This is a genomic window from Pseudoalteromonas sp. SWYJZ19, from assembly GCF_015864375.1.
GTDB lineage: Bacteria > Pseudomonadota > Gammaproteobacteria > Enterobacterales > Alteromonadaceae > Pseudoalteromonas > Pseudoalteromonas arctica.
Genome location: NZ_JADYXI010000012.1, coordinates 1 through 57,671, shown reverse-complemented (window position 1 = coordinate 57,671; position 57,671 = coordinate 1). Strand labels below are relative to the sequence as shown.

At 40.2% G+C, this 57,671-nt stretch carries 50 protein-coding genes, 2 pseudogenes and 1 riboswitch (1 of these 53 running past the window's edge); of the genes and pseudogenes, 21 read left to right on the top strand and 31 right to left on the bottom strand.

Features of this window, described 5'->3' with window-relative positions; translation table 11 throughout:
- The 3 genes from I6F45_RS12950 to I6F45_RS12940 form a co-directional block, all read right to left on the bottom strand.
- On the bottom strand, positions 1–891 hold the 5' portion of the coding sequence (locus I6F45_RS12950) for a TonB-dependent receptor (RefSeq protein WP_165728314.1). The gene continues 1,857 nt to the left of window position 1, outside the view; 891 of the gene's 2,748 nt are visible here — the first part of the coding sequence; its start codon is at positions 889–891; its stop codon lies beyond the left edge, outside the window.
- Positions 892–1,078: 187 nt separating this feature from the next.
- Positions 1,079–2,053, bottom strand: a complete 975-nt coding sequence (locus tag I6F45_RS12945; protein ID WP_197160720.1) for an aldose epimerase family protein — start codon at positions 2,051–2,053, stop codon at positions 1,079–1,081.
- Between the two features lie 199 nt (positions 2,054–2,252).
- Positions 2,253–2,651, bottom strand: a complete 399-nt coding sequence (locus tag I6F45_RS12940; RefSeq protein ID WP_024589549.1) for an acyl-CoA thioesterase — start codon at positions 2,649–2,651, stop codon at positions 2,253–2,255.
- A 33-nt stretch (positions 2,652–2,684) separates the two neighbouring features.
- Between I6F45_RS12940 and I6F45_RS12935 the strand changes: the two genes are divergently transcribed.
- Positions 2,685–3,389, top strand: coding sequence for a 2OG-Fe(II) oxygenase (locus tag I6F45_RS12935; protein WP_197119395.1), 705 nt, complete (start codon positions 2,685–2,687; stop codon positions 3,387–3,389).
- Between the two features lie 19 nt (positions 3,390–3,408).
- On the opposite strand, the gene I6F45_RS12930 is transcribed toward I6F45_RS12935, so the two are convergent.
- The 6 genes from I6F45_RS12930 to I6F45_RS12905 all read right to left on the bottom strand — a co-directional run bounded on the left by I6F45_RS12930 (position 3,409) and on the right by I6F45_RS12905 (position 11,951).
- A complete protein-coding gene (locus tag I6F45_RS12930) occupies positions 3,409–4,644 on the bottom strand; it encodes a cysteine desulfurase-like protein (protein ID WP_197160719.1) in 1,236 nt (411 codons plus the stop codon).
- Between the two features lie 9 nt (positions 4,645–4,653).
- Positions 4,654–5,286, bottom strand: coding sequence for a 2OG-Fe dioxygenase family protein (locus I6F45_RS12925; RefSeq protein WP_008167256.1), 633 nt, complete (start codon positions 5,284–5,286; stop codon positions 4,654–4,656).
- Positions 5,287–5,486: 200 nt separating this feature from the next.
- Positions 5,487–8,084: a bifunctional aconitate hydratase 2/2-methylisocitrate dehydratase gene (gene acnB, locus I6F45_RS12920; RefSeq protein ID WP_007579986.1), complete on the bottom strand. Its 2,598-nt coding sequence runs from the start codon at positions 8,082–8,084 to the stop codon at positions 5,487–5,489.
- Positions 8,085–8,376: 292 nt separating this feature from the next.
- On the bottom strand, positions 8,377–9,438 hold the full coding sequence (locus I6F45_RS12915; RefSeq protein WP_007579984.1) for an OmpA family protein: 1,062 nt from the start codon (positions 9,436–9,438) through the stop codon (positions 8,377–8,379).
- 396 nt (positions 9,439–9,834) lie between these two features.
- Positions 9,835–11,244: a protein adenylyltransferase SelO gene (locus tag I6F45_RS12910; protein WP_197160718.1), complete on the bottom strand. Its 1,410-nt coding sequence runs from the start codon at positions 11,242–11,244 to the stop codon at positions 9,835–9,837.
- A gap of 11 nt (positions 11,245–11,255) precedes the next feature.
- A complete protein-coding gene (locus I6F45_RS12905) occupies positions 11,256–11,951 on the bottom strand; it encodes a DNA-3-methyladenine glycosylase I (protein ID WP_165740846.1) in 696 nt (231 codons plus the stop codon).
- Between the two features lie 192 nt (positions 11,952–12,143).
- Positions 12,144–12,344: riboswitch (Lysine riboswitch) on the top strand.
- A 190-nt stretch (positions 12,345–12,534) separates the two neighbouring features.
- Here I6F45_RS12905 and dapA point away from each other — a divergent pair.
- From dapA to I6F45_RS12880, 5 genes are all read left to right on the top strand, one after another.
- A complete protein-coding gene (gene dapA, locus I6F45_RS12900; RefSeq protein ID WP_165728323.1) occupies positions 12,535–13,419 on the top strand; it encodes a 4-hydroxy-tetrahydrodipicolinate synthase in 885 nt (294 codons plus the stop codon).
- A gap of 15 nt (positions 13,420–13,434) precedes the next feature.
- Entirely contained in the window at positions 13,435–14,175 is a 741-nt protein-coding gene (locus I6F45_RS12895) for a 2,3,4,5-tetrahydropyridine-2,6-dicarboxylate N-succinyltransferase (RefSeq protein WP_165728324.1), read from the top strand.
- Positions 14,175–15,380, top strand: a complete 1,206-nt coding sequence (locus I6F45_RS12890; protein ID WP_165728325.1) for a PLP-dependent decarboxylase — start codon at positions 14,175–14,177, stop codon at positions 15,378–15,380. The genes I6F45_RS12895 and I6F45_RS12890 overlap by 1 nt, the downstream gene beginning before the upstream one ends.
- A gap of 5 nt (positions 15,381–15,385) precedes the next feature.
- Positions 15,386–16,507, top strand: a complete 1,122-nt coding sequence (locus I6F45_RS12885; protein ID WP_165728326.1) for a succinylglutamate desuccinylase/aspartoacylase family protein — start codon at positions 15,386–15,388, stop codon at positions 16,505–16,507.
- 380 nt (positions 16,508–16,887) lie between these two features.
- Positions 16,888–17,922, top strand: a complete 1,035-nt coding sequence (locus I6F45_RS12880; RefSeq protein WP_002958796.1) for a phospholipase A — start codon at positions 16,888–16,890, stop codon at positions 17,920–17,922.
- A 72-nt stretch (positions 17,923–17,994) separates the two neighbouring features.
- Here the strand turns inward: I6F45_RS12880 and I6F45_RS12875 are convergent, their stop codons facing one another.
- Positions 17,995–18,888 carry a bifunctional GNAT family N-acetyltransferase/hotdog fold thioesterase gene (locus I6F45_RS12875; RefSeq protein ID WP_165741932.1) on the bottom strand — a complete coding sequence of 298 codons (894 nt, stop codon included), beginning with the start codon at positions 18,886–18,888 and terminating at the stop codon, positions 17,995–17,997.
- A 247-nt stretch (positions 18,889–19,135) separates the two neighbouring features.
- Here I6F45_RS12875 and I6F45_RS12870 point away from each other — a divergent pair, with 247 nt between their 5' ends.
- On the top strand, positions 19,136–19,849 hold the full coding sequence (locus I6F45_RS12870; protein ID WP_007582154.1) for a spermidine synthase: 714 nt from the start codon (positions 19,136–19,138) through the stop codon (positions 19,847–19,849).
- On the opposite strand, the gene dtd is transcribed toward I6F45_RS12870, so the two are convergent.
- Together dtd and I6F45_RS12860 are read right to left on the bottom strand one after the other, a co-directional pair.
- A complete protein-coding gene (dtd, locus tag I6F45_RS12865) occupies positions 19,838–20,275 on the bottom strand; it encodes a D-aminoacyl-tRNA deacylase (RefSeq protein WP_024589537.1) in 438 nt (145 codons plus the stop codon). The two genes, I6F45_RS12870 and dtd, sit on opposite strands and share 12 nt — an antisense overlap.
- Positions 20,276–21,181: a virulence factor BrkB family protein gene (locus I6F45_RS12860; RefSeq protein WP_007582159.1), complete on the bottom strand. Its 906-nt coding sequence runs from the start codon at positions 21,179–21,181 to the stop codon at positions 20,276–20,278. It abuts the gene before it with no gap.
- A gap of 87 nt (positions 21,182–21,268) precedes the next feature.
- On the opposite strand from I6F45_RS12860, the gene I6F45_RS12855 reads away from it, so the two are divergent.
- The 3 genes and pseudogenes from I6F45_RS12855 (at position 21,269) to I6F45_RS12845 (ending at position 23,873) form a co-directional block, all read left to right on the top strand.
- Entirely contained in the window at positions 21,269–21,925 is a 657-nt protein-coding gene (locus I6F45_RS12855) for a DUF2959 domain-containing protein (protein ID WP_197119402.1), read from the top strand.
- A 73-nt stretch (positions 21,926–21,998) separates the two neighbouring features.
- A pseudogene (locus tag I6F45_RS12850) lies at positions 21,999–23,077 on the top strand (MBL fold metallo-hydrolase).
- Positions 23,078–23,144: 67 nt separating this feature from the next.
- On the top strand, positions 23,145–23,873 hold the full coding sequence (locus tag I6F45_RS12845; protein WP_197160717.1) for a CBM9 family sugar-binding protein: 729 nt from the start codon (positions 23,145–23,147) through the stop codon (positions 23,871–23,873).
- A 228-nt stretch (positions 23,874–24,101) separates the two neighbouring features.
- Here I6F45_RS12845 and I6F45_RS12840 read toward each other — a convergent pair whose 3' ends face one another.
- From I6F45_RS12840 to typA, 3 genes are all read right to left on the bottom strand, one after another.
- The gene (locus I6F45_RS12840; RefSeq protein ID WP_024607648.1) at positions 24,102–24,509 is read right to left on the bottom strand and encodes a hypothetical protein; all 408 of its coding nucleotides are present in this window, start codon (positions 24,507–24,509) and stop codon (positions 24,102–24,104) included.
- A 67-nt stretch (positions 24,510–24,576) separates the two neighbouring features.
- Positions 24,577–25,011 (bottom strand): hypothetical protein, encoded by a 435-nt coding sequence (locus tag I6F45_RS12835; RefSeq protein ID WP_024607647.1) that lies wholly within the window; start codon positions 25,009–25,011, stop codon positions 24,577–24,579.
- Between the two features lie 373 nt (positions 25,012–25,384).
- Positions 25,385–27,208 (bottom strand): translational GTPase TypA, encoded by a 1,824-nt coding sequence (typA, locus tag I6F45_RS12830; protein WP_010554793.1) that lies wholly within the window; start codon positions 27,206–27,208, stop codon positions 25,385–25,387.
- A 507-nt stretch (positions 27,209–27,715) separates the two neighbouring features.
- Between typA and glnA the strand changes: the two genes are divergently transcribed.
- The 5 genes from glnA (at position 27,716) to I6F45_RS12805 (ending at position 32,798) form a co-directional block, all read left to right on the top strand.
- Positions 27,716–29,122 (top strand): glutamate--ammonia ligase, encoded by a 1,407-nt coding sequence (gene glnA, locus I6F45_RS12825; RefSeq protein ID WP_197160716.1) that lies wholly within the window; start codon positions 27,716–27,718, stop codon positions 29,120–29,122.
- A gap of 113 nt (positions 29,123–29,235) precedes the next feature.
- Entirely contained in the window at positions 29,236–29,757 is a 522-nt protein-coding gene (locus tag I6F45_RS12820; RefSeq protein WP_165739236.1) for a DUF4124 domain-containing protein, read from the top strand.
- Positions 29,758–29,839: 82 nt separating this feature from the next.
- Entirely contained in the window at positions 29,840–30,910 is a 1,071-nt protein-coding gene (glnL, locus tag I6F45_RS12815) for a nitrogen regulation protein NR(II) (RefSeq protein WP_010554790.1), read from the top strand.
- 14 nt (positions 30,911–30,924) lie between these two features.
- Positions 30,925–32,310, top strand: a complete 1,386-nt coding sequence (gene ntrC / locus I6F45_RS12810) for a nitrogen regulation protein NR(I) (protein WP_165739232.1) — start codon at positions 30,925–30,927, stop codon at positions 32,308–32,310.
- 29 nt (positions 32,311–32,339) lie between these two features.
- On the top strand, positions 32,340–32,798 hold the full coding sequence (locus I6F45_RS12805) for a cyclic nucleotide-binding domain-containing protein (protein ID WP_166421825.1): 459 nt from the start codon (positions 32,340–32,342) through the stop codon (positions 32,796–32,798).
- A 9-nt stretch (positions 32,799–32,807) separates the two neighbouring features.
- Here I6F45_RS12805 and I6F45_RS12800 read toward each other — a convergent pair whose 3' ends face one another.
- Together I6F45_RS12800 and I6F45_RS12795 are read right to left on the bottom strand one after the other, a co-directional pair.
- Complete coding sequence (locus tag I6F45_RS12800; RefSeq protein WP_197119408.1) at positions 32,808–33,473, bottom strand: hypothetical protein; 666 nt, start codon at positions 33,471–33,473, stop codon at positions 32,808–32,810.
- Positions 33,474–33,528: 55 nt separating this feature from the next.
- A complete protein-coding gene (locus I6F45_RS12795; protein WP_165739228.1) occupies positions 33,529–33,816 on the bottom strand; it encodes a hypothetical protein in 288 nt (95 codons plus the stop codon).
- Between the two features lie 257 nt (positions 33,817–34,073).
- Here I6F45_RS12795 and I6F45_RS12790 point away from each other — a divergent pair, with 257 nt between their 5' ends.
- The 4 genes from I6F45_RS12790 to I6F45_RS12775 all read left to right on the top strand — a co-directional run bounded on the left by I6F45_RS12790 (position 34,074) and on the right by I6F45_RS12775 (position 38,322).
- A complete protein-coding gene (locus I6F45_RS12790) occupies positions 34,074–34,457 on the top strand; it encodes an RNA-binding S4 domain-containing protein (protein ID WP_165728335.1) in 384 nt (127 codons plus the stop codon).
- A gap of 101 nt (positions 34,458–34,558) precedes the next feature.
- Complete coding sequence (locus I6F45_RS12785) at positions 34,559–34,987, top strand: hypothetical protein (protein ID WP_165739227.1); 429 nt, start codon at positions 34,559–34,561, stop codon at positions 34,985–34,987.
- A gap of 202 nt (positions 34,988–35,189) precedes the next feature.
- Positions 35,190–37,934: an aconitate hydratase AcnA gene (gene acnA, locus I6F45_RS12780; protein WP_197160715.1), complete on the top strand. Its 2,745-nt coding sequence runs from the start codon at positions 35,190–35,192 to the stop codon at positions 37,932–37,934.
- Positions 37,935–38,067: 133 nt separating this feature from the next.
- Positions 38,068–38,322, top strand: coding sequence for a hypothetical protein (locus tag I6F45_RS12775; protein ID WP_197160713.1), 255 nt, complete (start codon positions 38,068–38,070; stop codon positions 38,320–38,322).
- Here I6F45_RS12775 and I6F45_RS12770 read toward each other — a convergent pair whose 3' ends face one another.
- From I6F45_RS12770 to I6F45_RS12755, 4 genes are all read right to left on the bottom strand, one after another.
- The gene (locus I6F45_RS12770; RefSeq protein WP_197160712.1) at positions 38,323–38,871 is read right to left on the bottom strand and encodes a DUF4124 domain-containing protein; all 549 of its coding nucleotides are present in this window, start codon (positions 38,869–38,871) and stop codon (positions 38,323–38,325) included.
- A 144-nt stretch (positions 38,872–39,015) separates the two neighbouring features.
- Complete coding sequence (locus I6F45_RS12765; RefSeq protein ID WP_197160709.1) at positions 39,016–39,756, bottom strand: phosphoadenylyl-sulfate reductase; 741 nt, start codon at positions 39,754–39,756, stop codon at positions 39,016–39,018.
- Between the two features lie 42 nt (positions 39,757–39,798).
- Positions 39,799–41,496, bottom strand: coding sequence for an assimilatory sulfite reductase (NADPH) hemoprotein subunit (cysI, locus tag I6F45_RS12760; protein ID WP_197160707.1), 1,698 nt, complete (start codon positions 41,494–41,496; stop codon positions 39,799–39,801).
- A 61-nt stretch (positions 41,497–41,557) separates the two neighbouring features.
- On the bottom strand, positions 41,558–43,372 hold the full coding sequence (locus I6F45_RS12755) for an assimilatory sulfite reductase (NADPH) flavoprotein subunit (protein ID WP_197160700.1): 1,815 nt from the start codon (positions 43,370–43,372) through the stop codon (positions 41,558–41,560).
- Between the two features lie 303 nt (positions 43,373–43,675).
- Here I6F45_RS12755 and I6F45_RS12750 point away from each other — a divergent pair, with 303 nt between their 5' ends.
- Entirely contained in the window at positions 43,676–45,301 is a 1,626-nt protein-coding gene (locus I6F45_RS12750) for an endonuclease (protein WP_197160699.1), read from the top strand.
- A gap of 87 nt (positions 45,302–45,388) precedes the next feature.
- Here I6F45_RS12750 and I6F45_RS12745 read toward each other — a convergent pair whose 3' ends face one another.
- Positions 45,389–46,375, bottom strand: a complete 987-nt coding sequence (locus tag I6F45_RS12745; RefSeq protein ID WP_197160698.1) for a hypothetical protein — start codon at positions 46,373–46,375, stop codon at positions 45,389–45,391.
- Positions 46,376–46,793: 418 nt separating this feature from the next.
- Between I6F45_RS12745 and I6F45_RS12740 the strand changes: the two genes are divergently transcribed.
- Positions 46,794–48,293 carry a DUF3360 family protein gene (locus I6F45_RS12740; protein WP_165728343.1) on the top strand — a complete coding sequence of 500 codons (1,500 nt, stop codon included), beginning with the start codon at positions 46,794–46,796 and terminating at the stop codon, positions 48,291–48,293.
- Positions 48,294–48,386: 93 nt separating this feature from the next.
- Here the strand turns inward: I6F45_RS12740 and leuD are convergent, their stop codons facing one another.
- The 9 genes and pseudogenes from leuD to I6F45_RS12705 all read right to left on the bottom strand — a co-directional run.
- Entirely contained in the window at positions 48,387–48,986 is a 600-nt protein-coding gene (gene leuD, locus I6F45_RS12735; protein WP_197141312.1) for a 3-isopropylmalate dehydratase small subunit, read from the bottom strand.
- A complete protein-coding gene (leuC, locus tag I6F45_RS12730) occupies positions 48,986–50,386 on the bottom strand; it encodes a 3-isopropylmalate dehydratase large subunit (RefSeq protein WP_154903733.1) in 1,401 nt (466 codons plus the stop codon). The genes leuD and leuC overlap by 1 nt, the downstream gene beginning before the upstream one ends.
- Before the next feature lie 60 nt (positions 50,387–50,446).
- Positions 50,447–51,523, bottom strand: a complete 1,077-nt coding sequence (gene leuB / locus I6F45_RS12725) for a 3-isopropylmalate dehydrogenase (RefSeq protein ID WP_007582207.1) — start codon at positions 51,521–51,523, stop codon at positions 50,447–50,449.
- Positions 51,520–53,073: a 2-isopropylmalate synthase gene (gene leuA / locus I6F45_RS12720; RefSeq protein ID WP_008171909.1), complete on the bottom strand. Its 1,554-nt coding sequence runs from the start codon at positions 53,071–53,073 to the stop codon at positions 51,520–51,522. The genes leuB and leuA overlap by 4 nt, the downstream gene beginning before the upstream one ends.
- Positions 53,074–53,672: 599 nt before the next feature.
- Complete coding sequence (locus tag I6F45_RS12715) at positions 53,673–54,746, bottom strand: hypothetical protein (RefSeq protein WP_197160696.1); 1,074 nt, start codon at positions 54,744–54,746, stop codon at positions 53,673–53,675.
- 162 nt (positions 54,747–54,908) lie between these two features.
- Positions 54,909–55,364, bottom strand: coding sequence for a hypothetical protein (locus I6F45_RS21410; protein WP_231609669.1), 456 nt, complete (start codon positions 55,362–55,364; stop codon positions 54,909–54,911).
- A complete protein-coding gene (locus tag I6F45_RS21405; RefSeq protein WP_231609668.1) occupies positions 55,361–56,107 on the bottom strand; it encodes a hypothetical protein in 747 nt (248 codons plus the stop codon). The genes I6F45_RS21410 and I6F45_RS21405 overlap by 4 nt, the downstream gene beginning before the upstream one ends.
- A 3-nt stretch (positions 56,108–56,110) precedes the next feature.
- On the bottom strand, positions 56,111–57,169 hold the full coding sequence (locus I6F45_RS21400) for a hypothetical protein (protein ID WP_231609667.1): 1,059 nt from the start codon (positions 57,167–57,169) through the stop codon (positions 56,111–56,113).
- A 2-nt stretch (positions 57,170–57,171) separates the two neighbouring features.
- Positions 57,172–57,671 (bottom strand): annotated as a pseudogene (locus I6F45_RS12705) (hypothetical protein); the annotation flags it as partial.

Genomic DNA, 57,671 nt, shown 5'->3' with positions numbered 1-57,671 from the left:
AATCATACCATCAACAGTAATCGTAACATCGTCAGATGGTGCGTATTGCAATACTAAACTTGCGTTTGTACGTTCACGGTCTTGCTCATCAACAACTTGATCCCAGTTACGCGGAATGTAGGCATTTTCAAACAATACACCATCTGTTGGATTAGAGATTGTTTGGCCGCCGCGCCAACCTGCCGTTAAAATTTGGTTATTTTGAAGTTTACGTTGTTGATTAGTGATGGCAAAAAGCACACCTAACTTATCATCGTTAAACGTATTACTTATTAAGAATGATGTTGATGGAGATACTTCTTCAGAAAGGCTTTCGTACATACCTTTAACTGAACCTAAAATATGTAAACCACCAAAGTCAAAAGGACGTGCTGTAGTTACGTTAACCGTACCACCAATGCCGCCTTCTTGAAGTGTTGCTGTATTACTTTTATAAATATCAGCACCGGTGATTTGGTCTGCTGCTAATACATCAAAATTAAATTCACGACCTGCACTGTCTGTCGCAATTTGACGACCATTAACAAGTACAGTATTAAATTGTGGACCAAAGCCACGAATAGTTACCGCTTGGCCTTCACCACCACTACGGTCAATTGCTACACCTGTAATACGTTGCAGAGATTCTGCTACGTTTAAATCAGGAAATTTACCAAGATCTTCTGCTTTAATCCCGTCTGTAACAACATTAGATGCTTTTTTATCTAACATTGATGAACGTAAACTGCTGCGGATACCCGTTACTGCGATAACTTCAACATCTTCATTTACTACTGTAGGCGTATTGCCTTCAGCGCCTTGAGCTGCAACGTTTCCGCTTGCCAATATGCCAGTAATAGCAATACTGATCGCGGTTTTCTTGTTGAACGATAACTTATTGTTAATTATCATTTTTTAAAAACTCCTGATTGTGTGTAGTCGTTGTGTCGTTGTGGTAGTGTATATAGTTTCAAATACTATTTATATTATAAATACTTTAAACCGATAAAAAGTGCAACCTTTTCCTTAATTATGAGCATCATTTAATCACTGTATTTTTGCTTTTAATTTTCTTTAAATTAACATTGCAATGCTGTATTCACTCAGAAAAAGAGTAAATAATAACCTGTTCGTAATCCTCTCCCGGTAATAAATTAGCTTTAGGGTAATTTTCTCTATTTGGCGCATCAGGCCAATTTTGCGCTTCAAAACACAAAGCTTGACGTGCTTTAAATGGCGCGCCTACAAAGTTAGCGGTATAAAGCTGCATACCTGGCTGCGTACTTTTAAGTGTTAAATTAACCTTCGTGTGTGGCGAAGTTAACGTAGCCATCGTTTTTAAACTGCTGTCATCATTAAAAATATAGCAGTGATCAAAACCATTGCCAGCTTCTAGCTGAGAATGTGCGGCGCTTAATGCCTCACCAATTTGAGCTGATTTAGTAAAGTCAAAGCAGGTACCTGTAGCTAATGCGGCTTCATTGAGTGGAATACTGGTTTTATCGATAGGAAGATAGTGATTAGTGTTAATTTGTACACAATGTTCATTAATTGATTCGCTGCCATCAAGGTTAAAATAACAATGGTTAGTAAAATTAACGAGTGTTTCTTTGTTAGTTATCGCTTTAAAGCTCAGAGTAAGCTCGCCGTTTTTAGCACTAATCGTTTGCCAAACCTGCAACTCACCGGGGAACCCTTGTTCGCCATCGGGTGAGCAATAATAAAGCTCCACTTCACTTTCACTTTGTTTAGTTACTTGCCAAAGTACTTTATTAAAGCCTTTAACACCGCCGTGCAGGCTATTAGGGCCATTATTTGCTTCTAATTGATACAGCATACCAGATAAGTTAAAACGCCCCCCTGCAATGCGATTAGCGTATCGACCTACTGTTGCACCTAAGTAAAATGGGTTTTCAAGATAGTATTGAGGGTCATCGACGCTAAGCGTCATTTCTTGTTTTTTAAATTTAATGCTTTTTATTATTGCGCCAAATGGCAAAATTTCAGCTGTTAAATTTTGACCATCACTGAGCTGAATAACTTGTAAAGGTTGGTTATTGGCAATAGATGTCACACGTATTCTCCAATCAAATTACCGAATTAACATTTCCTGTTATAACGGCGCAACAATATATAATATAAATAGTATATAACTGAAGCCTGTAACTCAATCTAAATACGTTAAAATTTCTCGACAAAAATCACAGCTGCCATCATATATTTACAATAATCCAGCTCAGTATGGGCTTATGTAAAATATAAGCCTCGTAAGGTTAACTGCTTTGGTAAATATGCTCGTTAAGCGCTGCTTTTTCGTCAATGCTAAGCGCTTGCTTTGATTTAGCAATAAAATCGTACCTCACCATCACAGCTTTGCCTATTGCACAGCATTTATCGTGTTGCCATGCTTCTTGCCTAAGCGTAAAAGAGCTAGTGCCTATATGCTCTACAGAGGTTTTTACGGTCACTTCGTGGCCATAAAATAATTCGCCTACAAACGACACTTCAACTTTGGCGATAATCAATTTCCAATCGTGTGGATTTAAATCTGGCGTAAAAAACTTAAAAATAGGTCCACGTGCGACTTCAAACCATACTGGGAGTACGGTATTGTTAATGTGTCCGAGTGCATCTGTTTCGCTAAAGCGCGGCATCACTTTTTCAATAAACATAAAAATCCAATAATAATTATATAAAGGTAAACCATGACGGACTTTATACGCGTTGTTGATAACGCATTAAGCGATGAATTTTGCGATCAATTTATTACCATATTTGCGCAAAGCCCGCATGTAAAACAAGGGGTAACATCGGGCGGTGTCGACTTAAAGAAAAAAGACAGCCACGACCTACACCTAAACAATCACCCCGAATATGCACAACAATTAAAACACATACAACAAACGACTGCACAGCATGTTTTTAAGTATGTTGAGGAGCATATTTTTATGCTGATTGGGGCATTTGGTTTAAAGGTCTATCACCCAAAAACAGGTGACGTAGTCGATTTAACCCAAGAGAATTTTGAAGAAGTAGGCAAACCGCAATTACCTTTGCTAGTTCAGCAAATTTTTAGACTCGGTAATATTCAAGCGCAAAAATATGAAGTAAACAAAGGTGGCTACCCTTACTGGCACAGTGAGGTTTATCCGCAGCTACAGCACAATGAAGCTTTGCATCGCGTGTTGTTATTTATGTTTTACTTAAACGATGTAGAAGAAGGTGGTGAAACAGAGTTCTATTATCAAAATCGCAAAATAGCCCCAAAAAAAGGCACTATGGTAATAGCCCCAGGCTACTTTACACATACTCATAGAGGTAATAAGCCAGTATCAAACGATAAATATATTTTAACCTCGTGGGTACTGTTTAACCGCGCAGAACAAATATACGGTGCGCCAAAGAGTTAGCGCACCAAAACTTACATGATTAACCGAGTAGTTCATCAAATAAGTCAAATAGCTTATCAAGTTCAGCAATCGTGTTGTAATGCATACAACCAATGCGCACTACACCGCCTTTATCAAGCACACCTAATTGCTTACACAAACCTTGTGCGTAAAAATTACCATCCCACACGCAAATATGCTGCTTACCTAAAAATTCAGACACTTCACGTGGCTCAAGCCCTTCAAACGTTAAAGCAAAAGTAGGTGTGCGCTCGTTTAAGCGATCAAAGTCATCAATACCAAATAATTTAATACGCGGATAATTTACCAAACGCGTTAAAAAGTGCTCACTAAGGGCCATTTCGTGCTGTTTAGTTTTAGCAAAGGCAATACTTAGCTTTTCGCGGCGAGAATGGCTGTCGTCAAGTTCGCTAATTGCTGCAATGTAATCAACTGCCGCAATAAAACCAGCCATAGCTTCAAAGCTTTGTGTGCCGGTTTCCCAGCGTCCTGGCGCTACGTCTTTAGCGGGTTCTACTTTATAAGGTGTAAACCCGTCTAAATGCTCTTTTTTACCGTAAACCATACCTAAGTGCGGACCAAAAAACTTATACGCAGAACACGCTAAAAAGTCGCAATCAAGTGCTTGTACGTCTACTAGTTCGTGTGGTGCGTAATGTACCGCATCAACATAAACAAGTGCGCCTACAGCGTGAGCAAGCTCTACTATACGTTTGATATTGTTAATTGAACCTGTGGTATTTGAAGCGTAAGTTACCGCTACAAGCTTAGTCTTGCTGTTTAATAAGCTCTCAAATTGCGCCATGTCTAAGCTACAATCAGCTTCGTTAATAAGTGCGGTGTTAACTTTAACGCCTTTATCTTCAGCTGCTTGTTGCCACGACGACACGTTTGAGAAGTGATCAGCATTGGTTACAATTATTTCATCGCCAGCCTGCCAGTCACGTGAAATAGCACGGCTAAAACTAAACGTAAGGCTGGTCATGTTTGGACCAAACACAATTTGTTGTGAGCTAGGTGCATTAAGTAAATCAGCGGCGGCTTGACGCGCATTCGCCATCAACTCAACCGTTTTATCACTTGAAAAAAACGCGCCACCTAAGTTCGAATTATAATGACCTAAATAAGCTGTCATCGCATTAAGCACCGATATTGGCACTTGCGAGCCACCTGGTCCGTCTAAAAATACGGGCGATTTACCATCAACGTTTTGCATTAATGCAGGAAACTGCTCACGTAATTGCGTTATGTTCATGCTTATTCCTTAAGACGTTAATACAAAACAATCCAGGTAACCTGGTTTGCTAGCATCAATTTTGTTCATAGGTGTTGCGTTATGCCACACTTGACGGTCATTTATTAATGCAAACATGCCGTCTTTTATTTCCATTTTAAAACAAGGCTCAGCTTGCTTGTTTTCGTATACAAGTAGCTCGCCGCCTTCTAAGTTCTCGTGAGAAACGCCGCATATACATACATGATCAAAACCATCTTGATGTACGCCTTCTGGCGCTGCTGGCGTATCACTGTTAATAGCAAGCATACGGAACTGATGAATTTCAATATCACGCTGCTCATCAATACCGGTAAGTTGGCGAAACTCATTTACAATGCTTTTCATGCCCTCTGACTCAAGTAAACTTTGCTCTAGGTTTTCGTAAGTACGCTCTACATTACCTTGAAAAGTATTAATTGAATCGTCTTGAACAAATGCTTTGGCTTGCTGTAGCTTTATTTCACCATCTTGCATTTTAACTACTGAGTAACGACGTTTACGAAAGGCGCCATCTGCATAAGGATTTGCAGGCAGGTTATCAAAAGAAGGCTTAACCAAATCAATATTTGCTTGGTTAACAAAACGTAGTTGCAGTAAATTCTGGTTGTTTAATGCTGTCATAAAATCTCGCCTAAAATAATGAGAATATTGATGAGGATTTTAATGCATTTTGATAGGAATTTTTGCGCGATTACTTACTTTAAAAGCAACTTAAGACTAGATTTAATACAATAATATAAAAAAAGAAGCATGAACTATCTAATATTTATTTTAGCCAATAAAAAACCCGCCTAAGCGGGTTTTTAAACAAACTCTAAAAATTATACAGCTTGTTGAATAATCACGTTGTCTGCTTTTTTAGTGTAAGCAGGCATACGGTGGAAGTTCAAGTAACGGTATGTATCTGACGCCGTTGCATTGATCTTCGCAGCATACTCTTGGTACTCAGCAACTGTTGGTAATTTACCAATGATTGCAGCAATTGCAGCAAGCTCAGATGATGCTAAGAATACGTTTGCGCCATTACCTAAACGGTTAGGGAAGTTACGTGTAGAGGTAGACACAACTGTTGCTTTATCTGCAACACGTGCTTGGTTACCCATACATAGTGAACAACCTGGAGTTTCGATACGTGCGCCAACACGACCAAAAATACCATAGTAACCTTCTTCTGTAAGTTGGTCTTTGTCCATCTTAGTAGGTGGAGCAACCCAAAGCTGAGTCGGAAGTTGACCTTTAAAGCCATCAAGCAACTTACCAGCAGCACGGAAGTGACCAATGTTAGTCATACAAGAACCGATGAATACTTCATCAATTTTCTCGCCAGCAACATCAGAAAGAAGACGCGCATCATCTGGGTCATTTGGAGCACAAAGAACAGGTTCTTTAATCTCAGCTAAATCAATTTCAACGATATGCTTGTACTCTGCATCAGCGTCAGCTTCCATTAGTTCTGGGTTAGCTAACCAATCTTGCATTGCAGTAATACGACGTTCAATCGTACGTACATCGCCGTAACCTTCAGAAATCATCCACTTAAGCATAACAATGTTTGACTCAAGGTATTCAGAGATAGACTCTTTAGATAACTTAACAGTACAACCTGCTGCCGAACGCTCTGCAGATGCATCTGATAATTCAAACGCTTGCTCAACAGTTAGGTGCTCAACGCCTTCAATTTCTAGTACGCGACCAGAGAATTCGTTAATTTTACCTTTTTTCTCAACTGTTAATAAACCTTGTTTGATACCGTAGTAAGGGATTGCATGAACAAGGTCACGTAGAGTGATACCTGGTTGCATTTCGCCTTTAAAACGAACCAAAATAGATTCAGGCATATCAAGTGGCATAACACCGGTTGCTGCTGCGAATGCTACTGCACCCGAACCTGCTGGGAATGAAATACCTAATGGGAAACGTGTATGTGAATCACCACCAGTACCTACGGTATCTGGTAATAACATACGGTTTAACCACGAGTGAATAATACCATCACCTGGACGAAGTGAAACACCGCCACGGTTCATGATGAAATCAGGAAGCGTATGGTGAGTGCTTACATCGATAGGCTTAGGATAAGCTGATGTATGACAGAATGACTGCATTGTTAAATCTGCAGAGAAACCTAAACATGCTAGATCTTTAAGTTCATCACGTGTCATAGGACCTGTTGTATCTTGCGAACCAACAGTTGTCATTTTAGGCTCACAGTACTGACCTGGGCGAATACCTGCAACGTTACATGCTTTACCAACCATTTTTTGCGCTAGTGTGAAGCCTTTATCAGAAACTTCTGTTGCTGTTGGTACTTTAAATGTATCAGTTGCACCTAAGCCAAGAGATGTACGCGCTTTATCAGTTAAACCACGACCGATAATTAGTGGAATACGACCACCAGCACGAACTTCATCTAAAATCACATCAGATTTAAGCTCAAAAGTAGAAATCACTTTATCAGTACCATGTTGCTTAACAACACCTTCGTACGGATAAATGTCGATTTGCTCGCCCATGTTGAGTTCATCAACATTTAATTCGATTGGTAATGCGCCTGAATCTTCCATTGTGTTGAAGAAGATTGGAGCAATTTTATTACCTAAACATACACCGCCAACACGCTTGTTTGGTACAAACGGGATATCATCGCCCATAAACCAAAGTACAGAGTTAGTTGCAGACTTACGAGAAGAACCCGTACCAACAACATCACCTACGTAAGCAAGTGGTAAACCTTTAGTTTTTAATTCTTCAATCTGAGTAATTGGACCTACTTCGCCCGCTTTATCAGGTGTAATACCATCGCGTTCAATTTTTAGCATTGCTAAAGCATGAAGTGGGATATCTGGACGAGACCATGCATCTGGTGCAGGAGACAAGTCATCAGTATTTGTTTCGCCAGTTACTTTAAATACAGTAACTGAAATCTTTTCAGCAACAGCTGGTTTATTAGTAAACCATTCTGCATTTGCCCAAGACTCAATAATTTGCTTAGCGAATGTATTACCTGCTTTTGCTTTTTCTTCTACATCGTAGAACGCATCAAACATAAGTAATGTATTTGAAAGGCCTTTAACTACGATTGGTGCAAGTGTTTCGTCATCAAGTAGGTCAATCATTGGTGCGATATTGTAACCGCCCAACATTGTACCTAATAATTCTGCCGCTTTTTCTTTAGAAACAAGTGGAGAATTAGTTTCACCTTTAGCTACAGCTGCTAAGAAGCCCGCTTTAATGTAAGCAGCATCATCAACACCTGCTGGTATACGCTGAATGAACAAATCTAAAATGAATTCTTCTTCACCTGCAGGTGGAGTTTTGATTAATTCAATAAGATCAGCAGTTTGCTGAGCATCTAATGGCGCTGGTACGATACCTAACGCGGCACGTTCTTCTACGTGTTTACGATATTCTTGTAGCACAATATTGCCCTCTTGGTGACGTGAAAGTATCCGGTAGCGCTTCAAGCGCAAATAAGTTACCCAATACTTATAGTATTCTAACGCGTAATTATAAAGCTTTTATGGATAGATGAAAATCCATCCAGTTACGCAACTGATTATACCGATTATAAATACTATGAATAGTGGTTGTAGTAAAAACTATTTTCATGAATACTTGTTAAGTAAGAATCATTACCATTAACCAATATTAATTTATTACAGGCATAAAAAAACCCAGCACTTGGCTGGGTTTTTATTACAAACTATTTAATTAACGTAAAACTTTAACGTTTTTGATAGTTTTGATATGCGCTTCTACACGACGGTTCTCTGCGTTTGCAGCTTTAGTGTTTGCATCATTTTTAAGACGCTCTTCACCTAAACCAACTGTAGTAATACGGTCTTTAGCAATGCCATCAGAAACTAATTGCTTAGCTACTGCATCAGCACGTTTTTTAGATAACCATTTGTTGTAAGTTGCTTTACCTACAGAAGAAGTGTGACCTTCTAAAAGTACTGTTGTATCTGGGTACTCTTTTAAGAATGCAGATACTTTTTCAATATCGTTTAAGTACTGAGTAGATACTGCTGAAGCATTGTTAGGGAAAGTCACTAATAAGCTTACAGTTACTTCTTTATCTTCATATAAAGTACAACCAGTGCCATCAACTGCATCAGTCATAGGCGTGTTAGCACACTTATCATCTGCATCAGGAATGTTGTCGTTGTCGCTATCTGTAGGAGCTACAGCTACTTCAATTACCTTAGGCTCTGGAGCTGGTTTAACTGGCTCTACAGGAGCTGAATTTTGGCCAAATAAGTAGTTAATACCAATTTTAGCGCCTACATCTGTGTAACCACGGTCAAGACCTTGGTATACAGCTGTTTCAGCATTTACAAATAAGCCATCTGTAATGAAATGTTGGTAACCAACACCTGCATTTAAGAATGTGTTGTCATCTACTACGTCCATTTCTTTAATACCGAAAAGACCGTAGAAAGGACCACCATTTAAATGGTAAAGAGCATCAATACCGTAACGCTCGCCATCAATACTGTTGCGGTTGCCAGCAACTTTATCAAAAGCATTAAAATCCATATCTGCATATTCAAGACGTGCGCTCCAGTAATCACTGAAACGGTAACCGGCTTCAACACCCCAGCCAGTTGATTCATTTACGTCAAGACCAGCTTGAGCACGCATGTTTTTCCAAGATGCGTCATAGTAGTCGCCAAATGCGCCAATGTAGAAACCTTCTTCTTTATCAGCAGCGAATGTAGATGCGCTAGTTGCAGCCAACGCGATTGCAATTGTAAGTGATTTTAATTTCATTGTTTTCTTCCCATTTGAACAATTTTAAATTGTAGCTAATCGATACTAGCTCAATCAGTTTTATATAGACTAACTGAGCCTTTGTTAATCAATACTTAACGAAAAATAAAGTTTATAACTTTTTTCTATGCCCAGTCACAACACACATCCACTTACTATAGGCGAAATTAAAACTTTATTGAAAAATAAATATAGTAGTTTTTTGTAAATTAGTACTTAGCAAGGAATGTAAGAGCAATTAAATTAAATGCACTTATAAATGTAAATGCAAAGAAACATTGCTTGGCTTTAATTCGGCGCATAATACCACCAGAATTAACATTCCCCTAGATATATGCGCATGTTTGATTAAAAAATGACTCTTTTTAATCATGTGGTTATATTTAAAGTTAAGAGTTAAGTACCACAAAAAGTCTGGTAATCATTATCATTTATCGGTGCAGCCTGAAACTCTGATAGCTTTTCATCATCAGAATACGGATTTCCCACTATTTTCATAAAGCGCTCTAGTAACTCACTAGACCCTGCAGCATTATACTCTGCAATTATTTTTTCGATCATATGGTTACGAGGAATTACACGAGGATTTGCCGCTCTCATTACTTCATAACTATTATTGTCAGTTAAGTTTACCCACTTAGCTCTCCATTTGATTAGCGACTCTGGTACTACTGTTTCTCCCTTTAAGGATTCAGTAAGTGCATCAAAGGTATTGGTGTAGTCGAGCTGGTTATCTTTTAATAGCGTTAATAACTCTGCAATTAACTCACTTCCGCTTGCATTTTTTGCACTCAAGCCCAGTTTTTTCTCCCACATAGCCGTAAACTCAGTATTAAACTGCTCAGCAAAACTATTAATAAATGGCGTCATTAACGAAACAGCTTGCTCGTCATCATCACTAATAAGCGGTATTAAGCTCTCAGCTAAGCGTGCGCAGTTCCAGTTAGCTATATTAGGTTGATTACCAAAGGCATAACGACCTTGTTTATCGATAGAGCTAAACACGGTGTCAAAATCAAAATTATTCATCATGGCGCAGGGGCCGTAATCAATGGTTTCTCCACTTACTAGCGTATTATCGGTATTCATTACTCCATGAATAAAACCAACACGCATCCAACTAACCACTAATTCAACTTGGCTTTTAATTACAGCGCCTAAAAAGGCTAAATAGCGTTGTGGCCCTATATCTGTTATTTCTGGATAATGACGCTCTATAGCTAAATCAGCTAAATTTTTAAGCCCTTCAACATCGCCTTGCGTCGCTAAATATTGAAACGAGCCAACACGAATATGGCTCGTTGCTAAACGAGTCACTATTGCACCTGCTTGTGGCGGATTACGATAAACCGTTTCACCACTGCCAACGACGGCTAAACATCGGGTGGTTTTAACACCCAGTGCATGCATTGCTTCGCTCATTACGTATTCACGAATAGCAGGACCAAGTGCACAGCGCCCATCTCCCCCTCTAGAATAAGGAGTAGCACCAGAGCCCTTTAATTGAATATCCCACAGCTGATTTTTATCATCATTAATAGCGCCCAATAAATGTGCTCGCCCATCGCCTAAACGCGGCGAAAAATGCCCAAATTGGTGCCCAGAGTAACCAAGTGCTACTGTAGGAATCGCCTGTTTTTCGTTACCGCTAAAAGTGCTAGCACGCAAATCAGCAGCAACGTTAATATTAAACTGTTTTGCTAAGCTTTCATTCCACAGTAATAACTGAGGAGAGGCAACGCTTGCAGGAAAATCTTCAATTGCGAAGTTTTCCGCAATGTCTGTGTATCTTGGCACTAATTTCATGGTAATTCCTATTATTGCTGACTTATACCAACGCGGTTGTCACCTACACCATAGGCCACAATTAAGCTCAACTCTTGCATACTTAAGCCACTTTGCTTTTGCATTTCATTAAAAAAAGCTTGGGCTGCATTCAGTGATTTTTTAGTTTGTAGGCCGCCATCTATAATTTTATGGGCGCGCAAGTAACTCTCTACATCGCGTGATAGTAAAAAAGTATCTTTACCAAGTGCTCGCAGTGTATAAGGGCCTGTATTGCCACCTAAACGCGAACCATGCTTTTTTAAATATGCCCACAAACCAATAATATCGTCTGTTGGCCAATTAGCGACAAACTGACTAAAACTGCCATGTTCCTCTGCTGTTTCGTGGATCATGTAAGCATTTTCGGTAATTGTTTTTACTTTTTTATAGTTACGAACGATTCGCTCATCCGTTGCTTTTTGTTCCAGCATATCAGGTGGCATCATTAATAACTTATCAACGCTAAAATCCCAAAAAACCTCTCTAAAGCCTGGCCACTTATTATTAATGACTGACCAATAAAAGCCGCTTTGAAATACTTTTCGAGTAAATTCCTCAAGCCAATCGTCGTCACTTAACGTGCTTAGTTGTTTTTTAGATAGCGGTTTTGCAAGTAATAACTTAAGCATTTTTTCGGAGCCTTTTCGCTCTACCGCTCGCTTATAAATATCGCTAAATTTTTCCATACTAATTAAATACCTCACTACTTATATTGCTAGTGTACGAGAAAAGCACCCAATACGTAACCACTCCCATTATGGATGAATGAATATGCATTTAGTCGCTTGACACCTAGACGGCTAAAATGCTTTAATCGCCGTAATTACCCTATTTAAATTGCACAGGTTTGTAAGTTTTTACTCTACAAACAGGTGTAAAGGGCTAGAAGAGGTGCGTTATTCAGGTAGCGTATGTTAGGAGCGCAAACTCCAGTGAGCATACGTGAGGGGGATTAACGCCGAGAAGTAACCACTTTTGCGAGGTGTTTATTTCGGGCGACTAGGTTGAACCCTAGCGACTGTCACCAATAGCTGCTTATAAAAAGCAGCTTATTAGTTTGGTGGAGAGCTTCTGGTCTTAAATATTAAGGCCGTGCGCCCTATTATTTTAAGCCCATTCGCTCTTCGAATTATTAGTTCGAACGACGTTAATGCGGCTCCTTCCATAAAGCTTTTTAACTCTTCGAATAATATCAATTGCATTAAATTAGTTATCGCTAAAATGATCACGTTTTTAATAAAGTTGGTACAAATTATAAGTTCGTGAGAGATGATCAACAACTTCAATTTAAACGACTACTCATTGTGGACCGCGCTCGTAACGCCATTTGATCAACATGGCGATGTTGACTACAACACGTTAACTAAACTGGTTAGCGATCAAGAAGCAGCACATAACGGTATTTTACTACTTGGCAGTACGGGCGAAGGTTTAGCACTAACGCTAAAAGAGCAACAAGCCATTGTTGAACACGTATGCCAGCTAAAACCAGCAGTACCACTCATGGTTGCTGTGGGCGGTAGTAACTTAAAGCAACAAATTGAGTGGGTTAACTACTGTAATACACTACCTATTCATAGCTTTTTACTTGGCTCGCCGCTTTATGCAAAACCCGGTGCTATAGGTCAAACCCATTGGTTTGAAAGCCTACTTAATGCAAGTGTTCACCCGTGTATGCTTTATAACGTACCCGGTCGAAGTGCTATTAGCATTCCAACGGCAACAATTCAAAACTTACAAAATAATAAAAATTTATGGGCGTTAAAAGAAGCGAGCGGCAGCATTGCTCAGTTTGAAGCTTATCGCCAAGCTGCGCCTAATTTAGCTATTTTTAGTGGCGACGATGCGCTAATGCCTTATTTTGCTCAAGCTGGCGCAAAAGGTTTGGTGTCGGTAGCTGCAAATGCATGGCCCGCACAAACTCACGAGTTTGTTAAACGCAGCTTAAGTGGTCAACACCCTAATTTATTTGCCCAGTGGTCAAGCGCTATTAATAGCCTATTTGCTGTTGCAAACCCTATTCCCGTAAAGGTATTGATGCATTTGCAAGGTCGCTTAAGCAGCCCGCAACTTCGTCCACCTTTAACACACCTTGAGTTAACTCAAACCGATTGCATCACAACTGCAAACAACACCATTTTATCTTGGCATTAAATACAGGTTTTTATAATGAGCTGGTTAGAACTATTAAATAATTTAGAATCGGGCGCAGTACGCGCAGCATCACAAAACGAAAGCGGCCAATGGCAAGCTAACGTAGAAGTAAAACAAGGCATTTTGGATGCCTTCAAAAATGGCACTAATACTGAGTTTGCAGGTGGTTTTGTTGATAAACATAACTTAGCTCCGCAAGAATTTAGTACTGACGATGGCGTACGTATGGTGCCGGGTGGCTCTAGTGTTCGCCGTGGTGCTTATGTTGCTAAAGGCACGATTATTATGCCACCAGCGTATGTAAACATTGGTGCATACATCGACGAAGGCACAATGGTAGATAGCCACGCATTAGTTGGCTCGTGTGCACAAGTAGGTAAAAACGTACATTTAAGTGCTGCAGTGCAGCTTGGTGGTGTACTTGAGCCAATTGGTGCAAGCCCAGTAGTTGTAGAAGACGACGCCTTTATTGGCGCTGGCTGTATTATTGTTGAAGGCGTAGTCATTAAAAAAGGCGCAGTACTTGCCCCAGGCGTGCGTTTATCAGCAACTATTCCGGTATACGACTGCGTAAACGAGCGCCAACTCGATAAAGGCGAGCCAATCCCAGAATTCGCGATCGTAATACCAGGCTCTCGCCCTGCGTCAAACGAGTGGGCGCGCGAGCAAGGCTTAAGCATGTCGTGTGCGTTAATTGTTAAATACCGCGACGAGAAAAGCGATGCATCGTTATTGCTAGAAGAGGTTTTACGATAATGAGCTTTTTGAGCACGCCTATCAAAACCGCTGTAAATACAATTACACAACAACTTGATACACCTTTTTTTGTTTACGACCTAGATCAACTAAACACGCATCTTGCACGTTTAGTTGCGCAAACCGATGTAAAACTGTGGTACGCGGTAAAAGCAAATCCACTGTCTAAAATTATTCAAAGCTTAGACAGTGCTGGCTTTAATTTTGACGTAGCAAGTAAAGGTGAGCTTGAGCAAGTGCTAGCACAAGGTATTAGCTCACAGCGCGTGCTCAACACAGGGCCTGCAAAAAGCCCTAAACAAATTAAACACTTTATTGAGCGCGGAGTACGTATATTCGTAGCCGAAAGCCTCAATCAAGTACGTTGGTTAAACCAACAAGCGCAACTGCAAAATACGCAGTTACAAGTGTTACTGCGAGTGCAATTACGCTGGCCTGAAGGTGAAAAAAATCCACTGGGCGGCGACAGCCTTACGCCGTTTGGTTTGGGTTGTAATGAGTGGCAAGCTTTAAATATATCTGATTATTCAGCTCTTAGTTTTGATGGTTTGCATATTTTTCAGTGGGGCAACATGCTTAGCACACAAAAGCTAAGCGACTTGTGGTCACAAATGATTGCCCCCCTTAGCCAACTTGCCAACGATTTAAATATTAGCCTTAAAATTTTAGATTTAGGCGGTGGTTTAGGCATTCCTTATACACAAAATGAAGCAACGCTTGATTGGGATGACTTAATAGCTGCTCTCGCTAAAATAAAGCATGATGCGGGTGTAGAAGAGTTATGGATGGAGCTTGGCCGTTATGCCGTAGGCGAATGTGGTCATTACGCAAACCCAGTGGTAGAGCGCAAACAAAACTATAACCAAGAACAGGTTATTTTGAGCGGTGGCATAAATCATTTATTACGCCCTGCTGTTACCAGCCAAGATTTTCCTGCTGCGTTACTGCGTGAATCCAGTGCTAAAACTCAAGCGGTCACTTTATACGGCCCACTTTGTACAGCGCTTGATTGCTTGGGTGAACATAACTTACCAAGCGATTTAAATGAGCACGACTGGCTAGTATTTAGCCAATGCGGTGCTTACGGCTTTACCGAAAGTATGCCGTATTTTTTATGCCATGAGCTCGCCGGCGAGTACACATTGCAAAACGGTGAACTTACCTGTGTTCGCCAAGCCGAAAATGCCAGCCACTACTTAAGGTAATAAGCATGAGTAATACAACACACATCAGCCAAGAGAACATTGTAGTAGGGGAAGTTGCAAACGGCTTACCGCTTACAATTCCTGTTTATCGTTTAAAAGGCGATGGCACAGGGCCTAGTGTTTATGTTCAGGCCAATATGCATGGCGCTGAAGTACAAGGCAACGCTGTTATTTTTCAGCTACTTGAGCAATTAAAACATCTTAACCTTAGTGGCGATATTACCCTTGTACCTTATGCAAATCCGATTGGTTGTAATCAAAAATCTGGCGAGTTTACCCTTGGCAGGTTCGATCCGATTACGGGCACTAATTGGAATCGCATGTATCACTACAATAAAAATTTAGTGGCACAGTTTGCACAAAATCATACCCAGTATGACGACGCTACATTAAAAAGTAACTTCAAACAGGCGCTTATTGACGAAGTAGACAGCAAACTTAACGGCCCGGCTTATTTACTTAATACGGGTAAACGCATTGCGCTTAACTTACAAAAGCTCGCTCATCAGGCTGATATAGTACTCGATTTACACACAGGCCCTATTTCAAGCAAGCATTTGTACTGCCCAACCTATGCAACCGACAGCGCACGTTACTTTAATATTGAGCATGTATTGCTTATTCCTAGTGATTTTGACGGTGCAATGGATGAAGCTAACTTTTGCCCATGGTGGCATTTGAGTGATGCACTTAGCGAGCAAGGTCGTGAATTATCAATACCTGTAGAAGCATTTACTGTAGAGCTAGGCAGCCAAGAAAAAATAGACTTAAAAGAAGCACTAAACGATGCTAACAGTATTTTAAGTTACTTAAATCACAAAGGTGTTTTACAAAATGCACCGCATACGCCAGCTAATATCACTCGCTATGCATGTAATTTAGATAACTACTTTGCTTATTACGCCCCCATTGGCGGCATGGTTGAATACATAGCCCCACTTGGTGGGCACATTAAATCCGGTGAGCCTATTGCTAATATTTTACGCATGGAGCGCTACTTAAGCGAGCAACCACTGCAAACACTTACTCTCGATTGCGATGCAATTGCCATTTTGCACTTTGCCTCGGCGAGTGTTAACCAAGGCACCGAACTTTATAAGTTTTTTACTAACATATTTGAGCTTTAGCTTACCCTTCTCATTGCGTGAGAGTAATACCAATTGCATTAAATTAGTGATCTATTATAGCGATAAGAAAATAGCTTAATAACAAGGCTAAAATTATGGTACATAGTTGTTCTATATAAATAATTTTTAACGTAGTTAGTGAGTTATTTAATACGCTAGAATGATCATGTTTTTAATAAAATTGGTATAAATTAACTAAAATAGTTAATGTGCATTAAAAAAGCGGCCTAGGCCGCTTTTTTTCTGATCTATATTTACTTTGTATACGTAGTGTCCTCGTTATAAATACAAATTCAGTAAAAGTTCACCGTTACATATGTAAAAAGACGTTATAATTAAATTAACGCATACAACACAACCCGAACCCACAAGGAATTACAATGAGCTGGCGCCACTGGATCACACTTTCTGCCTTAATAAGTACAGCTACCTTCGCACAAGAAGAAGTTGCTACAAATGAGCAAGACAACGACATCGAACTTGTAAAGCAGTGTATTTTAAATGAAGTAATTGGCGGGGATGGTAAACAAACATTAGACGATCTTCGTAAAAAGTGTTCAGCTCTTGAAGAAAACAAACAACTTACCGCGCTTGATAAACGCCAAGCTCGTGAAGAAGTAGGTAAAAAAAATAGAAATGTAATTACGCCACATAAACGTAACTACATTTTGCCTCTTTCGTACGTATCACACCCAAACGATCGCCCTTTTGATGGCTTTGATGCACTAACCGACGACAACGACGGTGAACCGCTCGACAACTTAGAAGCAAAATACCAGCTATCGATAAAAGTGCCTCTTTACGATGATTTTTCGGATAAAGACCAAGCCATATTTTTTGGCTTTACACTGCAATCATATTGGCAGATTTATAACTCAGAAATTTCTTCTCCATTTCGTGAGACCAACTACGAACCAGAGATATTTTGGATAAATTACCTCGACCCAGAAAACGTATTATGGGGCGACGAAATGGCAATCGCATTAGGTATTTCGCATCAATCAAATGGTCGAAGCCAACCAAACTCACGTTCGTGGAACCGTATTTATGCAGACTTTATCTGGGAAAACAGAGGCTTTGTTTTTAGCTTTAAACCTTGGTACCGAATAGCTGAGGACGAAAAAGAAGATATTTTAGAAGCCAATGGCGACGACAACCCAGACATATACAAATACATGGGTTACTTTGAATTTAGCGGCGCGTATCGTTTTCATGACCATGAATTTAGCTTTATGACACGTAACAACTTAAATTCAGATAATCGTGGTGCAATTCAACTCGACTGGTCGTTTCCTTTATGGGGCCGCGTTCGTGGTTATGCACAATACTTTAACGGTTATGGCGAAAGCTTAATTGATTACAATGCGGATGTAGAACGTATTGGTGTAGGTATATTATTAACCGATCTGCTGTGATACTTCCCTAAGTTTTACGCACAAAAAAGCCAAGCATCGCTTGGCTTTTTTGTGTTTTGAACAGCTAAACAGTTATTTTTTTACTACAAACTGTCCTTCAAATTCGGCAACCACGTTATCACCATCGTAAATAGTTACTGGCACTACGTAACTTGCTTTACCATCGGTTTCTAAATCGCTTAACTTGCCCTTACAGGTTTGTATATCAACACAGCCACGTGGGTCAGTAGTAAGCGGTTTTAAGTACTTAATGTTAGCATCGGCTAATACAATATTACCTTCAAGCCCAGCTTCTTTAAGTGCTAAGTACGTAGCGCCCCAACCTGTTAGCGTGGCCAAGCTATAAATAGAGCCTGCAAACATGGTGTTATGTAGGTTTAAGTTAGCGTCTAGGTCGGCGCTGGTTGTAAATTGCCAATCGGTATAGCTTTCTACCTTAATACCCATCGCGTCACTAATTGGAATAGACTCACGCCACGTATTTTGTAGTACTTGCGTCCAATTTGGATGACGGAACCAGCCTGGCTCAGACGGTTTTTGCTTTATCATTTTAAAATGCTGTACATCGCCATACGCTAAATGTGCTTTTTCTTTTAGTTCGTAACCGTGGCGTTTATAAAACTCAAGCGCACGTTCGCGAGCAAATAAAACCAGTTCATCAGCATTTTGTGTCCATGCTATTTTTTCAAGCTCATGTAATAAACGACTACCAATATGTTGATTACGATTCCCTTCAGCAACGGCCATGTAACGCACTTGTGCTTGCTCATGACTGTTAAAGTGCAAACGTGCTACGCCTAGTACTTCGCCTTCTTTATTTTTTATAAAGCGGTGCTCAGAGTCTTGTTCCATATCGTCTTGTTCAGAGCCACGAGGCTCGCCCCAAGGCGCGCGTAATACCTGCCAACGCAATTGGTAATACGCTTGCCAATCTTCGCTACTTTGTGGGGTGCTTACCTGTAACATACATACTCCTGTTGTTATATAAGCCGTAAATAAAAGTCAAAAAAAGGCTACGGCGCTATACTAATAGTATTGGTTATCTACCAAGCTAAAAAAATAAAATAATTAAATTGATTGGCATTATTATGGCAAATACCATACTCCATCTTAAAAAAACTGCAAATACGACTTTGGTGATGGCTGTAAAATAACGTAAAAAAATAATGACAAAGGCCATTGCGCTTTAACGTTGCTAGTTTATGCTGAGAATATGACTGAAAAAATCAATTATATAAATTCACTGACGGGTTTGCTGAGCGATCAATTTATTGAAAATAGCCACAGCATTGGTCAGTTAATCTATTGGCATAAATGCAGTGGCGATCACATTCAAGTACGTGAGCACGAGCAGTTACGCTGGTTACTTATTAACGACACTCTTCAATCTGTTATTGATTTAAATAACCCGGATTTATTACTTTTTCCACACTTATTGTACCTAGATAAGCACTGGCAAGCTCTTAAGCCGCCACAAAAAGTGTTAGAACTCGGCCTTGGCGGCGGTGCAATTCGTAATTATTTACAACACAAATACCCTAAAGCACAAATAACATCGGTTGAAAAAAACGCCGATATTATTGATTGCTATACCCAGTTTTTTTCGTCAAATAAGAATGAGCAACTGCTGTGCGCCGATGCGCAACAGATTTTAGAAAGTGTGCAAAATATTGATTGGATTATTCTAGATTTATTTAGCCAAATAGACGCGCCTCGATTTTTATTTGAAGAGGCATTTTATAAAAAAATCTACTCGGCTTTAAATAACAACGGCGTGCTATTTATTAACTTTTTATCGCAGCATGAGTCGCAATTAAAGCAACTTCAGCAGCTATTACTCGATGTATTTGGTTGTAATGTTAGCCCGCAAAAAATTACGGGCTATGTAAATCATATTGTCGTGGTAACCAAAAACTTAAACAGATAAGTTAAACGTAACGGGCCCATCGTTACACAAGCTTACTTGCATATCAGCACCAAACTCACCTGTGGCTATTGTAAGCCCCAACTCTTTAGCTTGAGCTACAAAGTATTCGTAAAGCTCGTTAGCTTGGCTTGGCGTTGCCGCAGATGAAAAACTAGGGCGCATACCCTTTTTAGTATCAGCCGCTAGCGTAAATTGCGAAACAACAAGTAACTCACCTTTAATATCTTTAAGGCTTAGGTTCATTTTGTCGTTTTCGTCAGTAAAAATACGATAATTACTTACCTTGTGTAAAAGCTTATCGGCCGTTTGTTTGTCGTCGTGTTTTTCAACGCCCAGCAACAACAATATACCTTGGCTAATTTCGCCTACCACTTGGTTGTTAATTTCTACTTTGGCATGCTTTACACGTTGTATTAAACCTTGCATTTAAACTGTGTCCTTTACTGCTGGTTCATCATCTTCTAGTTCAAGCTCTGGTGTTTCTGGAATATCATTTGGGCTAATGCACGCAGTAAATTCAGCGCCAAGCAAAACAACGACCCACGACAAATACACCCATACAAATAAAATAGGAATGGTTGCTACTGCGCCATAAATAACTTCGTACGACGGAAAATGACTAATATAAAGTGCAAACCCTTTTTTGGTCAGCTCAAATAAAAGTGCCGCAAAAAAAGCGCCAGGTATTGCCGCTCTAAACGACACCCGTGTATTAGGCACTAAGGTGTAGAGCATAATAAAGCCCACCATCGAAATTCCATACGGCAATAGCTTTAACAAAAACCCGCTAAACCCCGGAATTCCCTGATCAGCAAACGACACCAAAGATACAATATAAGAGGTAACACCAATACTGGCACCGAGCAACATAGGCCCTAAGCTCAAAACCATCCAGTACACAGCAAATGAGATCATCATTGGGCGCTTTTTCTTTATGCGCCAAATTCGGTTCAATGTGGCATCTACATTACGTATTAACAGCAAGGCTATTGCAGCTAGAAAGCCAATACCTACCGCCGTCATTTGGTTGGCATTGCCCGCAAAGGAGCTAATATGCTCTCTAATAACATCGGTAGAGGTAGGGACAAAGTTGGTAAACAAAAAGCTCTCAATTTCCATGCGAGTAGATTCAAAGCCCGGAAAGGCTGAAAATATAGCAACACCCACCGCAATTAATGGCACTAAAGAAAGAAGTGTCACGTAAGCAAGGTAACCTGCATTAACCGTTATTTGATCGTCTATACAACGATTAAAATACTGCATCCACCAACCAGGTTGCTGGCGTATAAAGGACTTAACTTGCTGTTTGTAATGTGAGAGCTTATCATTCATACAATTGACTTGTGCTTATATAGTTTTGATTATAATAACAATCAGCGCCATAATTTACAGCACTAACGCTCGTAAACAGGAATTCAAATGAAAAAACAAACATTACTCAGTGTTTCAATGCTTGTAGTAACACTTACTTTAACTGGCTGCCAATCAGCTTATTATTCTGCGATGGAAAAAGTGGGTGTTCACAAACGCGATATTCTTATTGACCGCGTAGAAGAAACAAAAGATTCACAGCAGGAGTCGCAAGAAGAATTTAAATCGGCTCTTGAACGTTTAACTACACTTATTGATTTTAATGGTGGCGAACTACAAGACACCTACAATCAATTAAACGATGACTACGAGTCGAGCTTAAAAGCCGCTAACGAAGTGTCAACTAACATCAATAAAGTAGAAGACGTAGCAGAGGCGCTTTTTGATGAATGGGCCGATGAGCTAGAGCAATATAAAAGTGCATCACTTAAGCGTGAAAGTAGCAAAAAGCTAGCCGCTACTAAGCGTCAATTTGATCAGCTATTACGCTCAATGCGCAGTGCTGAGGACAAAATGGAGCCAGTATTAACCTCGCTTCATGATAACGTTTTATACCTAAAGCATAACTTAAATGCACAAGCGGTATCGGCTATTAAAGGTGAATTCACTAACCTTAAGCGCGATATTCAATTGTTGATGAACGACATGAACAAATCGATTGCCGATTCAAACAAATTTATTGAACAAATGAATAGCGCTGGCTAATTATTTGTTACTTTAACAAGCCTGCTTAATTGCAGGCTTTTTTATGTTAAAGGCATGCTAAAAGGGATTTACAATGAAACGCTTTTTAACCGCAACAATACTCTTATGTATACTAACTGCCTGCGGTGCACCTAATAATATTAATCGTATTACCAGCTCTGACTCAGTTGTTGTTATTAATGATAAGAACGGTCGTTATAAAAATTTATACGCAGATGAAAAAACATATCCCACTACCTGTACTAAAAACTGCTACCCAGCCCACCCAGACTTACTATGCAAAACCGGCAGCGAAAACTGCCAGTACCAAGGCCAGCAAACTAAACCACAACTTAGTACCGGCTATACCGTACGCTGGCTTGGCCACGCTAGTTTTGTAATTAACACCCCAAATGGTCAAAATGTGCTGTTTGATCCGGTAAAAAATCAGTTTGATTCTCCAGTCGCACTTGGCTTTAAACTCGGCGGTGGTATTTATCGTAAAGCAGGCGCTTGGCCTAGTGAGCAAGAACTGGAAAATATTGATGCGGTAATGTATTCGCATATTCATTACGATCATTTTAATAAAGCCGACATACAAAGCATTGGCAATAAACCTCGTTATTTAACACCACTCGGGATGGCCGACAACTTCCCTACTGGCAGTTTTAACATTACCGAAATGCCGTGGTACTCAACAACCAACATTGACGACTTAGTTATTAACGCCGTGCCAGCCATCATTTTAGCGCTCGCGTATTAGTGCCCTTTATTTACGAAGATAATAATAAAGACTTATGGAATGGCTGGCTGCTTGAACAAAACGGCAGTACCTTATTTTTTGCAGGCGATACAGGCTACTCAAAACACTTTAAAGACATACAGCAAAAATATGGCGATATAGATGTGTGCTTAATCCCAATCGCTTCTTACTACAGTAAAGAAAGTGGTAAATTTTATCGTTACGTTCACACCACACCAGAGGACGCACTAAACGCCGCGAATGATCTTAACTGCAAAGTAATGATACCGTGGGGATACGGTAACTCAAGTTGGAAAATGGGCGACCATACTAGCCACTCGGCCTTACTGCGCTTATTACACATGGTTAAAAAAATGGATGCTCAAACACCGCTGTATATTTTAAACGAAGGCGAAAGGATTTCACTGTAACTAATTACTCAACTGTTTTAGGATGTGTGTTACACCAATATAAATACACAATAAAATTGAGAGATTAATGAAAAAATTAGCACTCGCCTTAAGCTTTTTATTAAGCGCTCCTGCAATGGCGATTGATGTTGAACATACATCAACCCCAATTACTGTCGATGGCGTATCAGAAAGCGCATGGGATAAAGCCGCTTGGCACGATATGCCTTATTTAATGGATGGCACACTGCCATCAAGCGATGCCGACTTTAAAGGGCGTTATCGTTTACTGTGGGATCAAAACTATTTATATCTACAAGCCGATATTGTGGATGACGTTTTAATTGATACACACGCCGATCCAACCTATAAATATTGGGATGACGATGCGCTAGAAGTGTTTATAGACAGCGATGCATCGGGCGGAAACCACCAATTTAATCACACCGCTTTGGCGTACCACATTGGCCTTGATAACCAAGCTGCCGATTACGGCCCTGATAAAAAAGCCCATTTGTACACCGACCACCTAGTCAGTAACTGGAAGCGCAACACCGCTGCACCTTTTAACATCACGTGGGAAGTAGCGATAAAGCTCTACCCTAACGACTACAAAGAAGGCGCTGTAAATACACCAATTACACTGAGCGAAAAACAAGTCATTGGCTTTATGTTAGCGTATTGCGATAACGACGGCAGCAAAGTGCGCGAACACTTTATGGGTTCACACGAAGTACAGCCAGTAAATGGCGACAGAAACCGTGGGTTTATAGACGCAGACGTATTTGGAAAAATCACCCTGCTGCCAAAAAAGTAACCCCCCCAGAAATAAGTAGGTTGGGTTGAGCGCAGCGAAACCCAACGAAAAATACCCTACCAAAAAACATGTATGCTTTGCATTATCGGCTGTTTAAGCTGCCCCTTTTTTATTGCTTATCCTTATGCAAAAGATCTTTAAGTAAATTATTCACAAAGAGGTTAAGAGGCGCTGCGCTTTTAGAGAACAGTAAACTTGGGCCTTTCTATTACTCATCGCCTTGTTAGACTAATTAGTCAGTTGATTAATATTATATTTCTTAGTATTACCAGAGCCATCAGAGTATTTTTCAAAAATACTTAATTCATTTTCATCGACTAAAAAGGTTATTTTAGAATCATATTGGTCTGTGCGCCATCTCCCAGCATCAGAAGCCCAAATAACTCGACTCCCCTCAAACTTGCACCTATACTTCCAATTCGTGCCATCATCTTTACGAACATACGAGAGATGTGTAACATTACCTTTAATTGAATCTATTTTAACAATTGAAGGACTACGTCCCATAATCGATGCAATTGTAGCAATACAAATTTGTTGTTTCGAAAAAGCACCATTGTCAGCGCTTCCACAGGCAGACAAAGTAATAGTAATTACAATAAGTATACTTTTGATAAACTTTTTATAAATATTCATTTTTTCTCCTTGAGCAACTGGAAATATCTAGAAAAGCAAAGATATTCAGTTCTTCCTTAGCACTAGATTATGTGCAGTTAACAGTGAACTTATCAACTATAACACCTTCAGGGATTAGCCCGTTTTCGTTTGTCCGAATACTAACTTCATGCTCATCAGGATAAATGGGGGATTCCAATTCTTCTGTAACCACATCGAATTGTTCAAATAAGCTTGAATCTAATTTATAAATATATCCATTACAAGTACCATTTTTAGTAGCAAATATTTTTGCTACTTCAATGCTTTTGCTCGTAGAAACAAACGACAGCTTTTTCATATTGGAATCTATTTGATGAGCCCTTAAGCCGTTGCCTCCAGAGTATCCTGATTCATACCCTGCTCCGCACTCCACACCAACTTCACCTAGTTCAGGTATGGCCGTATTTTGTTTTCCTTTGGGGATCAACTGTCCCTTACATAAACTATCTAATTCACTTGTAACACCACGATATAGAAACATAACAATTCCTTTTTAAATAACAGTTTAGTATTTTTTAACGCATGACTTGGGCTGCATAATTTTTTTTGGACTGAGTAGATCGAGCTGATATTAACCATCTAAACTACATATATTCAATCTATAGATACTTAGTAATAATACTCTTACGCTTCGTAAAGTTGAAAATCAAGCCAATTAACATATAAATAAAAAGTCACCTTAGATGCTAATTCGTCAACCCATAGCTTGTGCTCGTTGTAATGCACGCTATCTCGTTGATAAGAAAAATTTAAACCGAACTCCTTAAGCCTTTACTCATCAAATTTCACCCACAAAAAAGCCGCTGTATTTTTCAATACAGCGGCTTTTAAAATCATTATTCTAAATTAATAGATTATGACTTAGGTCCACGACCTGCACGTTTACGTTCGTTTTCTGTAAGGTAACGCTTACGAATACGAATGTTTAGTGGAGTTACTTCAACTAGCTCGTCATCATCGATGAACTCAAGCGCTTGCTCAAGTGAGTAGTTAAGGTGTGGAGAAAGCGTTTGCGCTTCATCAGTACCAGATGCACGTACGTTAGTTAACTGCTTGCCTTTAAGGGCGTTAACTGTAAGGTCGTTATCACGGTTATGAATACCGATAACCATACCTTCGTATACTTCAACACCGTGACCGATGAATAAACGGCCGCGTTCTTGTAAGTTGAATAATGCGTTAGTAAGTGCTTTACCTGTTGCGTTTGCAATCATTACGCCGTTCTTACGAACACCGATGTCGCCACCTTTGTGAGGACCGTAATGATCGAACGTATGGTACATAAGACCAGAACCCGAAGTAAGCGTCATGAAATCAGTTTGGAAACCAATTAAACCACGGCTAGGGATCATGAAATCTAAACGCATACGGCCTTTGCCATCTGGAGTCATGTTAGTAAGTTCACCTTTACGTAGGCCAACTTGTTCCATAACAGAACCCTGATGCTCGTCTTGACAGTCAATAGTAACTGTTTCAAACGGTTCTTCTAGAACGCCATCTACAGTACGTAAGATAACTTCTGGACGAGAAACTGAAAGCTCGTAACCTTCACGACGCATGTTCTCGATTAAGATACCTAGGTGTAATTCACCACGACCAGAAACACGGAAGCTATCTGGGCTACCAGTATCTTCAACGCGAAGTGCTACGTTGTGTACTAATTCTTTGTCTAAACGTTCACGGATATTACGTGACGTTACAAACTTACCTTCTTTACCACAGAAAGGTGAGTTATTTACAGAGAATGTCATTGTTACAGTTGGCTCATCAACACTTAATGGTGGTAATGCTTCAACGTTTCCTGGGAAACAAACTGTATCAGAAATCTTAAGCTCACCAATACCTGTTACAGTTACGATGTTACCAGCGTAAGCTCTATCAGTTTCGATACGTTCAAGACCTAGGTAGCTTTGTACTGCGCCAATTTTACCATTACGTGTAGTGCCATCAGCACTGATAATAGTAACTTGTTGGTTAGGAGCAACAGAACCACGTTTAATACGACCAATACCAACTACACCAACATAAGAGTTGTAATCTAGTTGAGAAATTTGCATTTGGAAGTCACCTTCAGGATCTGCATCCGGTGGTGATACTTCGTCAACGATCATCTTGAACATAGGTTCCATGTTGTCTGATGGCTCGTCTAAATCTAGTGTTGCCCAGCCGTTGATAGCTGAAGCGTAGATTACTTTAAAGTCTAACTGTTCGTCAGTTGCGCCAAGGTTGTCGAATAAATCAAAGATTTGATCCATAACCCAATCAGGACGTGAACCTGGCTTATCAATTTTATTGATAACTACGATTGGCTTTAAGCCTTGCGCGAATGCCTTTTGCGTAACGAAACGCGTTTGTGGCATTGGACCTTCTTGAGCATCAACAAGTAATAATACTGAGTCAGCCATCGAAAGTACGCGTTCAACTTCACCACCGAAATCGGCGTGTCCCGGAGTATCTACGATATTGATATGGTAGTCGTTCCAAGAAATGGCTGTGTTTTTAGCCAAAATGGTAATACCACGTTCTTTCTCAATGTCGTTTGAGTCCATCACGCGCTCTTCGTTACCGCCGCGTGTTTCTAATGTACCTGATTGCTCAAGTAGTTTGTCAACCAGAGTTGTTTTACCGTGGTCAACGTGCGCGATAATCGCTATATTTCTTAACTTTTCGATGCTCATATATTTACTCAGAGAAATTAAATTCTCAATGATCCTGCAAGATCTACGCACTCATCCACGCTTTCGCGAGATGTCCCAGCATAGGATTTAAAAGGGCGCATATTATCCCTCATTAATGACATGGATGAAAGTTTATCCAATACATATTTTAAAACTTTCTCAATACTTTTACTAAGTATCTGTTTTTTATATGACAATTATATGAATTAAATTTCAATTATTTTTCAAAAAACCCTCTTTTTGACTATTTTTCCGATCTTTTTGTTACTCTTTTGCATTTAGGTTATGCTAATTTCAGCTGATTAAATTAACAACAAATTACGCTCTGTAAATTTTGCACCGAAATGGAATATTTACGCACCAACATGGTGCGTTTGTATATTCCATTTTGATGCAATGATATTTTTTTAATTTATAAACAGCCAGTTACAATAATGGCACAAAATCAGCTTAGTAAATACCAAAGCAATTATGCAGCAATAACAAAACCCAATAGTTGGAGGACACATGTCACAATCGGTTTTAGATTTTATTAAAGAAAATGACGTTAAGTTCGTTGATTTACGCTTTACTGACACTAAGGGTAAAGAGCAACATGTATCGATTCCTCATCACCAAGTTGATGAAGACTTTTTTGAAGACGGTAAAATGTTCGACGGTTCTTCAATTGCAGGCTGGAAAGGCATAAACGAATCAGACATGGTATTAATGCCAGTGCCTGAGTCAATCAAACTAGACCCTTTCACAGAAGAAGCGACATTAATTTTACGTTGTGACGTAGTTGAGCCTTCTACACTACAAGGCTATGAGCGCGACCCGCGTTCTGTTGCTAAGCGTGCTGAAGACTACATGCGCTCTACAGGTATTGCAGACACCGTTTTATTTGGCCCAGAGCCAGAATTTTTCGTATTTGACGACGTTAAATACAAATCAGATATGTCTGGTTCTATGTACAAAATTGATTCTAAGCAAGCTGCTTGGAACTCAGATAAAGAATATGCAGATGGCAACACAGGTCACCGTCCAGGTGTTAAAGGCGGTTACTTCCCAGTTGCTCCAGTTGATGACTTCCAAGATTGGCGTTCAGCTACGTGTCTAGTGCTAGAAGAAATGGGCCAAGTAGTAGAAGCACATCACCACGAAGTAGCAACAGCAGGTCAAAACGAAATCGCTACTCGCTTTAATACAATGGTATTAAAAGCGGATGAAATCCAAGAAATGAAATATGTTATCCATAACATGGCTCACTTATACGGTAAAACAGCAACGTTTATGCCTAAGCCAGTTGTTGGTGATAACGGTTCTGGTATGCATTGTCACCAGTCTTTAGCTAAAGACGGTGTTAACCTTTTTGCTGGCGATAAGTACGGCGGTCTTTCTGAAGATGCACTTTACTACATTGGCGGCATCATCAAGCATGCTAAAGCAATTAACGCTTTCGCAAATGCCTCTACTAACTCGTACAAACGTTTAGTACCAGGTTTTGAAGCACCAGTTATGCTTGCATACTCTGCACGTAACCGTTCTGCATCAATCCGTATCCCAGTGGTTCCATCTGAAAAAGGTCGTCGTATTGAAGTACGCTTCCCGGATCCAACTGCTAACCCATACCTTGCTTTCTCAGCAATGCTTATGGCTGGCCTTGATGGTATCAAAAACAAGATCCATCCTGGCGATGCTATGGATAAAGATTTATACGACTTACCAGCTGAAGAAGCAGCAGAAATTCCAACTGTTGCAGCATCACTTGACGAAGCACTATCTGCACTTAGCGCAGACCGTGAATTCTTAACTCAAGGTGGCGTTTTCACTGATGACTTAATCGATGCTTACATCTCACTTAAGTCTCAAGAAGTTGAAAAGCTTAACATGACAACTCACCCAGTTGAGTTTGAAATGTACTACAGCTGTTAATTAAGCTGTAAAAAATATGTGTGTTCTCAAGCCCGCTTTGCGGGCTTTTTTAATGGTAAAATTAGTCAATCTCCACTAAAGTTAAGTTACCGATAAAAATGCAGGGCTGCAGAGTGAATAACAAGATTTTATTACTATTAATTGCTTTAGGATTAAGTAATTATGGTTATGCCGGTGAAACAAAAATATACGCTTGGAAAGATAAAAATGGCGTATTAGTGTTCTCAGACACCCCTCATAAAGGGGCCCAAGAGGTAAAGCTCACCAGCCAAGATCTTAATATGCCTGCAACAAATACTGACATTTTTGACGAGCAACCTCAGCCTCAACAAGCGGCCTTTAGTATTGCTATTTCCTCACCTGATCATAACCAGACTATTCGTGAAAATACCGGCACTGTTTATGTAACTAGCCGAATAAAACCACGCTTTGAAACTGGTTTTACTATACAACTTTTTATTGATGGTAAAGCACACGGCCCAGCCAGTGACAGCTCAACCTTTGCAATTAGAGATGTAGAACGTGGTCAGCACACACTACAATTAAAGCTTTTTAATAGTAAAAACCAAGTTATTGCTACAAGCGAACCCTGCATATTTTTTATGCACCGAAAAGGGCTAAACCTAGGTAACTAAATTGGGGCATTACTAAACGTGCAGCAGTGTATTTAACCATATAACTTGCTTGCAAACATCCACGCACTAAAATGGTGCAGCTATGATTAATAATAAAAACTTTAGCCCTGAGCTACTCGATGCCATTTGGCAAAATCAAACAACCGCTATCATGTTACTTGATAAAAACTTCACCGTTGTATATGCCAATACTAGTACTAGCGAGCTGCTAGGCCTTGGTAATAAGCGCCTATTAGATCAACCGTTTGATAGCCTTTTTAACTACCATTCAATCGATTTACAGCGTATAGAACAATACTCATTAGTTGAAGGCGTAGATTGCCAGCAGCATAGAGCTGACGTGGTTTTTAGCGATTCTCGCCATGCAAAAGTAGCCGTAAGTACACGACAAATTAAGTTTAATGGCTCGCTTTATATTTTATTTGAGTGGCGCCAAACTGACGACGAAATTAAGCACGACCAAGCGTCTAATCAAATGCATCAATACCAAGCTGCTCGAAACCTAATTAGAGGGTTAGCTCACGAAATTAAAAATCCTTTAGGTGGAATTCGCGGAGCGGCGCAGTTATTGCAGTATGAGGTTGATCAACAAGAAAGAGATCAATGTGCTGAGCTCATCATTGAGCAAGCCGACCGATTACGCGAGCTAGTAGATAGGCTTTTGGGGCCCAATCAACTTCCTCAAAAATCGTATGGCAATATACATCAATCACTTGAATCAGTTGCAAGGCTAAGTACGTTAGATAATTGTTCTAACATTAGCTTAGTTAAAGATTACGACCCGAGTATTCCTGATGTATACATTGATCAAGGCAAAATTCAGCAAGTGGTATTAAACATTGTTCGAAATGCCCAACAGGCGCTTGTAGATGGCGGTGAAATAACAATAAAAACCCGCATAAATCATCAGCATCGTCGCCCGGGTAAAGCACCTAAAAAAGCCTTGTTGATCCAAATATCTGATAACGGACCAGGTATTGATCCCAGTGTACGCGAAACACTGTTCTACCCTATGATCACCAATAAAGAAGGTGGCTCTGGGTTGGGCCTTTCAATAGCGCAAACACTGATTGATCAACATGATGGCTATATAGAATGTGATAGCTGGCCTGGACATACTGAATTTAATATCTATCTGCCCTTTGCAGATTAATGTTTGGAGTTTGCATGAAAACAGTTTGGCTTGTAGATGATGATGCTTCTATTCGATTTGTACTCGAAAAAGCACTAACCCGTGCAGGGTTTAACGCAGAAAGCTTTTCTAACGCGCAAGATGTATTAAGCGCATTGAAGTTTAGCCAACCTACTGTTTTAGTTTCGGACGTACGAATGCCAGGTATGGATGGTATGGCGTTGCTTGAACTTATTGCAGAGCAAAACCCTGGATTGCCCGTTATTATAATGACCGCGCATTCAGATTTAGACTCTGCCGTTAATGCATTTCAAAAAGGTGCTTTTGAATACCTCGCTAAGCCGTTTGATTTAAACGAAGCGGTAGCACTAGTCGAAAGCGCATGCAGAGCAAATTCCACTAAAAAAACTAAGCGTAAGCAAGCTCCACCAAAAAGTGCGCATATAATTGGTGAAGCACCCGCCATGCAAGAAGTATTTAGAGCGATAGGTAAGCTATCGGCCTCTAGCATGAGCGTATTAATAAATGGCGAATCTGGAACAGGTAAAGAACTTGTCGCCAGTGCGCTGCACAATCATAGCCCACGTAAAGAAAATCAATTTATTGCACTTAACATGGCAGCCATTCCAAAAGAGCTTGTTGAGTCAGAGTTATTTGGCCACGAAAAAGGCGCATTTACGGGCGCCGACAGCGTGCGTAAAGGCCGCTTTGAGCAAGCCAATGGCGGCACACTATTTTTAGATGAAATTGGTGATATGCCACTTGATGTACAAACACGTTTATTACGCGTTCTTGCCGATGGTGAGTTTTATCGCGTTGGTGGCCATCAAAGTATAAAAGTAGATGTGCGTATTATTGCGGCTACGCACCAAAACCTTGAAGATTTAGTTAAACAGGGCAAGTTTAGGGATGATTTATTTCATCGTCTTAATGTTGTGCGCCTACGTTTACCTGCTCTTCGAGAGCGTACTGAAGATATAGAAAGCTTATCGCAACACTTTTTACATAAAAGCGCTAAAGAGCTACAAGTAGAAAGCAAAGTGCTGAGCCCTAAAGCGACTGAGCAGTTACGTTTATTTAATTGGCCAGGCAATGTACGCCAATTAGAAAACACCTGTCGCTGGCTTACTGTAATGGCACCGGGTGAGCTTGTGAGCGAGCAAGACTTACCGCCTGAAATTCTTGATGCAACACCAACTCAAGAAGAAGGTGATTGGTTAGATGCGTTTCAGCAATGGCTTAATCAAGAACTTAAACAAGGCAAAGAAAATATTTGGCCTGACATTCAAGCTCAGCTAGAAACCCGCTTAATAAAAACGGCACTGGCTAATTGCTCTGGCCATAAGCAAGATGCCGCTATAAAAATTGGTTGGGGACGCAACACGTTGACCCGAAAATTAAAAGAGCGCAATATTAGCTAATTAAACGTTTTTAACACATTTGGTTATTGATGAAGCTAATCGAACATATTCCATTATTCAAACAAATGGAAATTATAAACAGGCTGCACTTTTTTAAAGAATTTACGCTCAGCGAGCGTCAAGTCTTATTGGAGTCGTTCGGCCTGTTATATTTAGTAAGCCAGCATCAGTTTTTATTTAAGCAATACGATAACGACAAGCGCTTATATATTGTACTTAGCGGTGCGTTGTTAGTATTTAAACATAATCATTTGCTAGAACTTGGAACGATAGTACCTGGTGAATTTATAGGTGAAGGCGCTTTTATAAATAACCGAGAGCGTAGCACTAGCGCACGCGCTAAAACCGACAGTATCGTCCTTGCCATTACCCCTGAAGCACTCACCCGTTTACCTAATGTTATCCGCGAAAAAATTAAAGACCGAATTATAGAAGGTATGAGTCTGCGTATTGCAAAACTTAGCGAGCATATAGAAACCCACGGTTAACTCTATCACTCAGTCCATATAAACAATTTGTAGTGAGCAATCAAGCCAGCTGGGGTTATTAACATGAGCTGTAAACCTGTAAGTATCGGATGGCTTGGCGCCAAAGGGAGTATTTACAAGCGGCTGTGAGTGGCTATATGTCTGGGAATAGATTTTATAATAAATAACAACATACCCATACAAATACTCCCAATTAAGCCTCACAACCGCACCACTTGGTAAGGTAAAGTCAGCATATTTATCTGTAAATGTGACGAGTAAATCATTGTACTTGTCTTCGCTGCATTGAGTTGTTCGTAACTTTTTAGGCATAACAAAGGTTGTACCCGCCACTGCATTTTTTAGATAAAAGCCTATATTGCCATCACCATAAAAATGATTTGAACGCGTTGTATAGCTAACTTGTGGCTCGTAACCTAGCCCCTGCATAATAGTAGCTAACTGCTCAGTCTCTTTTGGGTAAATTTTGTCACTTGATAAGAGTAATGTAGCCTCACCAAACTCTGATGGGATTGCCAGCGGTACATATTCATAAGGGAGCGATTGTGCTTTTAGCGCAGCATCGAGCTGATCGCGCTGTTCATCTTGCAAGTTTTCACTAAATACATACACGGTAGGTTGTTGGCACGCAGCTAATAGTAATGCCAACACATATATTAAAATTCCATTTTTCATAGTTACCCCTTTTGATTACGCTTGTAGTCTATTAAAGGTAACTATTTATAGCAATTTAATTTGTTTGGCTATTTAACCACGCATCAACACTTTTACGAGTGTATAAAACTTCTTTAAATAAGCGATGGCGTTGAAATTCAAGTACCGATTTTTTTTTCATATCGCCACTCACTAAGCGGCTATGGTGATCGTTAAATTTTGAAATCACAGAAAAACCACGTTCAGCATTTTCCTTTTGCTCTTTTACTTGATTAGTAAGATGTGACCTAACATCGTCTGCGGTCAGCATATCTGAATTATCTAAGCCCATTAGCTCTTTTTTCATTGCTAATCTTACGCCCATTTTCTACTCCGTTTTATATGTATTCATTACACATTGATTAATCCGCCAGAGTTTTAGCAATTAGCGAGCCATACGTAAAAAAGATTGCAACGAAGCTTAACTTTTAATTGCTTCAGTTTTTTTAAAGACAGATAAAATACCTAAAAACTTTCATAACTAATTGTGTATTACCGCTATCTAAAGTTACTTGCTTTGGTGCAAAAGTCGCTGTAAGCCTTTATACTAAAGCCTGTGCGTTACCCCCACCGAGAGCAAATATGAACGAAGAATATATAGAAATAGAGTTAGAAGAAGAGCCGATTGAGCTTTGTAAATTATTAAAAGTACTAAACTTAGTTGAAGGTGGCGGCCAAGCTAAAAACCTAATTACTGAAGGCTATGTGGGTGTTAACCATGAAATTTGTACAATAAAGCGGAAAAAATTATACAGTGGCGATGTACTAGAATTCGATGGTGAGTTTTTTCAACTTGCGTTAAGTGAAGATGCTGTACCTGCAGAAAAACCTGCGGTACACACTCAAACAGAGTCAAAGCAAGCCGCACCACAACCAACAAATCAGCCAGCTAAAGCTAAGCGCAAGCGAACTAAAAAGCCAAAAGTAGATGATAAAACAGGTCGTCGTCCTATTTCGTTTGGTTAAGCATTTAAAAACCCTCTTTTTATATAAAAAGGTCAACTTGTATAGTTGGCCTTTTTACTCTTTAATAACCTAGTTAATAATAATAAAAACAAGGTTATAAAATGTCTGTTAAAACACCTAAAAATTGGTTTAAGCCCGTTGTATGGGCGGCACTCGTATGGAACTTACTTGGCGTTATTGCATTTGCTATGCACATGATGATGACACCAGAAATGATAGGTAAACTTCCGCTAGATCAACAAGCTGCCTACTCTAACGTTCCTATTTGGTCAACCATTGCATTTGCTATAGCTGTATTTGGAAGCACTTTGGGTTGTATTTTTTTACTTGCTAAAAACGCGCTGGCAACACCTACTTTTGCGCTATCGCTCGGCGCTATTTTAATTCAGCAATATTATAATTTTATGGTCATAAACAGTATTGAGCTACTTGGTACAAGTGCTGTATTTATGCCTATATTTGTAATCATTATTGCCATAGCTTTACTTTGTTTGAGTATTAAAGGTAAGCAACAAGGTTGGTTACAGTAATTAATAAGGGTCGAAATAACTTTTGACCCTACCTCTTTCAAATCATCTCTTGAAATTAAACTTTTCAGCATCATCTCTACTATATTAACTGTATAAAATTCGTTCTCTAAATACGGCTTTTTACATTGGTATGCACTTTGCAACTCAAGCACTACAGAGGTCACTCTTCAAAATATTTTTATCATTCATAAAGGGGCAAATAATGAATAATAGTTTCGATACCCAACATCAGCTCACAATAAATGGTGAGCAATATCATATTCATTCTCTAAAAGGACTTGGCGACAAAGCGAAACGATTGCCCTTCTCCTTAAAAGTATTACTTGAAAACCTTCTTCGTAACGAAGACGGCGCAAATATTAAAGAACAAGACATTCAAGCCCTACTTAATTGGGACCCTCAAGCGAAACCTGCATCTGAAGTTGCCTTTACCCCCGCTCGCGTAGTTATGCAAGACTTTACCGGCGTACCCGCTATTGTTGATTTAGCCGCGATGCGTGACGCAATGGAAAAGCTAGGTGGCGATCCTGCAAAAATAAATCCGTTATCACCTGCTGAACTTGTTATTGACCATTCAGTGCAGGTAGATGGATACGGTAATGAGGGTGCATTTGATTTAAATGCAAAACTTGAATACGACCGAAATAAAGAACGTTACGAATTTTTGCGTTGGGGACAAACCGCTTTTGATAATTTAAAAGTAGTGCCACCAGCAACCGGTATTGTTCACCAAGTAAACCTAGAATACTTAGCGCGCGTTGTTTTTAATGAAGACCGTGACGGCAAAAAATACGCTTACCCAGATACGCTTGTAGGGACTGACTCTCACACCACCATGATTAATGGCTTAGGTGTGCTTGGTTGGGGTGTAGGCGGCATTGAAGCTGAAGCAGCCATGCTTGGTCAGCCAATTAGCTTACTCATTCCACAAGTAGTAGGTATGAAGCTAAGCGGCCGTTTACCTGAAGGTACGACCGCAACCGATTTAGTGTTAACAGTAACCGAAATACTGCGTAACCACGGCGTAGTGGGTAAATTTGTAGAGTTTTATGGTGACGGCCTTGCTGACTTACCACTTGCAGACAGAGCTACCATAGCGAATATGGCGCCAGAATACGGCGCTACATGTGGTATTTTTCCGATTGATGATGAAACCATTAACTACCTTCGCTTAACAAACCGCGACGAAAACCACTTAAAACTGATTGAAGATTATGCTAAGCATCAAGGCCTATGGCGTAACGATGGCGACGAAGCTAACTATACCGATACACTCGAGCTTAAATTAGACGATGTTGTACCAAGCCTTGCCGGCCCTAAACGTCCACAAGATAGAATTGCCCTAAACGAAGCTGGCAAAGTTATTGGCGATCATTTAAAAGGCTTCCAAGACGAGCGTATGGCTCGTCGCGATAAAAGCGATGAAGAACAAGCTCGTATTGAAAGTGAAGGCCCAGCAACAAATCCAGATGAGCCAGTAGACGAAGCGCAGTTTATGGGCGCCGCTAAAGTTAAATTTAAAGGCCAAGAGTTTGAGCTTAACGATGGCGCTTGTGTTATTGCTGCAATTACCAGCTGTACTAATACTTCTAACCCTAGTGTTATTTTAGCCGCAGGCTTAGTCGCTAAAAAAGCAAAACAGTTAGGCATTAATGTAAAACCTTGGGTTAAAACATCACTTGCGCCAGGCTCTAAGGTAGTTACCGACTACCTGGAAAAAGCAGGCCTAATGGATGACTTAGAAAGCTTAGGCTTTAACCTTGTTGGCTACGGTTGTACAACTTGTATTGGTAACTCAGGGCCGCTTGCAACTGAAATATCTGATGCCATTCAAAAACATAAATTAGTGGTTAGCTCTATTTTATCGGGTAACCGTAACTTTGAAGGGCGTATTCACCAAGATGTTAAAATGAACTTTTTAGCCTCTCCTCCGCTTGTTGTAGCTTATGCTATTGCAGGTAGAACCGATATTGACGTATACAACGAACCCCTTGCTCAAGATGCTAACGGTAACGATATTTACCTTAAAAACATTTGGCCAAGCGTTAAAGAGGTAAGTGACCTAGTTAAAGAAACAGTAACTAAAGAAATGTTCGAAAAAAGCTACGCTAACGTTTACGAAGGCGATAGCCGTTGGCAGCAAATTAAAATACCAGATGGCAAACTTTACGATTGGGATGACGCATCTACCTACATTAAAAAAGCACCATTTTTTGATGGTATGAAAGTAGAACCACCAGGTATTCCTACTATTGAGGGTGCACGTTGTTTAGCTAAACTTGGGGATTCAGTAACCACTGACCATATTTCTCCAGCAGGTGCTATTAAAGCAGATGCACCAGCAGGTTTATACTTGCAAGAAAATGGCGTAGATAAAGCGCAGTTTAACTCGTACGGTTCACGCCGTGGTAATCACGAAGTAATGATGCGTGGTACGTTTGCTAATGTTCGTCTTAAAAACTTACTAGCATCAGGTACTGAAGGCGGCGTAACACGTACTCAGCCTGGCGATACGCTAGAGAGTATTTATGATGCAGCAATGGAGTATCAAAAAAATAATACGCCACTCATTATTTTAGCGGGTAAGGAATACGGTACAGGTTCATCTCGTGACTGGGCTGCTAAAGGCTCACTGTTACTTGGTGTAAAAGCCGTTGTAGCACAAAGCTATGAGCGTATTCACCGTTCTAACCTAATTGGCATGGGTGTATTACCACTACAATTTAAAGAAGGTGAAAGCTACGAGTCACACGGGTTAACAGGGCAAGAACAATTTGATATTGATGGCCTGTACGATAAAACCGATGAAGTAACCGTCATTGCAACCAATGCCGAAGGTAAAAAAGTAACCTTGAGTGCTGATGTACGTATTGATACCCCTAAAGAGTGGGATTACTTCAAACACGGCGGTATTTTACAATACGTACTGCGTAATATGCTCGATTAATACGCGCTGTAATTAGTGTATTTAAAAGCCCAGCTAATAAGCTGGGCTTTTTTATGTGAGCTGTTTGTTGTTTCAAATCAATGTCGAATATTTAAAGCCTGCCTACACTAGGGTGACTCTTAGTGAGGTGACTATGTCGCAAATAATGATTATTCGACTGCTTAAAACATCAATAGTGTTTGGATTATGCCTTATTGTGACTGGCCACTCTTTAATTGTGTCGAGCTATTTCACGGTAGATTATGGTATTAAAGGAATAATTTTAGCAGCGGCATGTATCGCTATAGGGGTGCTATTATCACTTCCCACTAAAATATATTTAACCATACTGCTAATGGAAGCCGAAAAACGTTATTTAAAAAACCATAAAAGCACTAACCCAGAGTAGCTAAAGTGCACTTAAATTATTAATTTCTTTATTACGTTTTTCTAGTTTGTCTTTTACATTTTCGGCGTCATTAAATAGCTTTTTAACAGAGTCTGGGTTCAAAATACTGATCCCCTCTGGTGCAGCCGACATTGTATTTGTACTTGGAGAGGTATTTAAAATAGACGTGTCTTCTGCGGCAATAACAGTAATATCTTTAGGATCGAGTTTTACTTCAATACTTTTTGCATGCGGGTTAGGTGTATCAGAAAAGTGCCATTGGCCTGTTTCATCTTGCCACTTAAAAATTTTGCTGCTTGAGGTAGTACTTGCAGGCATTGGTTCATCAGAAATACTGCTCGCAATTTTATCGCCCGCTTGCTTAACACCCTGTACTGCTTGGTCGAGTGTATTTGTAGAAAGTGCGACCATTTTTTCTTTAATTTGCTGAGATTCATTGCTAATAGATGATGCAGAAAGCCATGTTTGACCATCGGGCTTTTTTAAATAAAACAAAGAGATGACTGCAATAGCCATGATTGATATAGCTAAATAGGTAAAGTATTTCATAGCGTTCCTGCTTTAATTAATCCTTTATTTCCTTGAGTTTAATAAAAAATACTTAATTAGGCAATTTTTGTACCCTAATTAAAGAAAATAAAAACGCAGCCTAAGCTGCGTTGTTATTATTGATTTAACTACACCGTAGTAACGTTAAATACCGTCACCATCCATGTGTAGTCCGCATTCTCGGTTTAAACCAAAAAAGCGAGTTTCTTCTTCTGTCATTCCTGGTTCTAACTTACGCGTTGTATGCACGTCGCCCATCGACACATAACCTTGCTCCCATAATGGGTGATAAGGTAAATCGTGCTTAGTAAGATACTGATACACGTCGCGGTTAGACCATTCAATAATTGGGTACACTTTAACCGTGCCACGGCTAATTTCTACAAACTGTTTATCAGCACGCGATGATGATTGATCGCGGCGCAGGCCACTAAACCAAGTACCGGCTTCAATCTCTTTTAGCGCGCGGGTCATCGGCTCTACTTTATTAAGCTGATTATATTGCTTAATGCCGTCCTCCCCTTGCTCCCATAGCTTACCAAATTTGGCTTCTTGCCATGCTGGGCTCAACTGCGCTTTATACACCTTTAAGTTAAGTGATAAACGCTCACTCATTTGCTCAATAAACTGATACGTTTCAGGAAATAAATAGCCTGTATCAGTTAATACTACTGGGATATCTGGGCGTTGTGAGGTCATTAAATGCAGCATCACTGCTGCTTGAATACCAAAGCTAGATGATAAAAATGCCGTATTAGGCAAGTTATCAAGCGCCCATGCAACGCGCTGCTCAGCGCTCATACTCGCTAGTAAACCATTAGCATCAGCTAACATAGCCGTTTGGCTTTGTTTATCTAGCTGTAAAATGTTTTTAAATTCACTCATGGTAAATTCCAAACCTCACCAGCGCTTAGCGCTGGTATTAAATTATGCGTAAAAGTCGGTTACTGATACTTTTACTTCAGCAACAATGCCTTTGCGTATAACAAAGTCACCAAAACACTCACCGTCGTTACGCTCGCTTGCCCATTGGCCAATTAGCTTATCGAATGCTTCTAGGTAAACGTCTTCGCCTACGTTCTCAAGGTACAATTTAGGAATACGTGTACCTTCTAAATTACCACCTAAGTAAACGTTATATTTACCTGGGCCTTTGCCTACTAAACCAGCTTCTGCAAGCATTGCGCGGCCACAGCCGTTCGGGCAACCTACAACACGCATAATAATGCTGTCATCGGGTATACCGTGCTTAGCAAGCAGTGCTTCAGTTTTTTCTATTAGGCTTGGTAAGTAGCGCTCTGCCTCGGCCATTGCAAGTGGGCACGTTGGCAGTGAAACACACGCCATAGAATTTTTACGCTGCTGCGAATCGGTATCGTCAATCAGGCCATGGCTACGTGCAATCTCTTCAATCACGGCTTTTTGATCTGCAGGTACGCCAGCAATAATTAAGTTTTGGTTTGCCGTCATACGCATGTCACCTTGGTGAACTTCTGCGATTTTACGACAACCTGTTTTAAGCGGCTTGCCTGGGTAGTCTAAAATACGACCACTTTGAATAAATAGCGTTAAGTGGTGCTTACCATCAATGCCTTCAACCCAACCAATGCGGTCGCCACGATGAGTAAACTCAAACGGACGGCTTGGTGCAAACGTAACGCCTGAGCGCTTTTCAACTTCTGCTTTAAATACATCAACGCCTACACGGTCTAATGTGTATTTAGTTTTTGCATTTTTACGGTTTGAACGATTACCCCAATCGCGCTGCACAGATACAACATGCTCTGCAATTTTTAAGGTATCTTCTAACGTAATAAAGCCAAAGTCATCAGCCTTACGCGGATAAGTTGCTGTATCGCCGTGCGTCATGGCAAGGCCACCGCCCACTAATACGTTAAAACCAACAAGTTTGCCGTTATCAGCAATTGCCACAAAGTTTAAATCGTTAGCGTGCACATCAACTTCGTTGTTAGGTGGAATAGTCACCGTGGTTTTAAACTTACGCGGTAAGTAGTTAGATCCTAAAATTGGCTCTTCTGTGGTTTCTGCTTTTTCGCCATTTAACCAAATTTCGGCATACGCTTTCGTTTTTGGTAATAAATGTTCAGAAATTTTTGCAGCCCAGTCGTAAGCTTCTTGGTGTAACTCAGACTCAACGGGATTAGTGGTACAAAGTACATTACGGTTAACGTCACCCGCTGTAGCAATAGAGTCTATACCTACGCTATCAAGCATTTGGTGCATGCCTTTAATATTAGGCTTTAACACTCCATGAAACTGAAACGTTTGACGCGTTGTTAAACGAATGCTGCCGTAGCTTGTTTTGTCATCTGCAAACTTGTCGATTGCTAACCACTGCTCTGGCTTAATAATACCGCCAGGCATACGTGCACGTAACATCACATTATGTAGCGGCTCTAGCTTTTGCTTAGCGCGCTCTCCACGTATATCGCGGTCATCTTGTTGATACATGCCATGAAAACGAATTAGCTGAAAGTTATCGGCTGTAAAGCCACCGGTAATTTCGTCTGTTAAATCTTTTTCTATGGTGCCACGTAAAAAGTTACTTTCTCTTTTCAAACGTTCGTTATCAGAAAGTTTTACGTTTTTATCTTGTTCGCTCATTTTAAATCCTAAATTTGTTACAGTGACGGCTGCTAGCTGCTAAATAAAATAAGAAACGTGATTAATACACGTCTTTCTGATAGCGGTTTGCGCTACGCAAATCTTTTAAATATTGCTCTGCGTCTTCATTGCTCTTGCCTGTGTTTTCTTTAACAATATCAAGCAAGGCGTTGTGTACATCTTTTGCCATGCGATTTGCATCGCCACAAATATAAAAGTGAGCGCCAGCTTCTAACCATTCAAACACGTCTTTACTGTTACTGCGTAACTTATCTTGCACATATACTTTTTCTGCTTGGTCACGGCTAAATGCAACATCTACTTTGTTAAGTAAACCCGATTTTAAATAACCCTGTATTTCTACTTGGTATAAAAAGTCTTGAGTGAAATGTGGGTTACCAAAAAACAACCAGTTTTTGCCTTGCGCTTCACGCGAATCACGTTCTTGTAAAAATGCACGGAACGGCGCAATACCCGTACCAGGACCAACCATAATCACAGGTGTATCATCGTTAGTGGGTAGGCGGAAATTGTCGTTGTGTTCGCTAAATACTTTAACTTTACAACCTTCTTCTGCACGACGAGTTAAGTAACCCGTACAACCACCTAAATGCTCGCTATCAAATGTATCAAACTGCACTAGACCTAGTGTTAAATGCACTTCGTCTTCAACCTCAGCTTGGCTAGATGCAATTGAGTACAAACGAGCTTGTAGTTTACGTAGGCAATCTACTAATGTTTGCGCATCAATGTTTGCAGGGTTTTGGCGAATCACATCAAATATTTGACGAGGTTCAATATACGCACGCATTGCAGCTTTATCTTCTACAAGCTTTAATAATTCAGGCGTACCAGTTGCTATTGCGTATTTTTCTACAAAACCTGGGTATGACTGAGTCAGCTCTAGTTTTTCAATAAGTGCATCACGTACGCTTAGCTCTTCATCACCTACTTTTACAATGCTTGTTGCATCTATTTGAGTAAGTGTAAGTACTTCATCAACTAATACATCATCATTTAAAAAGTACACACCTAACGAATCACCTGGTGTGTAAGTAATGTCTGAACCTTCAAGCGAAATTTCAACGTGGCGTACATCTTTAGTTGAGTCGCGACCGGTAATTTTTTGAACTGTTAATAGCTCTGCTTCAAATGGATTTTGTTTTGTATATTGGCTTGAAGCGGTCGTTGGAGCGCCAAATGGCATTGATACAACTTGACCACCAGCGGCTTCTTGCTGCGCTTTTAAATCAGGTTCGAATGCATCAACTGCGCCCGCAATCCATGTTGCAGCTTCATCTTCGTAATCTACATCTAAATCAGCACGTTGATATATGGTTTGCGCACCGAGTTTATTTAAACGCTCTTCAAAATCTTTTGCTGTTTGGCAGAAAAACTCATAGCTAGAATCACCTAAGCCAATAACCGCTATTTTTACATCGTCTAGTTTTGGCGCTTTTTTAGTAGCTAAAAATTCGTGAAGTGTTTCTGCGTCCTCAGGTGGCTCACCTTCGCCGTAAGTAGATACAACGATGGTTAAAAACTTTTCTTTTTTCAGGGCTGTTGGTTTGTAATCTGACATGCTAACAAGCTTAACTGCTAAGCCGCGCGACTCAGCCTGCTCTTTCATTTTGCTTGCTACGCCTTTTGCGTTACCCGTTTGCGAACCATATAAAATAGTTAGCGCTGCTGCATCACCCGCAGCCGGTACGCCAGCAGTAGGAGCACCTAATGCAGCTGAGTTAGCATTAGCAGCTAAGTAACCACTTACCCATGCTTGTTGAATTGGATTAAGTTCAGCCACTAAACCTTGCAGCTTTTGTACTTGATCTTGCGATAGCGGGCTTGCCGCAGCATTTAGTTGACCTAACAACATGAATCGATTCCCCATAACCCTGAAAATTAAACACAACACACTTTGTGTATTGTTAAAAATGAGTTTTACCTCATCCAGAGCGTATCTGTTGAGGTTTTCTAAGTATGTAGGATAACGGGCTCTGCATAGATAAAAAAAGAATAGAATCTGCTTTGATATTCCATTTAGTTATTAATTTATAAAAATACCTTCAAAAACAGATTAAAGGACGATTATTGCCTTTTACAGCACTTTAAATTAACAATTTTGTAACCTAACTAATGTAGGGTATATTCCCCATTCAAAATAAAAATAGGAACAACTATGTTACACGGGAAATATAAAAATAAACTACTTAGTACCGCATTATTACTTGGCTCATTACCTGTAATGGCCAATGTAGCTAATGGCGACTTTGAACAATGGACTGGCAATACACCTAGTTCTTGGAGCACTATTGATAGCGGAATCAGCTTAACGCGCTCAACCAGTACAGTTAAAAGCGGTAGTAGCTCTGCTGCTGTCAATGTAACAACAGGATCGCAAAGTAACACTGATTTACTACAACAAGTTGCTGTAGAAGCGGGTAAAACCTATAACTTTTCGGCTGATGTTTACCACACCGAAGGTAAAATTAAAGCTCGCTTGTATGTAGATGGTTATCAAGGCTATTCAAATCAAGCACAAACTAACCAATGGCAAACAGTTAGCCATAGCTATACAGCAAGCAGTAATAAAACAATTAGTGTTGGCCTTAGGTTTTACGATGTAAGTGGATTTGATGGCAGCGAAACCGTATACGTAGATAACTTTTTACCAAACGCTGATGGCAGCGCATCAACAAGCTGTACCGACAATAGCCTTACCTTAACGCTTAACACCGATAATTACGGTAGCGAAACTAGCTGGGCCGTTAATAACAATCAAGGTAGCGCTGTTGCTAACGGCAGTGGTTACGCATCAAACACTCAGTATGATGAGCAAATATGCCTAACTGATGGAACTTACACACTTGTTATTAACGACAGCTACGGCGATGGCATGTGTTGTTCAACAGGTAATGGCAGTTATGCGCTTAAGCAAGGCTCTACCACACTTGCTAGCGGTGCAAGTTTTAATAATACAGACAGCACGGCATTTACTTTAGGCAGTGGCTCTGGTGATGGCGGCGGGACTAACCCAACACCCACTGGCTACTATGTTACTGCTCAAGGGCTATCGGGTTATGCACTAAAAACTGAGCTTTATAATATTATTAAAGATCATAATGCACAGGGTTACTCGGCTATTTGGAATTTTTACGACTCATCTGCACGTGATACATACTTTGAAAACGATAACAGCATTTTAGATATGTATAGCGAAAAACCAAACGGCTCAGATAGCTACAATTATGCTGCGGTGAGCGATCAATGTGGTAACTATAGTGGAGAAGGCGGCTGTTACAACCGTGAGCATTCATTTCCTAAAAGCTGGTTTGGCGGCACTATTGAGCCAATGAACTCAGATGTGCATCATATTTACGCAACCGACGGTTATGTAAACTCAAAACGTAGTAACTTCCCATTTGGTGAAGTAGCAAGCGCTTCATTTACATCAACTAACGGAAGTAAATTAGGTTCTGCCGCAAATTCATTAAATTACTCAGGTACTGTATTTGAGCCAATTGACGAATTTAAAGGTGACTTTGCTCGCGCTTATTTTTACATGGCAACGCGCTACGAAAATGTAATAGGCACTTGGCAAACCAAAACGACCTCAAGTAATGCTGTACTTAATGGTTCAAGCAACCAAGTATTCGAGAACTGGGTTGTAGCCATGCTGCTTAACTGGCATAACAGCGATCCTGTAAGCCAAATGGAACTTGACCGTAACCAAGCAGCGTTTGAATTTCAAGGCAATCGTAACCCGTATATCGACCACCCTGAATTTGTAGAAATGATTTGGTAAAAGTTAGCAGTTAAAACAAAAGCCTTTGCAAATGCAAAGGCTTTACCTTTTAGTGTGTAATATTTTTTAGAAATATGATGGTTTAAGCTAATTATAAGAAACAGCTGCGATAAGTGACTTTTCAGCTCTGTTTTTCATCAACGTTAAAAGTGAATGATGAAAATCTTGAAATATCACCTCCCCCCATATTCGCGAATAAACACCAAAATTTGTATTATCTTGCACGGTCGTTTTTAACGTTAAAATCGTATTGCCGCTTTTATCTTCACTTAACTCATATCCACCGTAAAGAGGTGAAAAGTATTCACCGCCTAGTTTTACGTGTTTATCGAGTGCGTCATCGGGGATAGCATCAGGGTCTATGTCAAATCTATAAAGCATCTGTTTATTTGGTTGCCAGTCGGTTATTACTTCTTTAAACACAACGCCTTTTTGCCAAGTACTTGTGCGAACAGCGCCTATACCGCTAGCATTCATACTTGCCTTTAATGGCTTTGGTACGCCAATTAATTGAGTGAGTGAAAAAGGCACTTCCTGTGGTTTTATGTCACTCACATTAGCTAACTGCTGCCACACAACATTGATGGGCGCGTTAATAGCTATTGAATTTGTTACTTCGTATGTTTTTGATAAATATAAAAAGTTAACTTCAATAGGTGAGAGCAATATAGGTAACAACGCGATTGATAATAAAGAACTATTCGCTTTTTTTATTTTACGTTTTCTAACAAAGCCCGCAAGTAACCCACCAATGCTGGCAAAAAACATAAAAGCAGGCAAAGCCATTGCCACACAAATGCTCCCTTCAAGCAAAGTAATTATACTTACAAATAAAAAAACAAAAATAGGCTGCCAAGCAATCGTGATCATTTGCCTTTTAGTTAATGTTTTTGATTCGTTGTACTCAAAGTGAATACGAATATAGCCAATAGCAACAGGCACTAAAAACATAAATGATATAGAGACTAAGCTACCTAAATTGTAAGCATTGACTAGCTCTACAAACAGCCGCATAAATATGCCGTAAAGCGTACCAAGTAAAATACCAATTGATTTAGGGGAGTTGAGTTGCATCTCTATTCTTTATTGTTGTTATTAACAATCCGAAAGTAACAGAAGTATTATTTCACCACAAATAAAACGAAATTAACGGCTGCTACCAATAAGCTTTTCAAACAAAGCGGCTTTTACAGCCACTAAGACTAAAGGATAATAACCTGCCATTAACACTATTCCCCGCTATAAACAGTGATCAAACTCCTTGAAATAAAAACCAAACCATTGATTTGTAATAACTTTAAATCATTTTGTGTAATTTTATAATTTTTAACGTAAAGCTGACTGTCAGATTAACTGTATTAAAAACAACCATGCACGACCTTTTGCCTATACATCCCAGCCTAAAAGCTGATTTACCCTGCATGCTCAATATTCATTTGCTTTAACAAAAGCCGTATTTATTTGACTAAGCAACAATGTTGCAGGAGAACGCATGCAAACTACACCGCCCGGTGATGCACCATCAAACACGCACAAGGATGCTCAAAGCTACGAGCAGCTTCATAAACCGAGTTCAGAGTTTAATACTCGCGACGAGTATCTCGAACATGAATTACAAATTATGCAGCCTAAACGTTGGCGACCTAATTTACCGTTTAGAGATTACCGATTTGAATTTGAAGACACCATTCCAGCAATGGCCGGTACTATTGGTAAAGTGGTTATGGTGGGCGCTATTGCAGCAACATTTGCGGCACCTCTTGGTTTAGGCGATGCGTTTGTTTTAGAAAATGTGCGTTACGAATTACTCATTGTTTCTATTTTTATCATTTTATTTTCAGGCTTTATTTTACCAACAGCCAACTTAGCCGGCACTCACGGCCCGCTTATTCCGTTAATTCCTATTGTAGTTGCAGCTGGCGGCCATCCTATGGCGTTTGGCTTACTCATTGGTGCCTTTGGTTTTATTTTAGCCATAACCAAGGGAGGAAGTATGCTCGCGCGCCTAACCAGTAAAGGGGTGTGTGGCGGACTACTTATTTATTTGGGCTTTATTGGCACTATTTCGCAAGTTAAAAAGCTGTTTGCTTGGGCTGAAGCCATTGATATGGCGCACATTGCATTTATTGTTATTTTAGCCACCATTTTATTGTATGCACTTTTAGAGCACTTTAAAAAACGCTGGTTAGCTGTGCCATTGAGTTGCCTTATTGGTGGCGTGGTTGCCTTTGCTTTAGGTGCACCCTTTGAGTTTCATACTGCACCGGGTTTACCAAATATGAACCCAGCATACTGGTGGGGCGAAAACACAGGTTGGATGCTTGGCCTACCAACGCTTGAAAGCTTTGTTGTTGTACTCCCTTTCGCTGTACTTGCTGTCGCCATGTGGTCACCTGATTTTTTAGGTCATCAAGTATTTCAAAAAATAAGCTATCCACAACGCACCGAAAAAGTGCAAATGAATATCGACGATACCATGCTAAGCGCATCGGTTAGACAAACGTTTGGCTCACTTGCCGGTGGTGCTAACTTTGCCTCGTCTTGGGGTACTTATATTGTGCCTGCCGCTATTGCTAAACGCCCTATTCCTGCTGGCGCTATTTTAACTGCATTATTTTGTATTATTGCTGGTTTATGGGGCTACCCTATGGATTTAGCAATTTGGCAGCCTGTGCTCTGTGTAGCACTTATTGTGGGTGTGTTTATCCCGCTACTTGAAGCTGGCATGGAAATGACACGCGAAGGTAAAACAACGCAATCAGCCGCTATTGTGGTATTTGCTTCGACCTTAGTTAATCCGGCTTTTGGTTGGTCGCTTACTATGTTACTTGATAACTTAGGGCTGATTGGCTGTAAAGAGCGCAGCGCTGAGCTAACTAAAATGAGCCGCTGGGTGATTCCACTTATTATGTTTGTGTTACTTACCACTGTAATGGCAATTGTAGGCATGTTACCTGGTATACCGGCGTTAATGGCTGACTTTAGGCATTAACCTTTAGCTACCACATCTCATATTTACCCACAAAAAAGCACGGCAATTGCCGTGCTTTTTAATACGTGATTTTTAATACACACGGTTAAGCAATTACTGCCAAGAACGCTCAGTAGCGAGTTGCTTTTCAAACGCATCAATTTGTGGGTTTAGCGTTTCGGTTACACCAATAAAATCTAAGCCACTTAATAAGCGCTCTTTTACTTCTTTACTAATATCAAAGTTAATTGGCGCAAATTTACTGCTTGTTAGTGTTTGATTTTCAAGATCGATTTCAATGTTAATATCGTCGTGCTGCTCACTCAGTACAAACAACTGCTCAAGCGTATCGGCAGGTAACGCTATGGCTAACATTTGGTTGTTACCACAGTTATTAAAGAAAATATCTGCAAAGCTTTCAGCTAAAATAACTTCAAAGCCATATTGCTTCAGCGCCCATGGCGCGTGCTCACGAGATGAGCCACAACCAAAGTTGTCGCGCGTTAATAATATTTGCGCGCCTTGGTAGCATGGGCGGTTTAAAATAAAGTCAGGGTTTGGCTCGTCGTTATCTAGGTAACGCCAATCATAAAACAATGCCGCATCAAAGCCTTCGCGGCTAGTTGATGTTAAAAACTGCTTAGGGATAATTTGGTCAGTATCTACATTGTTTTTATCAAGTGGGGCCATTAAGCCACTAAAAAATACGCTCATTAGGCTTCTCCTCTAATATCAACAAAGTGACCATGTATTGCAGCGGCTGCCGCCATTGCAGGGCTAACTAAATGGGTACGCCCGCCACGACCTTGGCGGCCCTCAAAGTTACGGTTAGAAGTAGATGCACAACGCTTGCCTGCTCCTAGGCGGTCATCGTTCATCGCTAAACACATAGAACAACCCGGTTCGCGCCATTCAAAGCCAGCGGCTTTAAAAATATCAGCTAAGCCTTCGTCTTCGGCTTGTTTTTTAACTAAGCCAGAGCCCGGTACAATTAACGCTTCAATGCCTGCTACCACATGTTTGCCTTCAACAATTTTTGCAGCTGCGCGTAAATCTTCAATGCGGCTATTTGTACATGAGCCAATAAATACCGTGTCTACTTTCGCGCTTGATAATTTATCACCCGCTTTTAAATCCATGTACTTAAGCGCGCTGCGAATAGCATCGGCTTTAATTAAATCTGGTTCTTGGTCTGGATCGGGTATGCACTCATCAACACCAATTACTTGCTCTGGGCTTGTGCCCCAGGTAATTTGCGGCTGAATGTCGTCGGCATTTAGCTCAACAACTAAATCAAAGTGTGCGCCTTCATCCGTTTTTAATGTTTCCCAATATTCAACGGCTGCATCAAAATCTGCGCCTTTTGGTGCAAACGGACGACCTTTTAAGTAATCATAAGTAATTTGGTCAGATGCAATTAAACCCGCTTTTGCACCCATTTCAATGCTCATATTACATAGCGTCATACGGGCTTCCATTGAAAGCGCTTCAATGCCAGCACCACAAAACTCTGCTACATAACCTGTGCCACCAGCAGTACCTAACTTGCCAATTACCGCCATAATTAAATCTTTAGCAGTAACCGTTGGACGCAATACACCGTTAATTTGAATTTTTAACGATTTAGCCTTTTTTTGCTGTAGCGTTTGCGTTGCTAATACGTGCTCAACCTCAGATGTGCCAATACCATGCGCCAATGCGCCAAACGCACCATGCGTAGAGGTATGGCTATCGCCACATACAATGGTTGTGCCTGGCAAAGTAATACCTTGCTCTGGGCCCATTACATGCACAATGCCTTGGTTAATTGAGTTTAAATCGTAAAGTACAATACCAAACTCTTTACAGTTTTTATCAAGTGCCATTAATTGGTTTTTAGATACTTCGCTTGCTGCATCAAGTGATCGGCTTTTAGTCGATACGTTATGATCCATCGTTGCAAAGGTTTTTTCTGGGCAACGTACAGTACGGTTTTTTTCACGTAGACCAGCAAAAGCCTGCGGAGAAGTAACTTCATGCACTAAATGGCGGTCAATATAAAGTAAGTCGGTTTGCTCGTTTATGCTGGCAACGGTATGTGCTTGCCAAATTTTGTCGTATAACGTTTGGGCCACTTGCTAATTCCCTAATCTGTTTGAGTTGCAGCATAACGGTGCTGCAACTTTAATATGTTATTAAATGCGTGAAACGATGGCTGCTGCCACATCGCTTGTGCTGTAACCTGCATTTGGATATATATCTGGTGTACCAACGCCTGCTTCTACGGCTTCTGCTACTGCTTTTTCAATGGTGCGTGCAGCTTCGTCTTGTCCTAGCGAGTAACGTAGCATTAACGCGGCACTTAAAATTTGTGCTATTGGGTTTGCAACGCCTTTACCTGCAATATCTGGTGCTGAACCGCCTGCTGGCTCGTACAATCCAAAACCCGATTGATTCAAGCTTGCCGATGGTAATAAGCCCATTGAGCCTGTGATCATGGCGCACTCATCTGACAAAATATCGCCAAATAAGTTATCGCAAAGTAATACATCAAATTGGCTAGGCTGCTTAACTAACTGCATAGCGGCGTTATCTACGTAAATGTAATCTAAGCTTACTTCTGGGTAGTCTTTGCTTACTTCGGTGACTACTTCGCGCCATAATACGCTTGATGCTAATACATTGGCTTTATCAACAGAGGTAACATGGTTACTACGTAGTTTTGCAGCTTCAAAAGCAAAGCGTGCAATACGTTCAATTTCTTTTCGTGAGTATGTTTGCGTATCAAATGCAAACTCTTCTGCGCCTTCACCACTGCGGCCTTTTTCACCAAAGTAAATGCCGCCAGTTAGTTCGCGCACACATAAAATATCAAACCCTTTTTCGCTGATATCAGCGCGAAGTGGCGACGCTGCACTTAATGCAGGTAATAACTGTGCAGGGCGTAAATTACAAAACAAACCAAAGTGCTTACGAAGCGGCAATAACGATGCGCGCTCAGGCTGCTCGTTTGGTGGTAAGTTTTCCCATTTAGGACCGCCTACCGAACCAAATAAAATAGCGTCTGAGTTTTCACACGCAGTAAGCGTGCTCTCTGGTAATGCTTTACCAAATTCGTCAATGGCTGCGCCGCCAATTGCATAATGCTCGCGGTTTAGGGTAAAACCAAACTTATTGCTCACAGCATCAAGTACTTGCTCTGCTGCTGCCATTACTTCTGGACCAATACCGTCGCCAGCTAATACCGCAACGCTGTAGTTTGTTTTACTCATCCTGCTTTCCTTTGTTGTTTTAAATCAGACACTTTTTGTGCACGATAAATTAAGTTATAAACACGGATCATGGCGCGTACCGACGCTTCAACCACATCCGCTGCAATGCCCGCACCGTGGTAAGGTCGGCCATCGTATTTAGCTATAATATTTACTTGGCCTAATGAGCTTGCACCTTGGCCTGTCGCTTCTAAGTTATATTCAATCATTTCAACGCTCATACCGGTTAAGCGCTCAATAGCTGCAAACGAAGCTTCAACTGGGCCATTACCTGTCGCGGCTTCTTGTTTAGCTTCGCCATCAATGCGCATTCCAATAGTAGAGCTTGCTACCGATTGTGAGTTAGAGGCTGAGTTAACAAATTCTAATTGGTATTTCTCGTCTTTGTCGTTAATTTGATTAAAGTAAATCATCGCCTCAAGGTCGTAATCGTATACTGTGCCTTTTTGGTCAGCCAACTCAATAAAGCTTTTATATAAGCCATCCATATCGTAATCAGATTTTTGATAGCCTAATTCTTCTAGGCGATGCTCAATAACATGGCGACCCGAACGCGAAGTCATATTTAATTGGTTACTTGGCACACCAACGCTTTCTGGCGACATAATCTCATAAGTATTTTGCGCTTTTAATACACCGTCTTGGTGAATGCCAGAACTATGTGCAAATGCGTTTTCGCCAACAATTGCTTTATTTGGTTGTACTGGCATATTACAAATTTTAGCCACTTGACGAGATGCGCGGTAAATTTCTTCACTTTTAATATCGGTGTATACTTTTAAGTGGTCGTGGCGCATTTTCATGATCATCGCCACTTCTTCAAGCGAGCAGTTACCAGCACGCTCACCAATGCCATTAATAGTACACTCAATTTGGCGTGCGCCTGCTTGCACTGCAGCCACCGAGTTTGCTACTGCTAAACCTAAATCGTTGTGGCAATGCACACTTAAACGCGCTTTATCAATATTTGGCACGTTATTCATTAAATGGCGGATCATCGCGGCGTATTCGTCTGGCGTTACAAAACCAACGGTATCTGGCAAGTTAATAGTTGAAGCTCCGGCATTAATTGCCTGCTCAACAATTTTACATAAATCCCAATGCGGCGTACGACCAGCATCTTCACACGAAAATTCAACATCATCAGTGTAGTTACGTGCCAATTTAATTGATTTAACGGCCATTGCTGTTGCATCGTCTAGGCTCATACGTAATTTATGTTCAAGGTGCAAAGGGCTTGTAGCAATAAAAGTATGAATACGGCTTTGCTGAGCTGTGCGAAGTGCTTCGCCACAGGCTTCAATGTCTTTAGCAACTGAGCGTGCTAAACCACAAATAATCGGGCCTTTTACTTCGGTTGCAATACGTTGCACCGAGCGAAAATCAGCAGGGCTCGAAACCGGAAAACCCACTTCCATCACATCCACATTCAAGCGGCTAATTGTATGTGCTAATTGAATTTTATCATCTTCAGTAAGGCTTGCTTTAAGCGCCTGTTCGCCATCACGTAAGGTGGTATCAAAAATCCATACTTTATCTTGCTCTTGCATAACTGCCCCTCATTCCTATGTTACCCAAATTTCAATTAATCCCAGCCGCGAGATAAAAAAAACCCCGCAATTGCGGGGTTTTTAGTGTTCAACTCGATGCAAACACACTAATCCCCGCTTACTTGCCATAGCAGTAAGAGGTTAAGTTTTAGTGTAATTAAACGAATAATATGCATCTTGTTTTCTTGTGTGTGTGTTCAGCGAAACCCATTTTTAACATTACAAAGCGACGGAAGCAAGCATAAAAATTCCACAAAACACCTTTAAAACACAACCACAAAGAAAATAAAAACCAATAAACCTTAAATAAAAAGATTAAAAATACAAAACACGCTTCTTGTCACCATAATCAAATCGGCTTTAAAGTGATCCCCGATTAGATAAGTTTTATTATTTTTATCTGGGCTTATAAAGTAATCCCATGTTTAATAATTAAAAAGTGCCATTACTCACTTTATCGACAAAATAGTCAAAGTGATTTGAGTTACATTGAACCTACTTTCATATCGATATAATCGATTCATTCTGTTCAAAGTATCCTGTTAATAAGTAAACTACTGGGCTTGCAGATCCTTTGCTAATATCGTGCATAATCAATACTACCTTTCTTGAGCTACTAAGTTTGTAATAGCGATAGGAGTTAAAGATCTCATACCCCATATATATTTTTCTTTTATTAACTTCTCTAACTGCTTACCTGTCACAATGTTTTTTGTTTTTATGACGCGCTCTGAAAGATAGAAACCTTTTTCATCACGCTCTTTTGAATGTTTTATTGCATACTCTAATAGGTAATCTTCTTCTGGAGAGAAAATAACACCATTTCCCTCCCCTTTTTCTGAGTGCTCTATTTCAGGGTTTGCAATATTCACCCAGTGGAAGTGAAAATCTTCTCTACCATGCGTCATAAATGCTAGATATTTGCCGCCTGGTGAAATACGGTGATTTCTCATCTCCCACTTACGTGGAAAATCAAAATTAACTTTGCGTACTATTTCACCATTAAACTTATGTATCCAAAAGCCATTGTGCTTTATCGCTAAAAACTCTTTATCACCAGGCAGTAAAAAAGCAGCGCCGCTATGATGAATTTGCGGTCGAGAGGTGAGTTCCCCTGTTGGTACATGGTAATTAAAGTGTTTGCCATCTGAGTAAAAAATGACGTTTTCACTGTCTTCGGTCCAGTTAAACCATGGGTAACCACCACCGCCAGACATAGTGATTAGTTTTTTTTCTTTAGTATCATATAACTGGCGAGTCGCTCGGTCATTTATATAACCCGAAATAGCAATATAACGGTTATCTGGTGAGCGTGCTGGTGGATGCAATCCCGCAGGCTCCATTTGGGTAAAAATTTCTTCTGGAATAATACGACGTCTGTCTGAGCCATCTAACCTTGATGACCAAAGCGTATAAACCTCGCTGTATTTATATTTATTCCAGAACATTAACCGCGGGGTTGAAAATGTATCTGCATCTCCGTACACCTCTTCGCGTATTTCTAGTGGCCATTCTGGGTGGTTTTTATGCTCTTTAGCCCATGGGTATTTAGCAACATCAACGGCGGTTGTGTTTGTTGAGCTTTGCGATGAGGGCTCTGAGCAACCGCTTAGCAATAAGCTAAAACAAACGCTGAGGGCGCAAAGCATGCTGTTATTTTTTAAAACCGTCATTATTAAAGTCCTTTTAAGCAGTTAAAGTACTGAGCCGTTCTGCACACTATGTCCATACCCTAATAAATAAAAAGCTCATATTCATGAGCTTTTTTATTCTTACTATAATTGCGCTGTTGCGCTCAGTTATGTTGGTAGTAACTACTTAAATTACGAATAAATTTATTCGCTTTTAAAAGCTCCTAGCGGCCTTACTTTCCTCTTTGTAGCATCTTCAACAAACCACTGTTTCACTTCATCTTCAGTCAACCCTTCCTCTGACAAGCGCTTATATAGGTCTTTTTGTGATGGGGTTGAATGATCGCTATTTAGCTCAGCGGCTAATTCTTCTAAATCAGCCTCTGGTAGTGTTTTACCCCAAGGCAAATTGCTATTTGTAGGGTTCGGTAGTGGTAACTTTAACTGCAAGCCATGGTTGCTAATTTTATCGGTCATCGAACCGATATCATTAAAATTAAAGCCCGAATTTCCCGCCGAGTTAAAGCTAGCAATACCTAGCTCCATCGTATATTGCCTGTCTTCTTTGTCAGTAAATATATCACCAAATTGGCTTGTAAATATGTCTCCAAAAGGCCTTAAGCCGTTTACTTTAACACGCTTAGGTGAGTCATATTTCAAACTAAAATTTGCAGCAAAAACAAAAACCTGCTCTTCACCGGCAAATGCTTTAGCGTCTTTGTTATGCCAATTAAGCAGCGCTCGACCCTGTTTACCTTTTTCGTTATAAGGGCCTCGCTTTGCTGCAAAATGATATTGCGGTAATCATCGGTTACTTGCTCGCTATTAAGCGAAAACGTCCCTTCAATTACGACATCTTTTACAATTTCTTTGGCACTTAAATGCTCAAAATAATCGTTAGCAACCGTTTTATAGTGCCGTTTAGCTTGCGCTAAATTAGGGATATTTGTACCAAATTGCTGCAACGTAGTTTGCCCAAGTGCTGCAATATTTGTGGTTAAATCAGCTATATTGAGTGCATTACCTGCTGCATCCATTGCTACCTTAGGAATGCCAAGCTTTTTACCTAAACTATTATTATAGCTTTCCATTGCTGCTGGTGTGTTAGCTGGTAAACGCCACAAATTTTCTGCAAGTGCTTGCCGCCAAGCATCGGTTGTAAAGGCAGCGCGAGCTTCACGTAGTTTTTTCCAAGCATCCTGCCCATCTTGCATAGCGAACACAGCATCTAGCGTTGTTTGAATAGTTGTATCTTCTGTTTTATTTAAGTGAGTATGTATTGCTTTAGCAATTTTACTCCCTAAAACAAATTTACCATTAGTGGTAAAATTACCGTTACTAGCACTGGCGGTTATATCGGTATTTATTAACCCTGCGGCTAATTGTGCACGGCCTTTAGCCACCGCTCAGCCATGGCAAAAACTCTCAAAGCCACTGGCTATTTTTATTGGTTCATCGCTAACTTTAGCGCGACCAATTTCTTTACCGTTTTCATCTTTAACACTAATATTTTTAGGGTCATACGTGGCATGCTCGGTTTTTAAATCTTTGGCATAGCTTATTAAGTGGCTATAAAAGCGAGGAAATTGCTTTATTATTGCCTCTTCAACCGAAAGCGGGTCGCAATTAATTACATCAAACTCACCTGCCTCATTTTTTATATCAAAGTGGATCATTTCGGCGAGTTCATAGTAATCGTAGTTATCATCTGACTGAACTGATTTGGCACACCAGTTTGAAATATTAGCTAGGTAGGTATCTTGATCAAGCCTTACTTTGATTCTATACAACCCTTTGGGTAGTATCTTGTTAGTACCTGATATCACTGCTAATTTAGTTTCGCGGTCGAAAGTAGCTGGTATATCCCTTCCCTCTGGTGTTGACAAAACAATATTTGCGCCGGGAGAAAGAAGCGGAATGTTTGGATTAATACTTAAAATTATTGCTCGCGTTTTAGCCAACACATACGCTTGAATAGTTTGTACGTTTTTTTGAGTTATTTCTTTTGCGTACCACTTATTGTAAGTGTCGTCTTCGCTATTTTCTGCAGGCTGTTTTAAATTTGTAACAGGGACTGTTTGTAACTCTAATAACGGCGTATTTGAGCTACTGTAATTTTTTAAGTTATCAACAAACTCTTTCGCCCATCCACTAGGGTTATTATTGGCAATGAGACCAATGGATTCCATTGGCGGAATAATAATAGGCCGTTGATTATTAGCAATGTAGGCATGAAACGGCTGACGTACTTCTAATGAGTCACTATTTATTGTCGATAAAATACCGGAGCTATTTGTTTTTAATACAACAGGTTTTTTTGTATCATAAGTGGCTGACTTTGGTTGTTCAGCAATAACAATTCGGTTTGCTACCGGCGTTAATTTACCCACGGGTGTATTGTTTTTAACATAACCAGTTAATAAATACACGATTGGGCTGGCACTTCCTTTGCTAATGTCATGCATAACTAGTTACTCTGTGCTTTTTGGTTGGTAATAGCTATAGGTGCTATGCTTCTAAGCCCCCACATTCTCATTTCTTTAGTGCGTATTACCTGCTGTTCACCGGTTAAAATATTAGTTTGGGTAATAATACTATAAGTAACTGCCTTGTTGTTTTCATCAACTTCACCTCTAGGGTTATAGCCAAATTTAAGGGTAACATCTTCATCAAGTGAAAAGATTACGCCATTTCCCTCCCCTTTTTCTGAGTGCTCTATTTCAGGGTTTGCTATATTCACCCAATGGAAGTGAAAATCTTCTCTACCATACGTCATAAACGCTAAGTACTTACCATCGGGTGAAATACGGTGGTTTTTCATTTCCCACTTACGTGGAAAACCAAAGTTAACTTTGCGTACTATTTCACCATTAAACTTATGTATCCAAAAGCCATCGTGCTTTATCGCTAAAAACTCTTTATCACCAGGCAGTAAAAAAGCAGCGCCGCTATGATGAATTTGCGGTC

What these genes read in the sequence shown, in the direction of transcription:
- I6F45_RS12870 (WP_007582154.1), top strand. Translation starts at nt 19,136, where the DNA reads ATGACTGAAAAAATCAATTATATAAATTCACTGACGGGTTTGCTGAGC.
- acnA (WP_197160715.1), top strand. Translation starts at nt 35,190, where the DNA reads ATGAATAATAGTTTCGATACCCAACATCAGCTCACAATAAATGGTGAG.
- dtd (WP_024589537.1), bottom strand. Translation starts at nt 20,275, where the DNA reads ATGCAAGGTTTAATACAACGTGTAAAGCATGCCAAAGTAGAAATTAAC.
- I6F45_RS12940 (WP_024589549.1), bottom strand. Translation starts at nt 2,651, where the DNA reads ATGTTTATTGAAAAAGTGATGCCGCGCTTTAGCGAAACAGATGCACTC.
- I6F45_RS12755 (WP_197160700.1), bottom strand. Translation starts at nt 43,372, where the DNA reads ATGTTGTTAGGTCAACTAAATGCTGCGGCAAGCCCGCTATCGCAAGAT.
- I6F45_RS12800 (WP_197119408.1), bottom strand. Translation starts at nt 33,473, where the DNA reads ATGAAAAATGGAATTTTAATATATGTGTTGGCATTACTATTAGCTGCG.
- leuB (WP_007582207.1), bottom strand. Translation starts at nt 51,523, where the DNA reads ATGAGTAAAACAAACTACAGCGTTGCGGTATTAGCTGGCGACGGTATT.
- I6F45_RS12855 (WP_197119402.1), top strand. Translation starts at nt 21,269, where the DNA reads ATGAAAAAACAAACATTACTCAGTGTTTCAATGCTTGTAGTAACACTT.
- I6F45_RS12745 (WP_197160698.1), bottom strand. Translation starts at nt 46,375, where the DNA reads ATGCAACTCAACTCCCCTAAATCAATTGGTATTTTACTTGGTACGCTT.
- dapA (WP_165728323.1), top strand. Translation starts at nt 12,535, where the DNA reads ATGATCAACAACTTCAATTTAAACGACTACTCATTGTGGACCGCGCTC.
- I6F45_RS12885 (WP_165728326.1), top strand. Translation starts at nt 15,386, where the DNA reads ATGAGTAATACAACACACATCAGCCAAGAGAACATTGTAGTAGGGGAA.
- I6F45_RS12770 (WP_197160712.1), bottom strand. Translation starts at nt 38,871, where the DNA reads ATGAAATACTTTACCTATTTAGCTATATCAATCATGGCTATTGCAGTC.
- I6F45_RS12740 (WP_165728343.1), top strand. Translation starts at nt 46,794, where the DNA reads ATGCAAACTACACCGCCCGGTGATGCACCATCAAACACGCACAAGGAT.
- cysI (WP_197160707.1), bottom strand. Translation starts at nt 41,496, where the DNA reads ATGAGCGAACAAGATAAAAACGTAAAACTTTCTGATAACGAACGTTTG.
- I6F45_RS12835 (WP_024607647.1), bottom strand. Translation starts at nt 25,011, where the DNA reads ATGTTTCTATATCGTGGTGTTACAAGTGAATTAGATAGTTTATGTAAG.
- I6F45_RS12795 (WP_165739228.1), bottom strand. Translation starts at nt 33,816, where the DNA reads ATGGGCGTAAGATTAGCAATGAAAAAAGAGCTAATGGGCTTAGATAAT.
- I6F45_RS12905 (WP_165740846.1), bottom strand. Translation starts at nt 11,951, where the DNA reads ATGGAAAAATTTAGCGATATTTATAAGCGAGCGGTAGAGCGAAAAGGC.
- I6F45_RS12805 (WP_166421825.1), top strand. Translation starts at nt 32,340, where the DNA reads ATGAAGCTAATCGAACATATTCCATTATTCAAACAAATGGAAATTATA.
- I6F45_RS12910 (WP_197160718.1), bottom strand. Translation starts at nt 11,244, where the DNA reads ATGAAATTAGTGCCAAGATACACAGACATTGCGGAAAACTTCGCAATT.
- I6F45_RS12860 (WP_007582159.1), bottom strand. Translation starts at nt 21,181, where the DNA reads ATGAATGATAAGCTCTCACATTACAAACAGCAAGTTAAGTCCTTTATA.
- I6F45_RS12840 (WP_024607648.1), bottom strand. Translation starts at nt 24,509, where the DNA reads ATGAATATTTATAAAAAGTTTATCAAAAGTATACTTATTGTAATTACT.
- I6F45_RS12935 (WP_197119395.1), top strand. Translation starts at nt 2,685, where the DNA reads ATGACGGACTTTATACGCGTTGTTGATAACGCATTAAGCGATGAATTT.
- I6F45_RS21400 (WP_231609667.1), bottom strand. Translation starts at nt 57,169, where the DNA reads ATGCATGACATTAGCAAAGGAAGTGCCAGCCCAATCGTGTATTTATTA.
- I6F45_RS12915 (WP_007579984.1), bottom strand. Translation starts at nt 9,438, where the DNA reads ATGAAATTAAAATCACTTACAATTGCAATCGCGTTGGCTGCAACTAGC.
- I6F45_RS12750 (WP_197160699.1), top strand. Translation starts at nt 43,676, where the DNA reads ATGTTACACGGGAAATATAAAAATAAACTACTTAGTACCGCATTATTA.
- I6F45_RS12845 (WP_197160717.1), top strand. Translation starts at nt 23,145, where the DNA reads ATGAAAAAATTAGCACTCGCCTTAAGCTTTTTATTAAGCGCTCCTGCA.
- glnL (WP_010554790.1), top strand. Translation starts at nt 29,840, where the DNA reads ATGATTAATAATAAAAACTTTAGCCCTGAGCTACTCGATGCCATTTGG.
- glnA (WP_197160716.1), top strand. Translation starts at nt 27,716, where the DNA reads ATGTCACAATCGGTTTTAGATTTTATTAAAGAAAATGACGTTAAGTTC.
- I6F45_RS12895 (WP_165728324.1), top strand. Translation starts at nt 13,435, where the DNA reads ATGAGCTGGTTAGAACTATTAAATAATTTAGAATCGGGCGCAGTACGC.
- I6F45_RS12790 (WP_165728335.1), top strand. Translation starts at nt 34,074, where the DNA reads ATGAACGAAGAATATATAGAAATAGAGTTAGAAGAAGAGCCGATTGAG.
- I6F45_RS12775 (WP_197160713.1), top strand. Translation starts at nt 38,068, where the DNA reads ATGTCGCAAATAATGATTATTCGACTGCTTAAAACATCAATAGTGTTT.
- I6F45_RS12890 (WP_165728325.1), top strand. Translation starts at nt 14,175, where the DNA reads ATGAGCTTTTTGAGCACGCCTATCAAAACCGCTGTAAATACAATTACA.
- ntrC (WP_165739232.1), top strand. Translation starts at nt 30,925, where the DNA reads ATGAAAACAGTTTGGCTTGTAGATGATGATGCTTCTATTCGATTTGTA.
- leuD (WP_197141312.1), bottom strand. Translation starts at nt 48,986, where the DNA reads ATGAGCGTATTTTTTAGTGGCTTAATGGCCCCACTTGATAAAAACAAT.
- I6F45_RS12715 (WP_197160696.1), bottom strand. Translation starts at nt 54,746, where the DNA reads ATGACGGTTTTAAAAAATAACAGCATGCTTTGCGCCCTCAGCGTTTGT.
- I6F45_RS12765 (WP_197160709.1), bottom strand. Translation starts at nt 39,756, where the DNA reads ATGAGTGAATTTAAAAACATTTTACAGCTAGATAAACAAAGCCAAACG.
- I6F45_RS12875 (WP_165741932.1), bottom strand. Translation starts at nt 18,888, where the DNA reads ATGTTACAGGTAAGCACCCCACAAAGTAGCGAAGATTGGCAAGCGTAT.
- I6F45_RS12930 (WP_197160719.1), bottom strand. Translation starts at nt 4,644, where the DNA reads ATGAACATAACGCAATTACGTGAGCAGTTTCCTGCATTAATGCAAAAC.
- leuA (WP_008171909.1), bottom strand. Translation starts at nt 53,073, where the DNA reads ATGCAAGAGCAAGATAAAGTATGGATTTTTGATACCACCTTACGTGAT.
- I6F45_RS12880 (WP_002958796.1), top strand. Translation starts at nt 16,888, where the DNA reads ATGAGCTGGCGCCACTGGATCACACTTTCTGCCTTAATAAGTACAGCT.
- typA (WP_010554793.1), bottom strand. Translation starts at nt 27,208, where the DNA reads ATGAGCATCGAAAAGTTAAGAAATATAGCGATTATCGCGCACGTTGAC.
- I6F45_RS12785 (WP_165739227.1), top strand. Translation starts at nt 34,559, where the DNA reads ATGTCTGTTAAAACACCTAAAAATTGGTTTAAGCCCGTTGTATGGGCG.
- I6F45_RS12925 (WP_008167256.1), bottom strand. Translation starts at nt 5,286, where the DNA reads ATGACAGCATTAAACAACCAGAATTTACTGCAACTACGTTTTGTTAAC.